At 39.2% G+C, this 57119-nt stretch carries 60 protein-coding genes and 4 pseudogenes (2 of these 64 running past the window's edge); 48 read left to right on the forward strand and 16 right to left on the reverse strand.

What is annotated here, in order from left to right; all coding sequences use genetic code 11:
* The 4 genes from CYJ36_RS02355 to CYJ36_RS02365 all read left to right on the forward strand — a co-directional run.
* Nucleotides 1–660, forward strand: the 3' portion of a protein-coding gene (locus tag CYJ36_RS02355; protein WP_101564409.1) for a PepSY domain-containing protein. 54 nt of this gene lie to the left of the window's left edge; only the last 660 of its 714 coding nucleotides appear in the window; its start codon lies beyond the left edge, outside the window; it ends in the stop codon at nt 658–660.
* A gap of 38 nt (nt 661–698) precedes the next feature.
* Nucleotides 699–863 carry a hypothetical protein gene (locus tag CYJ36_RS23490; RefSeq protein ID WP_180850017.1) on the forward strand — a complete coding sequence of 55 codons (165 nt, stop codon included), beginning with the start codon at nt 699–701 and terminating at the stop codon, nt 861–863.
* Nucleotides 864–1039: 176 nt separating this feature from the next.
* A complete protein-coding gene (locus CYJ36_RS02360; RefSeq protein ID WP_101564411.1) occupies nt 1040–1597 on the forward strand; it encodes a PepSY domain-containing protein in 558 nt (185 codons plus the stop codon).
* Nucleotides 1598–1728: 131 nt separating this feature from the next.
* Complete coding sequence (locus CYJ36_RS02365) at nt 1729–1836, forward strand: YjcZ family sporulation protein (RefSeq protein WP_101564413.1); 108 nt, start codon at nt 1729–1731, stop codon at nt 1834–1836.
* Between the two features lie 309 nt (nt 1837–2145).
* Here the strand turns inward: CYJ36_RS02365 and CYJ36_RS02370 are convergent, their stop codons facing one another.
* Together CYJ36_RS02370 and CYJ36_RS02375 are read right to left on the reverse strand one after the other, a co-directional pair.
* On the reverse strand, nt 2146–3669 hold the full coding sequence (locus tag CYJ36_RS02370) for a flotillin family protein (protein ID WP_101564415.1): 1524 nt from the start codon (nt 3667–3669) through the stop codon (nt 2146–2148).
* Nucleotides 3670–3679: 10 nt separating this feature from the next.
* The gene (locus tag CYJ36_RS02375) at nt 3680–4216 is read right to left on the reverse strand and encodes a hypothetical protein (RefSeq protein ID WP_101565620.1); all 537 of its coding nucleotides are present in this window, start codon (nt 4214–4216) and stop codon (nt 3680–3682) included.
* 174 nt (nt 4217–4390) lie between these two features.
* Between CYJ36_RS02375 and CYJ36_RS02380 the strand changes: the two genes are divergently transcribed.
* The 14 genes and pseudogenes from CYJ36_RS02380 to CYJ36_RS02445 all read left to right on the forward strand — a co-directional run bounded on the left by CYJ36_RS02380 (nt 4391) and on the right by CYJ36_RS02445 (nt 18966).
* On the forward strand, nt 4391–5500 hold the full coding sequence (locus CYJ36_RS02380; RefSeq protein ID WP_101564417.1) for a CdaR family transcriptional regulator: 1110 nt from the start codon (nt 4391–4393) through the stop codon (nt 5498–5500).
* A 124-nt stretch (nt 5501–5624) separates the two neighbouring features.
* Complete coding sequence (locus CYJ36_RS02385) at nt 5625–6893, forward strand: GntP family permease (protein WP_101564419.1); 1269 nt, start codon at nt 5625–5627, stop codon at nt 6891–6893.
* Between the two features lie 11 nt (nt 6894–6904).
* Nucleotides 6905–8038 (forward strand): glycerate kinase, encoded by a 1134-nt coding sequence (locus tag CYJ36_RS02390; RefSeq protein WP_101564421.1) that lies wholly within the window; start codon nt 6905–6907, stop codon nt 8036–8038.
* 283 nt (nt 8039–8321) lie between these two features.
* Entirely contained in the window at nt 8322–8987 is a 666-nt protein-coding gene (locus CYJ36_RS02395) for a response regulator transcription factor (RefSeq protein WP_101564423.1), read from the forward strand.
* Nucleotides 8984–10342, forward strand: a complete 1359-nt coding sequence (locus CYJ36_RS02400; protein ID WP_101564425.1) for a HAMP domain-containing sensor histidine kinase — start codon at nt 8984–8986, stop codon at nt 10340–10342. The genes CYJ36_RS02395 and CYJ36_RS02400 overlap by 4 nt, the downstream gene beginning before the upstream one ends.
* Nucleotides 10343–10478: 136 nt before the next feature.
* Nucleotides 10479–11411 (forward strand): ABC transporter ATP-binding protein, encoded by a 933-nt coding sequence (locus tag CYJ36_RS02405; protein ID WP_257962369.1) that lies wholly within the window; start codon nt 10479–10481, stop codon nt 11409–11411.
* On the forward strand, nt 11380–12090 hold the full coding sequence (locus CYJ36_RS02410; protein ID WP_101564430.1) for an ABC transporter permease: 711 nt from the start codon (nt 11380–11382) through the stop codon (nt 12088–12090). The genes CYJ36_RS02405 and CYJ36_RS02410 overlap by 32 nt, the downstream gene beginning before the upstream one ends.
* On the forward strand, nt 12087–12806 hold the full coding sequence (locus CYJ36_RS02415; protein ID WP_101564432.1) for an ABC transporter permease: 720 nt from the start codon (nt 12087–12089) through the stop codon (nt 12804–12806). The genes CYJ36_RS02410 and CYJ36_RS02415 overlap by 4 nt, the downstream gene beginning before the upstream one ends.
* Nucleotides 12807–12885: 79 nt before the next feature.
* Nucleotides 12886–13224, forward strand: a pseudogene (locus tag CYJ36_RS02420) (NAD(P)H-dependent oxidoreductase); the annotation flags it as partial.
* 263 nt (nt 13225–13487) lie between these two features.
* Nucleotides 13488–14981, forward strand: a complete 1494-nt coding sequence (locus tag CYJ36_RS02425; RefSeq protein ID WP_101564436.1) for a phospholipase D-like domain-containing protein — start codon at nt 13488–13490, stop codon at nt 14979–14981.
* Between the two features lie 380 nt (nt 14982–15361).
* A complete protein-coding gene (locus CYJ36_RS24615; protein WP_308315255.1) occupies nt 15362–15799 on the forward strand; it encodes a CBO0543 family protein in 438 nt (145 codons plus the stop codon).
* 23 nt (nt 15800–15822) lie between these two features.
* On the forward strand, nt 15823–16506 hold the full coding sequence (locus tag CYJ36_RS02435; protein ID WP_101564438.1) for a DUF421 domain-containing protein: 684 nt from the start codon (nt 15823–15825) through the stop codon (nt 16504–16506).
* A gap of 299 nt (nt 16507–16805) precedes the next feature.
* A complete protein-coding gene (locus tag CYJ36_RS02440; protein WP_101564440.1) occupies nt 16806–17705 on the forward strand; it encodes an RCC1 domain-containing protein in 900 nt (299 codons plus the stop codon).
* Nucleotides 17706–17784: 79 nt separating this feature from the next.
* Nucleotides 17785–18966, forward strand: a complete 1182-nt coding sequence (locus tag CYJ36_RS02445; protein ID WP_101564442.1) for a DHH family phosphoesterase — start codon at nt 17785–17787, stop codon at nt 18964–18966.
* Here CYJ36_RS02445 and CYJ36_RS24720 read toward each other — a convergent pair.
* Nucleotides 18937–19245: a DUF2533 family protein gene (locus CYJ36_RS24720; protein WP_142382667.1), complete on the reverse strand. Its 309-nt coding sequence runs from the start codon at nt 19243–19245 to the stop codon at nt 18937–18939. The two genes, CYJ36_RS02445 and CYJ36_RS24720, sit on opposite strands and share 30 nt — an antisense overlap.
* Before the next feature lie 629 nt (nt 19246–19874).
* Between CYJ36_RS24720 and CYJ36_RS02450 the strand changes: the two genes are divergently transcribed.
* A complete protein-coding gene (locus tag CYJ36_RS02450; RefSeq protein WP_101564444.1) occupies nt 19875–20600 on the forward strand; it encodes a Bax inhibitor-1/YccA family protein in 726 nt (241 codons plus the stop codon).
* A gap of 265 nt (nt 20601–20865) precedes the next feature.
* Nucleotides 20866–21042, forward strand: a pseudogene (locus CYJ36_RS24225) (cysteine hydrolase); the annotation flags it as partial.
* Nucleotides 21043–21151: 109 nt separating this feature from the next.
* Here the strand turns inward: CYJ36_RS24225 and CYJ36_RS02460 are convergent.
* Nucleotides 21152–22510, reverse strand: coding sequence for an aminotransferase-like domain-containing protein (locus tag CYJ36_RS02460; protein WP_101564446.1), 1359 nt, complete (start codon nt 22508–22510; stop codon nt 21152–21154).
* Nucleotides 22511–22653: 143 nt separating this feature from the next.
* Between CYJ36_RS02460 and blaOXA the strand changes: the two genes are divergently transcribed.
* The 3 genes from blaOXA (at nt 22654) to CYJ36_RS02475 (ending at nt 24430) form a co-directional block, all read left to right on the forward strand.
* Nucleotides 22654–23436: a class D beta-lactamase gene (gene blaOXA / locus CYJ36_RS02465; RefSeq protein ID WP_101564448.1), complete on the forward strand. Its 783-nt coding sequence runs from the start codon at nt 22654–22656 to the stop codon at nt 23434–23436.
* 35 nt (nt 23437–23471) lie between these two features.
* Nucleotides 23472–23855, forward strand: a complete 384-nt coding sequence (locus CYJ36_RS02470; RefSeq protein ID WP_101564450.1) for a hypothetical protein — start codon at nt 23472–23474, stop codon at nt 23853–23855.
* 281 nt (nt 23856–24136) lie between these two features.
* Complete coding sequence (locus CYJ36_RS02475) at nt 24137–24430, forward strand: RNA polymerase alpha subunit C-terminal domain-containing protein (protein ID WP_101564452.1); 294 nt, start codon at nt 24137–24139, stop codon at nt 24428–24430.
* Nucleotides 24431–24798: 368 nt separating this feature from the next.
* Here the strand turns inward: CYJ36_RS02475 and CYJ36_RS02480 are convergent, their stop codons facing one another.
* Nucleotides 24799–26124 (reverse strand): DUF4179 domain-containing protein, encoded by a 1326-nt coding sequence (locus CYJ36_RS02480; protein WP_180850021.1) that lies wholly within the window; start codon nt 26122–26124, stop codon nt 24799–24801.
* Nucleotides 26117–26638, reverse strand: coding sequence for a sigma-70 family RNA polymerase sigma factor (locus CYJ36_RS02485; protein ID WP_101564455.1), 522 nt, complete (start codon nt 26636–26638; stop codon nt 26117–26119). The genes CYJ36_RS02480 and CYJ36_RS02485 overlap by 8 nt, the downstream gene beginning before the upstream one ends.
* A 270-nt stretch (nt 26639–26908) precedes the next feature.
* On the opposite strand from CYJ36_RS02485, the gene CYJ36_RS02490 reads away from it, so the two are divergent.
* The 7 genes from CYJ36_RS02490 (at nt 26909) to CYJ36_RS02520 (ending at nt 33286) form a co-directional block, all read left to right on the forward strand.
* Nucleotides 26909–28000: a Gfo/Idh/MocA family protein gene (locus tag CYJ36_RS02490; RefSeq protein WP_101564457.1), complete on the forward strand. Its 1092-nt coding sequence runs from the start codon at nt 26909–26911 to the stop codon at nt 27998–28000.
* Between the two features lie 53 nt (nt 28001–28053).
* A complete protein-coding gene (locus CYJ36_RS02495) occupies nt 28054–29076 on the forward strand; it encodes a Gfo/Idh/MocA family protein (RefSeq protein WP_101564459.1) in 1023 nt (340 codons plus the stop codon).
* Between the two features lie 334 nt (nt 29077–29410).
* Complete coding sequence (locus CYJ36_RS02500) at nt 29411–30169, forward strand: sugar phosphate isomerase/epimerase family protein (RefSeq protein WP_101564461.1); 759 nt, start codon at nt 29411–29413, stop codon at nt 30167–30169.
* 16 nt (nt 30170–30185) lie between these two features.
* Nucleotides 30186–31154, forward strand: a complete 969-nt coding sequence (locus CYJ36_RS02505) for a sugar phosphate isomerase/epimerase family protein (protein ID WP_101564463.1) — start codon at nt 30186–30188, stop codon at nt 31152–31154.
* A 17-nt stretch (nt 31155–31171) separates the two neighbouring features.
* Nucleotides 31172–32353 (forward strand): LacI family DNA-binding transcriptional regulator, encoded by a 1182-nt coding sequence (locus CYJ36_RS02510; RefSeq protein ID WP_308315256.1) that lies wholly within the window; start codon nt 31172–31174, stop codon nt 32351–32353.
* A 113-nt stretch (nt 32354–32466) separates the two neighbouring features.
* Nucleotides 32467–32796, forward strand: coding sequence for an AbrB/MazE/SpoVT family DNA-binding domain-containing protein (locus CYJ36_RS02515; RefSeq protein ID WP_101564467.1), 330 nt, complete (start codon nt 32467–32469; stop codon nt 32794–32796).
* Nucleotides 32797–32890: 94 nt separating this feature from the next.
* Nucleotides 32891–33286: a hypothetical protein gene (locus CYJ36_RS02520; RefSeq protein WP_101564469.1), complete on the forward strand. Its 396-nt coding sequence runs from the start codon at nt 32891–32893 to the stop codon at nt 33284–33286.
* A 97-nt stretch (nt 33287–33383) separates the two neighbouring features.
* Here the strand turns inward: CYJ36_RS02520 and CYJ36_RS02525 are convergent, their stop codons facing one another.
* Nucleotides 33384–33827, reverse strand: coding sequence for a MarR family winged helix-turn-helix transcriptional regulator (locus CYJ36_RS02525; protein WP_101564472.1), 444 nt, complete (start codon nt 33825–33827; stop codon nt 33384–33386).
* A gap of 118 nt (nt 33828–33945) precedes the next feature.
* Here CYJ36_RS02525 and CYJ36_RS02530 point away from each other — a divergent pair, with 118 nt between their 5' ends.
* The 3 genes and pseudogenes from CYJ36_RS02530 to CYJ36_RS24730 all read left to right on the forward strand — a co-directional run bounded on the left by CYJ36_RS02530 (nt 33946) and on the right by CYJ36_RS24730 (nt 36590).
* The gene (locus tag CYJ36_RS02530) at nt 33946–34359 is read left to right on the forward strand and encodes an organic hydroperoxide resistance protein (protein ID WP_101564474.1); all 414 of its coding nucleotides are present in this window, start codon (nt 33946–33948) and stop codon (nt 34357–34359) included.
* A 935-nt stretch (nt 34360–35294) separates the two neighbouring features.
* A pseudogene (locus CYJ36_RS24725) lies at nt 35295–35645 on the forward strand (HAMP domain-containing protein); the annotation flags it as partial.
* Between the two features lie 126 nt (nt 35646–35771).
* Entirely contained in the window at nt 35772–36590 is an 819-nt protein-coding gene (locus CYJ36_RS24730) for a methyl-accepting chemotaxis protein (protein ID WP_374702777.1), read from the forward strand.
* Between the two features lie 46 nt (nt 36591–36636).
* Here CYJ36_RS24730 and CYJ36_RS02540 read toward each other — a convergent pair whose 3' ends face one another.
* The gene (locus CYJ36_RS02540) at nt 36637–36966 is read right to left on the reverse strand and encodes a MerR family transcriptional regulator (protein ID WP_101564478.1); all 330 of its coding nucleotides are present in this window, start codon (nt 36964–36966) and stop codon (nt 36637–36639) included.
* A gap of 191 nt (nt 36967–37157) precedes the next feature.
* On the opposite strand from CYJ36_RS02540, the gene CYJ36_RS23495 reads away from it, so the two are divergent.
* Nucleotides 37158–37313 (forward strand): hypothetical protein, encoded by a 156-nt coding sequence (locus tag CYJ36_RS23495; protein ID WP_180850023.1) that lies wholly within the window; start codon nt 37158–37160, stop codon nt 37311–37313.
* On the opposite strand, the gene CYJ36_RS02545 is transcribed toward CYJ36_RS23495, so the two are convergent.
* Nucleotides 37305–37625, reverse strand: coding sequence for a hypothetical protein (locus tag CYJ36_RS02545; RefSeq protein WP_101564480.1), 321 nt, complete (start codon nt 37623–37625; stop codon nt 37305–37307). The genes CYJ36_RS23495 and CYJ36_RS02545 overlap by 9 nt on opposite strands.
* A gap of 107 nt (nt 37626–37732) precedes the next feature.
* On the opposite strand from CYJ36_RS02545, the gene CYJ36_RS02550 reads away from it, so the two are divergent.
* Nucleotides 37733–37918: a stress protein gene (locus CYJ36_RS02550; protein WP_101564482.1), complete on the forward strand. Its 186-nt coding sequence runs from the start codon at nt 37733–37735 to the stop codon at nt 37916–37918.
* Here the strand turns inward: CYJ36_RS02550 and CYJ36_RS02555 are convergent.
* Nucleotides 37915–38682: a nucleotidyltransferase domain-containing protein gene (locus tag CYJ36_RS02555; protein ID WP_101564484.1), complete on the reverse strand. Its 768-nt coding sequence runs from the start codon at nt 38680–38682 to the stop codon at nt 37915–37917. The two genes, CYJ36_RS02550 and CYJ36_RS02555, sit on opposite strands and share 4 nt — an antisense overlap.
* 74 nt (nt 38683–38756) lie before the next feature.
* Here CYJ36_RS02555 and mobA point away from each other — a divergent pair, with 74 nt between their 5' ends.
* The 4 genes and pseudogenes from mobA (at nt 38757) to CYJ36_RS02570 (ending at nt 39909) form a co-directional block, all read left to right on the forward strand.
* Nucleotides 38757–39107 carry a molybdenum cofactor guanylyltransferase gene (gene mobA, locus CYJ36_RS02560; protein WP_101564486.1) on the forward strand — a complete coding sequence of 117 codons (351 nt, stop codon included), beginning with the start codon at nt 38757–38759 and terminating at the stop codon, nt 39105–39107.
* Nucleotides 39067–39159 (forward strand): annotated as a pseudogene (locus CYJ36_RS24735) (hypothetical protein); the annotation flags it as partial. The gene mobA and the pseudogene CYJ36_RS24735, both read left to right, overlap by 41 nt.
* Nucleotides 39160–39216: 57 nt before the next feature.
* Nucleotides 39217–39342: a hypothetical protein gene (locus CYJ36_RS24230; RefSeq protein ID WP_257962370.1), complete on the forward strand. Its 126-nt coding sequence runs from the start codon at nt 39217–39219 to the stop codon at nt 39340–39342.
* Nucleotides 39343–39450: 108 nt separating this feature from the next.
* Nucleotides 39451–39909: a MarR family winged helix-turn-helix transcriptional regulator gene (locus CYJ36_RS02570; protein WP_374702768.1), complete on the forward strand. Its 459-nt coding sequence runs from the start codon at nt 39451–39453 to the stop codon at nt 39907–39909.
* 158 nt (nt 39910–40067) lie between these two features.
* Here CYJ36_RS02570 and CYJ36_RS02575 read toward each other — a convergent pair whose 3' ends face one another.
* The gene (locus CYJ36_RS02575; protein WP_257962371.1) at nt 40068–41906 is read right to left on the reverse strand and encodes a DNA ligase D; all 1839 of its coding nucleotides are present in this window, start codon (nt 41904–41906) and stop codon (nt 40068–40070) included.
* A 177-nt stretch (nt 41907–42083) separates the two neighbouring features.
* On the opposite strand from CYJ36_RS02575, the gene CYJ36_RS02580 reads away from it, so the two are divergent.
* Nucleotides 42084–42623, forward strand: a complete 540-nt coding sequence (locus tag CYJ36_RS02580; protein WP_101564492.1) for a D-glycero-alpha-D-manno-heptose-1,7-bisphosphate 7-phosphatase — start codon at nt 42084–42086, stop codon at nt 42621–42623.
* Between the two features lie 218 nt (nt 42624–42841).
* On the opposite strand, the gene ku is transcribed toward CYJ36_RS02580, so the two are convergent.
* Nucleotides 42842–43702, reverse strand: coding sequence for a non-homologous end joining protein Ku (gene ku, locus CYJ36_RS02585; protein WP_101564494.1), 861 nt, complete (start codon nt 43700–43702; stop codon nt 42842–42844).
* 262 nt (nt 43703–43964) lie between these two features.
* On the opposite strand from ku, the gene CYJ36_RS02590 reads away from it, so the two are divergent.
* Nucleotides 43965–45491 carry an aldehyde dehydrogenase family protein gene (locus CYJ36_RS02590; RefSeq protein WP_101564496.1) on the forward strand — a complete coding sequence of 509 codons (1527 nt, stop codon included), beginning with the start codon at nt 43965–43967 and terminating at the stop codon, nt 45489–45491.
* Nucleotides 45492–45627: 136 nt separating this feature from the next.
* On the opposite strand, the gene CYJ36_RS02595 is transcribed toward CYJ36_RS02590, so the two are convergent.
* Nucleotides 45628–46398: an undecaprenyl-diphosphate phosphatase gene (locus CYJ36_RS02595; RefSeq protein ID WP_101564498.1), complete on the reverse strand. Its 771-nt coding sequence runs from the start codon at nt 46396–46398 to the stop codon at nt 45628–45630.
* Between the two features lie 104 nt (nt 46399–46502).
* Here CYJ36_RS02595 and CYJ36_RS02600 point away from each other — a divergent pair, with 104 nt between their 5' ends.
* The 4 genes from CYJ36_RS02600 to CYJ36_RS02615 all read left to right on the forward strand — a co-directional run bounded on the left by CYJ36_RS02600 (nt 46503) and on the right by CYJ36_RS02615 (nt 50507).
* On the forward strand, nt 46503–47114 hold the full coding sequence (locus CYJ36_RS02600; protein ID WP_101564500.1) for a DedA family protein: 612 nt from the start codon (nt 46503–46505) through the stop codon (nt 47112–47114).
* Between the two features lie 114 nt (nt 47115–47228).
* Nucleotides 47229–48026 (forward strand): TerC family protein, encoded by a 798-nt coding sequence (locus CYJ36_RS02605; RefSeq protein WP_101564502.1) that lies wholly within the window; start codon nt 47229–47231, stop codon nt 48024–48026.
* Nucleotides 48027–48672: 646 nt separating this feature from the next.
* Nucleotides 48673–49359, forward strand: coding sequence for an RNA polymerase sigma factor SigI (sigI, locus tag CYJ36_RS02610; RefSeq protein WP_257962397.1), 687 nt, complete (start codon nt 48673–48675; stop codon nt 49357–49359).
* On the forward strand, nt 49356–50507 hold the full coding sequence (locus CYJ36_RS02615) for an anti-sigma factor domain-containing protein (RefSeq protein WP_101564506.1): 1152 nt from the start codon (nt 49356–49358) through the stop codon (nt 50505–50507). Before sigI ends, CYJ36_RS02615 begins: the two co-directional genes overlap by 4 nt.
* Before the next feature lie 156 nt (nt 50508–50663).
* Here the strand turns inward: CYJ36_RS02615 and CYJ36_RS02620 are convergent, their stop codons facing one another.
* The gene (locus CYJ36_RS02620) at nt 50664–50867 is read right to left on the reverse strand and encodes an alpha/beta-type small acid-soluble spore protein (RefSeq protein ID WP_101564508.1); all 204 of its coding nucleotides are present in this window, start codon (nt 50865–50867) and stop codon (nt 50664–50666) included.
* 211 nt (nt 50868–51078) lie between these two features.
* On the reverse strand, nt 51079–51771 hold the full coding sequence (locus CYJ36_RS02625; protein WP_101564510.1) for a DUF1836 domain-containing protein: 693 nt from the start codon (nt 51769–51771) through the stop codon (nt 51079–51081).
* Nucleotides 51772–51910: 139 nt separating this feature from the next.
* Here CYJ36_RS02625 and htpX point away from each other — a divergent pair, with 139 nt between their 5' ends.
* The 3 genes from htpX (at nt 51911) to CYJ36_RS02640 (ending at nt 56774) form a co-directional block, all read left to right on the forward strand.
* On the forward strand, nt 51911–52789 hold the full coding sequence (gene htpX, locus CYJ36_RS02630) for a protease HtpX (RefSeq protein WP_101564512.1): 879 nt from the start codon (nt 51911–51913) through the stop codon (nt 52787–52789).
* A gap of 467 nt (nt 52790–53256) precedes the next feature.
* Nucleotides 53257–54603: a TrkH family potassium uptake protein gene (locus CYJ36_RS02635; protein ID WP_101564514.1), complete on the forward strand. Its 1347-nt coding sequence runs from the start codon at nt 53257–53259 to the stop codon at nt 54601–54603.
* Nucleotides 54604–54752: 149 nt separating this feature from the next.
* Nucleotides 54753–56774, forward strand: a complete 2022-nt coding sequence (locus tag CYJ36_RS02640; protein ID WP_257962372.1) for a penicillin-binding transpeptidase domain-containing protein — start codon at nt 54753–54755, stop codon at nt 56772–56774.
* A 34-nt stretch (nt 56775–56808) separates the two neighbouring features.
* Here CYJ36_RS02640 and CYJ36_RS02645 read toward each other — a convergent pair whose 3' ends face one another.
* Nucleotides 56809–57119: the 3' end of an LCP family protein gene (locus tag CYJ36_RS02645; RefSeq protein WP_101564519.1), read on the reverse strand. The gene runs 625 nt beyond the window's last position; the window shows 311 of its 936 coding nt (coding positions 626–936); its start codon lies beyond the right edge, outside the window; it ends in the stop codon at nt 56809–56811.

Raw genomic sequence — 57119 nt, forward strand, 5'->3', positions numbered from 1 at the left:
ATCATTGGTATTGCTTCAGCAATTAAAAAAGACCATCTGTTATCAAAAGCAGAAGTGAGAAACCTTATAAAAGAACAATATTCTGGGAGCATTACTGGAATTCATTTAGATCAATCAGAAGGGAAAGACACCTATAAAGTTGGATTAGAAGAAAAGACTGGATTATATGAGCTTGAAGTAGACGCAATTACAGGGAACATTAAAAACTTAGTGCAAGTGAAGAAATCAGAAAGTGAACAGACGAATGAACCTGCAATCAGCGAAGAAAAGGCAAAACAGCTTGCTGTCGATAAATACAGCGGGAACGTTCGATCACTATCTGCTGGAGAGGAGCAAGGGGAAAAAATTTATCATATCACGATAAGAACAAAGCAAGAAGAAATTAAATTGGTAATGAGTGCTAATAGCGGTGAAATTACTTCTGAAGACAAACGCAGCATTGAGAAAGATACACAGCAGGTGAAGCTGACAGAAGTGCAAGCTGGAAAAATTGCATTAGACGAAATTAACGGGAAAATTGAGGATATCGAGCTCGAAGAAGATAATGGCCATGTTTTTTATGAGGTAGAGATGGATGCAAAAGAGCAAGAAGCAGTTATCCAAATCGATGCATTTACAGGTGAAATCTTATCCGTTGTAATTGAAAATGAAGATGAGTGAGACACTTTTTTGAATCAATCAGGAAGTGTCTTTTTTGTATGAAGCGTAAAGCCGCCTGGATAATAAGCCCAGCATTTCAGCTCATAAAAATGGAATACCATAGTAAAATGCCTATTGTGGAGAGGAACGGCCGTATTTTCGATAATATGCAGGAATTAGAGGACGTAACGAAAGCTGCAAACAATAAAGTAATCGCTTTCTAATTATGTGATGATGAAAAATGGCCAAGTGCAGCTAGAAAAAGCCATTTTTGGATTAGATTTCGAAGATTATTTCAGATTTTCATCCTTCTCTCATCGTTTTCTAATGTTCTTATCTCTTTTTTATCATTTATGAGGACTAAGATAAGGATGTACAACAAAACAAGGAGGAATGAGAAGTGAAATTAACAGCTGCTTTATTAACATCAGCACTTGTACTTGGAGGAATAGGTGTGGGATCGCAGTTTATTGGACCAGCTGACCATGCCCAGGCTGAAAAGACAGCAAAAGAGCAAAATCTTAAAATTAGCTACGAGCAGGCAAAGGAAATTGTGCTGAAAGCTCAAAAAGGCAGCATATCAGAAATGGAACTTGAGAAAGAGTCAGGTGTATGGATGTATGAAATCGAAGTGAAATCAAGCGGCAGGGATTACGATTTTAAAGTAAATGCCGATACGGGAGAAATTACGAAAAAGAAAGAAGACGATGATCAAAGCGATGATGACGGAGACGATTCAAATGTTGACTCCAAACAGGTGAAAGTGACATTAGAGGAAGCCAGCACGATCGCTTTAAAAGAGGCAAATGGAACAATTGAAGAAAGTGAGCTCGAAAATGAAGACGGTAAAGCCGTATACAGCTTTGAAATTCAAGGAGAAAATGGCAAGGAAGCAGAGGTTGAAGTTTCTGCTGAAACAGGTGACGTGCTGAAAACAGAATGGGAAGATGAAGATTAAAAACAGAAAACCTCAAATGTGAAGAGGCATTTGAGGTTTTTTATAAAATTCCACTCGCGTCCTATATCATTTCTTGTCTTTTTACATAGCTTGATAAAGTAAGTGACTAAGACATGAATGGAGGAAGAGCAATGTCTGGTGGAGGATACAACAACGGCTTCGCGCTAGTGGTCGTATTATTTATTCTTTTGATCATCGTAGGAGCTTCATTCTACGGCGGCGGTTACGGAGGCTGCTAATAACAGCAAGGGAGCTGCTGATGATAAATCAACTCGCTCCTTTTTACATAAGCTGGCTTTCATTTAAAGAATCTAGTTGGTACAGGGGGCATTATAATAACGAATTAGAAAATAAAAAAGGGCATTCGTTGATTTTTGACAAAATGTGCGCTAACTTGTACAAATGACACATTCCTTACGAACACTTTCTGAATAGGATGTCTTATGAGAAAGAAAGTTTTCTCAGCTTGAATCATGTTTGTAAGACACCTCTTCCTGCTCGCGCATGCTGACAACAGCATGCGCTCTTTTTTCGCATCAGCTGAAGAATTACTCTTTGTTTTCGAGGTTCCGGTTTTGATATTGGGCAAGCTGATCAATGCTATGTTTTATATTGCCTTTTCCAGAGTAATTTTCAATCAGTTCTTTTATGTCAATGCCTGAGGATGCTTTTAAGCTTTCCTGCAGTGAGCTCATCAAATTTGTTGCATAGCTTGTGACTTTGCCCGCACCGCTGTTGTCGCCGCTGCCCCCAGTGTCGACAACTGTAATCTTATCGATATTAGAAAGTGGAGCTGCTACTTGCTTTGCATATTCAGGAAGCATTTTTACGACCATATCTAAAATAGCTGCCTGCCCATATTGTTCGAAAGCCTCAGCAATTTTTTCTTTTGCAACGGCTTCGGCAATCCCTTTTAAGCGGATGACTTCTGCTTCTGTTTCCCCTTGTGCGCGCTGTGCTTCCGCTTTGGCTAAACCGTCCATGCGGATTCTTTCAGCTTCAGCTTTAGCAAGTGCTTCAATCCGGTATTGATTGGCATCTGCATCTGCCAGCTGTTTTGCCTTTTCTGCCGCTGCCGCCTGTTCAACTGAATAACGGTCAGCATCAGCCTTTTTCTTCACTTCAGAATCATATTGCAGTTCACGGCGCAGGATTTCTCGTTCTTCAAGCTCAATTTGCTTTTGGCGTTCAATAATTTTAACCTGCATTTCCTGCTCGGTTACTTGCTGCCTTGCTTTCGCTGTTTCTAGGTCATATGCTTGATCGGCATTTGCTTTTGCCGTATCCTGATCTCTGCGGTATTCAGCCATTTTAAGCTGATTTAGTTTTTCAGCTTCTGCGATTTCAGTTGCCCGCTCAAGTTCGGATTTTTTTGCTTCTTTTGCGGCTTCAGCCCGCTTAATGCGTGTTTCTTTTTCTGCTTCCGCTGTTGCGATGTCGGCATCCCGTTTGACCTGTGCAATCCTCGGCTTACCTAATGAATCAAGGTATCCATTTTTATCCCGAACATCTTTAATCGTAAATGAAACAATGACAAGTCCCATTTTCGCGAGATCCTGTGAGGCCACACGCTGGACTTCCTGGGAAAATTTTTCACGATTTTTATAAATTTCTTCAACGGTCATTGAGCCTAAAATGGAACGAAGATGACCCTCTAAAACTTCTCGTGCCTCTTGTTCGCGGTCTGACTTCGCTTTTCCAAGAAACTGTTCAGCAGCCGTTGCTATTTCAGAGATGGAGCCGCCAATCTTAATGATCGCTGTACCATCTGCCATGACTGGAACTCCTTGCTCGGTATATACCTCTGGTGTTGAAACGTCAAGTTTGCTTGAAAGAAGACTCAGCGGCTCTGCTTGCTGGAAAACCGGCAGTACAAAGGTTCCCCCGCCACGGACGATTTTGATTTTATTGCTGTTTTCATCTGTATGGACGTTTTTACTTCCAAGATAGCTGCCGGTTACAATTAATGCTTCATCAGGTCCTGCTGTACGGTATTTAGTAATAAATACAGCAAGTAAAGCAATTAAAATAAAAAATACGATTCCAACTACAATAATAATAGGCATTGTCATAGAGTTCCTCCTAGAGTATGTCTTCAAATTGCTGATATGGTGTGACAGAAACAACGCTGTTCTTGCTTTCAATGACTAAAACCTTTGTTCCGCTTGGGATCGGGGCGTTATCAAAGCTTGCTGCAGTCCTGGAAATGAAGCCAACGGTGCTTGTCAGCAGCACCTCGCCAAACCCGTCAGCAGGAATGGATGTAATGACATTTCCAATACGCCCCTTTAATTCTGACTCGTGATAGGAAAGGGATTCTTCGGCTGAAGAAAGCGGCACTAATATAAAGATGTGAAGCAGAATAACTAAAATGAGCGAACTGATGCTGGAAATGGCTAATGAAAAGAAAGTGGAAAAAATGGCGGAAACCTCAAGGATGTATCCGCATGCAGAAAAGAAAGTCAAAAATGCGAGCACTAAAGTCGGACTTAAAAAAGGAATGCTTTCCGTCATGCCATGAATTGCGTCGCCAAAAAAGACAAGCAATAAAGTCAGACTTCCTGCAGCAATCAGTCCGATTAAGTAAATGGTTTCAATCGGGTAACCGAACATAACTATCACCCTCTAACTTTTTTTATCTTTCTATAAGTAGAGATCCTCCTCTCTTAGCCTCCTACTTACTAATACGATTGAATAGGCAGAAAGTTTCATTTATTTGGAAAAATCACTGTATTGCAGATTTAGCTTCAAATGATAAAATACAAGAAAATAAGCTCCAGCAGGTGAACGAAAATGAATGAAAAACTCGCAAAAGAAATAGTTTCCCGAACAATGACCATCATTCCTTATAACGTGAATGTCATGGATAAAGACGGTATTATCATTGGATCTGGTGATGAAGGCAGGCTCGGAGATGAACATCATGGAGCTTTAAAAGTCCTTCAATCAGGGGGAAATGTTGTTTTTACAGAGCAGGACAGTAAAAAATATAAAAGAACAAAGCAGGGTGTCAATTTACCGATTTTTTTTCATAAAGAATTGATTGGTGTCATTGGGATTACAGGGGATCCGGATGTTGTTGCGCCGTTTGGGGAGCTTGTCAAAATGGCGGCAGAGCTGACCATTGAGCAAGCCTATTTATTTGATCAGATGCGCTGGAACGAAACGCTGAAGCAAGAAACGCTTATTCAGCTTCTTAAAGGTGAAGCGATACTTACTCAAGAATTTTCAGAACGGGCACAACGATTGAATATCAATCTGAACATAGAGAGGCAAGCTGTTATTTTTTATGTGCCAGAGGATACAGATCTTAAGGAGAGACAGCGATTCACAAAAGAGCTGGAGCATCTATCAGGAATAAATGACCTGTTGGTAACGACCTCTGCAACAGAGATTGTTTTATTAAAAGAAAGCAGGTCTTTGGATCCTTCTGCATTTTCTTCAATGTTCAATCAGTTATTAAAAAAAATGAATCTCGGAATTTATGGAGCGCTTGGCTATCTCTTTGAAGGACTTTATGGAGCTTCTCTTTCTTATGAAAGCGCAAAAGAAACGCTTGCTGCTGCAAAAAAGCTTCAAAGTACAAAATGTTTTTTTTCTTACAATGAATGGGCGCTTCCGGTTTTGCTTATAGGTAAAAAAGATGAAAAAAAGCATGAGCACTTTAAAAAAATGATGATAACCCTCAAGCGTTCTGATCGCAGCGGAGAGCTGCTGCATACACTGCTTTCATTTATTAAACTGAATGGGGATATGAATAAAACAGCCGAAGAGCTATATATTCACAGAAACACATTAAGATACCGCCTTGATAAAATCGAGGAGATCACGCACTATGATCCGAGGAAAACACTTGATTTGATGACTTTGTATGCGGCGATTTTAATAGATGCGGATGATTAAATTGTGCAATTGCACAATTTTTTCTCTTTGCCTGAATTCCTTTTTTGTAAGGACAGACAATGATTCATTTACAGTAAGCGTTTACAATTGGATGAAGCTGAGCTTTACAAAGGGGGAAACAACAGTGGATATTCAGGTAAGCGCTTTCGGAGCTGTGATTGCACTAATCGTTGCCATCGTACTCATATTAAAGAAAGTTCCTCCAGCCTACGGAATGATGGCAGGAGCATTGGCAGGAGGCCTTTTAGGCGGAGTTAATCTAACTGAAACAATTGAATTGATGATAACAGGTGCAAAAGATATCACTCCAGCTGTACTGCGGATTTTAGCTGCAGGAGTTCTGGCAGGTGTGCTGATTGAATCAGGCTCTGCGTCAGTGATAGCAGATACGATCATAAAGAAAATTGGTGAGAAACGGTCGCTGCTCGCGCTCGTTATTGCAACCATGCTGTTAACGATGGTAGGAGTATTTATTGATGTTGCTGTTATAACGGTGGCACCAATTGCCCTTGCGATTGCACATCGGGCGAAGCTTTCCAAGCCTGCCATTTTGCTGGCCATGATTGGGGGCGGTAAGGCAGGGAATATCATGTCTCCGAATCCGAACACGATTGCTGCAGCAGATGCGTTCGATGTCCCGTTAACATCCGTTATGGCAGCTGGAATCATACCAGCAGTGTTTGGGGTAATTGTGACTTATTTTCTTGCAAGGAGGATGGTGTTAAAAGGGGAGCAGGTGAAAGCTGCTGAAATGACTTCTCAAGGTGCTGGACAGCTGCCTTCATTTGCAGCTGCAATCAGCGGACCGCTTTCAGCTATTCTATTACTTGCTTTACGACCGATCTTTGATATCGCGATTGATCCAATTATTGCATTGCCACTCGGCGGCATCGTCGGAGCGATTGCGACAAAAAATTTCTTGAAGTTAACAGATTTTGCAACCTCTGGCCTTTCAAAAATGTCCGGTGTTGCCATTATGCTGATAGGTACTGGTACGCTTGCGGGAATTATCGCGAATTCCGAATTAAAAGATGTTATTGTGACTGGGCTGAATGCGTCTGGATTGCCTGCATTTATTCTTGCTCCTGCATCAGGTATCTTAATGTCGATGGCTACTGCATCTACAACAGCAGGTACAGCAGTGGCAAGCAGTGTATTTGCGCCGGCAATATTGGAGATCGGTATTTCATCTCTAGCAGGTGCTGCAATGGTTCATGCAGGTGCAACCGTGCTTGATCATCTCCCTCATGGAAGCTTTTTTCACGCAACGGGCGGCAGTGTGTTTATGGGAATGAAAGAAAGAATGAAGCTGATTCCCTATGAATCTTTAGTTGGACTAACGCTTGCCGTTATATCTACTTTACTTTTTGGTGTATTTAAATTGTTTGGATAGGAGTGAGAGAATTGAAGGTTGTTATTGCCCCAGATTCATTTAAAGAAAGTATGACGGCGCTTGAAGTTTGTGAAGCAATTGAGAGAGGATTAAAGCGGGCAATGCCCGATGTTCACATTGTGAAGGTTCCGATGGCAGACGGAGGAGAAGGGACGGTCCAGGCTTTAGTGGATGCAACGAACGGAACATTCACATCTCTATCCGTAACTGGACCTTTGGGGCTTCCAGTTGAAGCACAATATGGCTGGCTTGGAGATGGAAAAACAGCTGTCATAGAAATGGCGACTGCATCAGGTTTGCACTTAGTCCCGCCTGAACGAAGAAATCCGCTGCTGACAACTACAAAGGGTACAGGCGAGCTGATCAAGGATGCTGTCCAAAAAGGCGCACAACATTTGATCATTGGCATTGGAGGAAGTGCAACAAATGATGGGGGAATGGGCATGGCCCAGGCACTCGGAGTGAAATTTCTGGATGAACAAGGTGCTGAACTTGCTAATGGCGGCGGTGCATTATCGAAACTTGCAAAAATTGATGCATCAGGCATGATTCCGCAGTTATCAGGAGTTTCAATGGATGTAGCATGCGATGTAGACAATCCTTTAACTGGTCCAAACGGAGCTTCAGCCATATTTGGTCCTCAAAAAGGAGCAACAGCTGATACGATAAACGTGTTAGATCAAAACCTCTCTCATTATGCTTCATTAATAAAAAAGGAACTTGGCATCTGTATTGAACAAATGGAAGGAGCTGGTGCAGCGGGAGGCCTTGGGGCAGGATTGCTAGCCTTTTTAAATGCCACGCTCAAGCGAGGTGTTGATATTGTGCTTGAAACCGTTCAGCTTGAAAAACATTTGGAAGGTGCAGATTTAGTCATAACAGGAGAAGGAAAAATAGATGGACAAACCATTCATGGCAAAACACCAATTGGGGTTTCTAAAGCAGCTAAGAAAAAGAAAATTCCAGTCATTGCGATTGCCGGGTCGATTGGCGACGGCTATGAAAAGGTGTATGAAGAGGGGATTGGTTCAGTGTTTTCAATTGTACCCGGGATTGTGCCTTTAGAAGAAGCTTTGTTTAGAGGTCCGAAATATGTAGAGGATTTGCTGTTTAATCTAGGGCAAGTGATGAAGAAGAGAAGCTAGTCGAAGCAACTGAATAGGATGGAAAAGAGTGTCCAAAACTCTACAATTGGACACTCTTTTTATTTTTTTCATACCTTGAATTATATATGCAGCAGGATGCAAGGATTGCACTGTTTGCACATCCCGCTCGAACCTTCGAGGCAATCAGCTCATGTTCATAGGGAAGACCCGCATTTTTTCATACTGAACTTATCAATGCTGATCTTCTATTCTAAATTTATTCTTTTCAGCAGCTTCCAACTTATGTAACATGTAAATTATAGGATATGGAGGTAGTATTTTCATGAATATATTATATATAGAAGATGATCTTGAAATTGGAAGCTGGGTTCAGAGGGAGCTGAGTGAAAAAGGATATACAGTCGATTGGCTGACTTCTGGCGTTTCTATTCCAAGTACAGGGCAATGGGACTTGCTGATTCTTGATGTGATGCTTCCTTGTCTTGATGGTTTTTCAGTTGGAAGGAGATTTAAGAAAGGGAGTCCCGATACTCCGATTATCATGCTGTCTGCAAGAACGTCAATCGATGATAAGCTTGCCGGTTTGGAGTTTGCTGATGATTATTTGACAAAACCGTTTCACCCTGAGGAATTAGCAAAACGGGTTGAAGTTCAGCTTAGAAGATATCAAAAAAATTCGCCAGGGAAAATAGTTATCAAGCACCTCGAAATTGATCAAGTGAATCGCTTCATTGGCAATCGTGAAACAGGTGAGGAAATCGTTTTAACAGGAAAGCAATTTCATATTTTCACATGTTTCATTCAGCATTTAAATCAAATTTTAACAAAAGAACAGCTGTTTGAGCATGTATGGGGAGAACCTTTTTTAGACGGGGATAAGACTCTTATGGTACATATTCGCTACCTGCGTGAAAAAATTGAGAAAAATCCATCTGAGCCAGAAATAATCGAGACTGTCAGAGGAGTAGGATACAGGGTGAGAGGATGAATTGGCGGAAATCGCTGCAGTTTAAGTACCTTGCAATTGTTTTGGCTGCCGTTCTTTTTATCCCAATCTCTTTTTCATTTGCATCACTGGCAGTCTTTATGCCAGCGGTGTTTTTGGAAAAGGAACAAAATCATCCATATGATGGCTTTAATGAACTCACAGATATGTGGCATCAAGAGGCAGAGCAGCTAAAAGGAGCATCAGATGAAGAAATTGCTGCAAGGCTTAAACAGCTAAATGAAAAATATACAGGTTCCCAGATGTTCTGGGTGGATGAAGTAGGAAAAAGCAGAGATGTTCTATCCTATCATGGAAAACTCCCCAAAGTATGGACTGCAGGCTATACAGTAACCTATATGAAAAAAAGCTTTGATGCGGATCCTTTTACGGTCGTTGCTTTTATTGGCGGCGATGAAAAAGAAGGGTTTATGGTTATTAAAGTAGACAGGTTAATGCTTGAGCCTCCTATTCAGAGACTTGGAGATCAATATAATTATATCTATTTTGTCGTGCTTGCTGTACTTATGCTCTCCTTTTTATTCCTCTCATGGTTCTTTTTCAGAGGTATACATAAAAGAATTTTGCGGCTCAAAAATGCGATGGAGGAAAAAGATGATTATGGGCTGCCGCTGCCGATTATTCTTTCAAAAATGGACGAAATTGGCGAGCTGGAAGTAAGTTTCAACGGAATGATCAGAGAACTAGAAGAAAGCAAAAAGCGGGAACTTCATGAAGAAAAAATCAGGAAGGATCTGATCGCAAATCTGTCTCATGACCTTCGAACACCGCTTACGACGATTCGTGCTCATCTCTTTAATGTAAAAAAGGAAATAGTCACTGCTGATGGTATGAATGCAATAGAGGCAATCGATGACAAAATTGATTTTTTAAGCTCTCTGATTGATAATCTGCTTTCTTATACCTTGCTTTCTTCAGGAAAATATCATTGTGATCCAAAAGAAATAAATCTCAGCAGATTCATCCGAAAAAAAGTGGCTGAATGGTATCCTGTTTTTGAAGAACATAGATTTGATATGAAGGTTGATATACAGCAAGACTCCATTCTATGGCTTGCTGATCCGGAATGGCTTGAGAGAATCATGGACAATTTGCTGCAGAATACGCTGCGCCATGCAAGTGACGGACAGTATATTTGTGTTTCTGTAGTTGAGACAGATGGAGTTCAGCAAATATTAATCCGCGATAAGGGCAAAGGCTTTCATCATGACAGCGGGAAAAAAGGTGCCGGGATCGGCTTAACCATTGTGGAAATGATGACTAAGAAAATGGACCTTACCCTAAAAATTGACTCCTGCGGGGACGGTACGGTGATATCGATTATGAAAGAGATTTAATCGCTTGTGAATCAAGCTTTTTTTTAATGCTGTTAGTTTCTCGTCTATTTAATCAAAATTTAAACAAAAGCCGTCCCTCATTTTAACTCTGACCGTCTATTCTTATCCTTAGAGGTGATGAATAATGAGGGAAACGATGATTTCAACATCAAATTTGACGAAAATAATAAAGAAAAAAACAATCGTAAACAACTTGAATATGCACATTGAGAAAGGTGAAATCTACGGATTTTTAGGTCCTAATGGAGCAGGAAAAACAACTACGATAAAGATGCTGCTTGGGTTAATGAAATCATCAAGCGGAACCATCGAACTTTTCGGGAAAAATGCAGCTGTTCACCAGCTGGAGTCATTAAGGAAAATTGGCTCTCTTGTTGAATCTCCGTCCTACTATGGACATTTAACAGCTCGGGAGAATTTAGAAGCAATCCGCAAGATTTTACAGGTGCCTAAAAACCGTATAGATGAAGTGTTATCAATCGTCAGACTGACTAATGACAGCAATCGTCCAGTTAGAGGATTTTCACTGGGGATGAAGCAAAGACTCGGAATCGCATCTGCCTTGCTTGGAAATCCCGAACTACTTATTTTAGATGAGCCGACGAATGGACTTGATCCATCCGGCATTCATGAGATGCGGGATTTAATTAAAAGCCTGCCAAATGAATATGGAATGACGGTATTACTTTCAAGTCATCTGCTCGGCGAAATCGATCAAATGGCAACGAAAGTAGGAATTATCCTGAATGGGACGATGATTTTTCAGGATTCGATCGGGATGTTAAAAAGCAAGGCGAAAGAACATGTGATGATCCGCACAGAGAATACTCAAAAAGCAAAATCACTGCTCCTCTCCAATGGGTTTGTCACTGACCAAAAAGATGAATTTATAATATTAAGTGATGTGACAGATGAAACTACAGCGAACGTGATTTCATTGCTCGTCAAGGCGGGGATTGATATTTATCGTGTGGAAGAGAAACGAAAATCGCTGGAAGAGATTTTCCTCGATTTAACGAGTGAAGGAGGAAATCTTAATGCTTTTCATTCTAAAATCAGATCTTCTTAAAGTAAAAAGGAAATGGTTTTGGCTCCTGGTTTTTCTTGGTCCTTTTGGCGTCATTGCTTTGCAAATGGTGAATTATGGCGTCAGATATGACTATTTAATGAAACAGCAGCCAGATGTGTGGGCAGGGCTTCTCGAAAATATTAATATGTTCGTTGCCCCTGCACTGCTGCTCGGAATGACGATTCTTGCTTCTCAAATTGCGGCGCTTGAACATCAGCAAAGCTCTTGGAAGCAGCTCCTTAGCTTGCCTGTAAAGAGAAGAGAAGTGTTTACATCAAAATGGATCATTGTTTGTATGATGATTTTCATTTCTTCAACGCTATTGTTTTTGGGAACCGTTCTATTTGGCATCAGTTTAAAATTTAGTGTGCACGACATTCCAATCTTCGCTGTCTTAAAGAATAGCTATTATCCTTTCTTTGCTGGAATCCCAGTATTATGTCTGCAAGTATGGATGTCGATCGTTTTTTCAAATCAGGCATTTCCTCTTTCTGTCGGTATTTTTGGAGCTGTTTTCTCGCTGGCAGCATATGCAGCACCGGATTGGGTTCCATGGAAATGGCCATTGCTGATAGGAGCGTATGATCCATTATGGTACGTTATCGCAGGATTGATAACAGGCTCTATTCTTTTTCTTGCCGGTATGACCGATTTTGTCAGAAGAGAGGTGCTCTCATGATTGGACATCTTATATCTGCAGAGCTGCTGAAGCTGCGGAAAACTAAGATTCTGAGCCTGCTTTTTATCAGTCCGCTTTTTGCTGGATTACTTGGGTTTAAGTTAAGTGATATTGAAGATATTCCTAATGAGTGGCTGACACCGCTCCTCATTATGGTTCCTGCACACGCGCTTATTTTAATGCCTTTAATGATAGGCATCCTGGCAAGCTTTATTTGCCGATATGAGCATCAGAACGGAGGATGGAAACAGCTGTTAAGCTTGCCTGTCAATAGAGTGCAAGTCTTTATGACAAAATGGCTGATCATCACCATGCTTCTTTTAATAAACCAATTGCTCTTTATGTTCAGCTGGGTTCTCGTTGGAATGTTAAATGGGTTTTCTGATCAATTTCCATTAGAAATCTTCGTGAAATTATTGACAGGCGGCTTTCTGGCAGCTTTGCCGCTGGCAGCCCTGCTGCTGTGGGTATCAATGGCCTGGGAAAGTTTCGCTGCACCTTTAGCACTCAATGTTATTTTCACACTTCCGAATATCATGATTATCAATTCCGAAACATTTGGACCATACTATCCCTGGGCACAGCCATTTTTAGCGATGATGGCGCAGGGAGATGGCTATTTCGTTTCAGAAATGTCATTTTTTATTGCAGTCGTCTGCGGATTTGTTTGTTTTTTTACAGGGGGATTTGTTTATATACGAAACAAGGCAGTATGAAAGGAGACCGCTTTTCGCAAAGGCGGTCTTTTTTTGCATGTAAAAAAGTTTGGAAGTTTTTGAGAAATAAATCAATTTAGTTGATAAATATTTGGATCAATTCCTTTCAATGGACAAAATAGTGTTTACATTTCCATTATGGAATAAAACAGTACCTGCACCTCTTTCAACTTACCTATCATATTTGACACAAGCTGGTAAAATGTTTAATTATACTGCAGAGGGCACAGTAGGTTATGCTGGTGATAAAGAAGTAATGCTATTGAATGCTAGAGGTGGAGATTATTCTTTAGAAGGAATGGCTTCACAAGAAATGGCTGTAAGCTTAGTGAAAAATATTATTAATATTTGGGGCGTCAAAAATCCAGAAGAAGTAATTATCGAAGGGCATAATATGGATCCTGATCGTGCACAATAAATCATTAGTACAGGATTAGAAAACGTTACAAAAGCTGCTTCCAAATTCTAATTAAGATAGTCAAATTAAAGGGGGTGTTCCATAAGTGGGTTTAACCGACTATGGAACAGCCTCTTTAAATACAAAAATATCAACATACCCATCAGTAATTTTGTGCTTTCACATGAGAGGATTAGCGGACTTTTTAAGATCATTCTTTATCCAAACGTATACTCCCTACACAGTTTGTACATGTTAAGAGAATAACAAGGGAGGGATTTCAGTTGGAGTGGATTTTTGGTCTATATCTATTTAATGCACTCTTTATGTTATTCATAGCAATTTGGGAAGTTCGTCGGCCTGCAAAGGCTTTGAATTGGATAATAATCGTCCTTATTTTACCTGTCATTGGTTTCTTGCTATATCTTAGCATATCAAATCCTAAGCTTATTCATCGGAAAAGATTGACCTCTTCTCAAAATGAGTCTGACAAATTACCTGATACATATAGTGATTCAGCATCGGTAATCGCAGATGCTTTACGACATTTCACTGTACATGGGCTTCGATTCGGCCAAGTCCAAGTACTTAACAATGGAATAGAAAAGTATGAACAACTCATCGAATCCTTACAAAAAGCCCAAAAAACCATTGATCTGGAATATTACATCTATCGAAATGACCAAATTGGTAATTGCATCACAGAGCTGCTGATCGAAAAAGCAGTAAACGGAGTGCGGGTTCGTTTTATTAGAGATGGTTGGGGAAGTAAAAAATTTCCGCGTCAAAAAATCCTTCAGATGGTAGAAGCAGGGATAGAATGCCGGACAATATTTCCTTTACACTTTCCCTGGATTTTGTCCAATTGGAATTATCGGGATCATTGTAAGATTGTCACGGTCGACGGAAAGAAAGCTTTTACTGGTGGCATGAACGTAGGATATGAATATACAGGATTGAAGCCTGACGTTGGCTTTTGGCGGGACACTCATTTGCAAATCATAGGAGAAGCATCAGTCGATTTACAGACTGTCTTTGACGTTCATTGGGATATTGCTGTGCCGGAACGAATAAAATCGAAAACAAATCTGAAAACAAAATCTAATGTAACGAAAATCAATCCAATCGGAAAAGTATACCTTTCCAGATGGTCAGCCGAATTTGGGCAAGAGTTGAGCAACTTAGATGATAAAGAGATGGACATATACCCAAAGACAGGGACATTGCAAAAAGCGTACATCCATACGTTGGAAGGAAACCCTGGAATTCCTACTCCAGTTATTCGTCAAGCTTACTTTATATGTATAACACAGGCGACCAAGACTATTGATATAACAACACCCTACTTTATACCGGAAACAGATATTATCATGGCATTAAAGACAGCTGTGGCCCGTGGTGTGCACGTAAGATTGCTGGTTCCTTGCCACATTGATCAAAAAATCGTGGGCTTTGCAAGCCGTACCTTTTACGGGGAACTTATAGAAGCTGGAGTCCAAATCTACCAGTACGACAAAGGAATGTTACATGCGAAGGTGATAATCATAGATGAGGAGATTGCAGAAGTAGGCTCAGCAAACTATGATATGAGAAGTTTTCGCCTGAATTATGAGGTGTGTCAAGTCTTGTACAGTGCTGATGTGGCGAGGGAACTCACAGAGCAGTTCGAACGCGATCTTACTGATTCTGTACCATTAAGAATTGAAGACTTGCTGCAACGATCCCTGACCGAGCGCATTGTTGAACAGGGTGCTCGCCTGCTTTCTCCATTATTATAAGTTGATGTATCCTGTTTTTATTGTTCTATCTTAAATCTAGATTTAAAAAATTTCATTGGCTTTAATATATTTCTGATTTATTTGAAAAAAAGTCGAAAACCCGTGTTAGAAGAATTTCTATCGTGGGGTTTTTTTATTTACGATGGTAATTCATTACTAAAAAACGGTAATCCTAAAAAGACAGCTTAAAGTGTTTGAATTCAAAAATATCAGTTACTTTTTAAATTTAAATATAAGGGATGATAACAATAGATAATATATTTGAAAATTTTAAGGAAATACGTTTATTAGAGGATAAACTGTACCTTTTAGAATTAAATAATTAGCTAAAGAATGAATTTTTAACTTGGGAATGGTGGATATTAGTTGGTTTTTTAGTTGTGCTTTGGATTATATGGTCTACACTCGTTAAACGAGACATTATTTTAGAAATTTTGTTGTTTGGTACCATAATTATCATAACAACAACCTTATTAAATGTAGTTGGCTTACACTATAGGTTTTGGGATTATCCAATTGCATTCCTACCTATTATTCCCAGGGCTTTTCCCTTTGATTTTTCAATGATACCTGTAGCTTACATGTTGTTATATCAATATTTTAGTACATGGAAATTTTTTATAATCGCACAAATCACTATGGCACTCACATACGCCTTTATTGGTGAACCTTTTTTCGAGTGGGTCGAACTTGTTTATTATTTTGAGTGGAGATACAGTTATTCATTCATATATTACATAATCGTTGAAATTGGAACTCGAGCTTTAATACTAAAACTAGCCTCTTTATCTAAACTTCAAGATCTTACAACTAAGTAAAATTTAAATTGGAGGAAAAAACTTTGGAAGAAGTTAATATTGGTTTACTGACCATCAAAGTCATAGTAGGTTTTGTCACCTTATTTTTTATTATTATCATAACAGGCAGAACATCCATCTCTGAGTTAACCCCGTTTCACTTAGTTTTTGTATTAGTACTTGGAGATTTTTTAGGAAATACCATTTATGAAGATAAGGTAAGGACTTTTCACTTTTTATATGCCATCGGATTGTGGACGCTTCTCATGTTGGGGATAGAGTTTATGACTCTAAAAAATAAATCGACACGTTCTCTCTTATTAGGCGATCCCAACATCATCATTCGGAATGGTGTCATGGATCAAAAGTTACTTAAAAAGAACAAATTGGATGTAAATCAAGTTTTGAGTATACTTCGACAAAATAATGTTTTTTCAGTTCGCGAAGTCAAATACGGTATATTGGAAACTAATGGGCAAATAAGTATATTATTAAAATCGAAGTATCAAAAACCAGACAAGCAAGATTTCAATCTTCCAGAAAGTCCAGTATACCTCCCAACATCGTTAATTCTAGATGGGGAAATTTTATGGGATAATGTACATGAACTCGGATTTGATCAACAGTGGTTAGATAACCAATTAACTACTAACGGATATGATAATGTAAAGCGAATATTCTACGCAGATTGGCGAGAGAGTGAAGGCATACATATAAGTCCAAAATAAAATTTGTTAGGATAGGAGCATATCAATTTTCTTGGTGAATATAATGTGGATTTAAAAATAAGATTCACCGTTTATAAAAAAGATGAACCAGAGAATCCGTTTTAAGAATTTATCTGATAAGGTGTTTGTTACTCTTTGGTCTTCCACAATTGGGCCAGATAATGGAATAAACTAAATGACAGTTAGATAGGGTTCCTTTATCACACAACCATACAGTTGCTTACATTTGACGAGCAACCGTAAAGTTACATATACTTGTCAGATAACTGCAGGGTTGCTTATATTCAAGGAGGTAAAACATGGATTACATTACACCGAAACAAGCGGTGTTAAAGGTGAAACGGTGGCCTAAAGATACCATAGCGGCGGGTCGTCGTCATACCGTTGGGCTTAAATCGGACGGTACGGTGACGGCTGTGGGTGATAATAAATATGGCCAATGTGATGTAGGCGGCTGGCGCGATATAGTGGCGGTCGCGGCTGGTAATGTTCATATGGCGACGAACACGGGTAATGCTCATTCAATCGGTCTTAAATCTGACAGTACTGTGGCGGCTGTGGGTTGGAATAAGCATGACCAATGCGATGTAAACGACTGGCGCGATATTGTAGCGGTTGCGGCTGGTTGGCGTCGTACCATTGGGCTTAAATCGGATGGCACGGTGGTAGCAGTGGGCCGAAATAATGAAGGTGAATGCAATGTAAGCGGCTGGCATGATATAGTGGCGGTCGCGGCGGGTGACTGGCATACCATCGGTCTTAAATTGGACGGCATGGTGACGGCTGTGGGTAATAATCGGCATCGCCAATGCAATGTAAGCGGCTGGCATGATATAGTGGCGGTCGCGGCGGGTTATCTTCATACAATCGGTCTTAAATCGGACGGTACGGTGACGGCTGTGGGTGATAATAAATATGGCCAATGTGATGTAAGCGGCTGGCGAGGTATTGTGGCGATAGCGGTGGGTAGTAATCATACCATCAGCCTTAAATCGGACGGTACTGTGGCGGCTGTGGGGTGGAATGAGTTTGGCCAATGTAATGTAAGTGATTGGCGCGATATTGTGGCGATTGCGGCAGGTTGTGCCCATACCGTCGGTCTTAAATCGGACGGCACGGTGGTTGCTGTGGGTGATAATGAATATGGCCAATGCGATGTAAGCGGCTGGCGCGGCATCCAACCATTAAAGCTGACTTGAAGGGAGGACCTTGAGTCAGCTTTTTTTATTTACATGTTAATCAATAGTTAAACCTATACTATCTTTTGAGGTGAAGAATATGTATAAACTGTTATCTCATAATGATCTCGATGGAGTTGGCTGCGGTATTTTAGCAAAACTTTCTTTTGGCGAGCAGGTCAAAGTACGCTACAATTCTATTTCAGGTCTTAATCGTGAAGTGGAATGGTTCTTAGAAAATGAGGGTAAGGATACTTTCTTATTTATTACAGATTTGTCCGTAAGTGAAGAAAATGAAAAAAGACTGGAAGAATTTTTTCAAGCAGGGGGAAAGGTTAAGTTGATTGATCACCATAAAACGGCTCTCCGTTATAATGATTATAAGTGGGGGCATGTTGTGGTGGAGGGTGAGGAAGGGAAGTTAACTTCAGCTACTTCCTTATTATATGAATACCTCATATCTCATCAACTAATGGAGCCATCAGACGCAACAGCGGAATTTGTTGAACTCGTAAGACAATACGATACGTGGGAGTGGGAGAAAAATGAAAACCACCATGCACAGCGACTGAATGCATTATTTTTTCTTCTCTCAATAGATCAATTTGAAGAAAAAATGATTTCCCGGCTGCAAACGAGTGATCATTTCTACTTTGATGAATTTGAAACAAAAATCCTTGATATGGAAGAAAATAAAATTGACAGATATATTCGCAGGAAAAGAAGGGAGCTCGTTCAAACAGAGGTTGGGGGACTTTTTGCGGGTGTGGTTTATGCGGAATCGTATCACTCAGAACTCGGGAATGAACTCGGTAAAGAAAACCCGCACCTAGATTATATAGCCATATTAAATATTGGCGGCAAACGAATGGGTTTTCGAACAATCCACGATCATATTGATGTGTCTGATGTTGCTGCACAATTCGGTGGCGGGGGACATGCAAAAGCATCCGGCTGCACCTTAACAGAAGATGCCTACAAGCAATTCGTAATTGATACCTATCATCTTGAACCGTTACCAGAAGATGCGAAAAGAAATCGATATAATGTAAAAGAATCCACTTTTGGTACCATGTATAAAAACATAAGTGACGAGATCTATCTTATATATCCTTTAGAAAATGGGGAATGGGGGATTGAAAAAAATAAAACAATAACGGAACAGACCCACCCAAGTTTTGAAGAAGCAGAAAAGTTCTTAAAAAGAAAATATTCAGCATGGCTTGTAAATGATGATAATTTCGTCAGAAACTTAATGGAAGAAGTAAAAATGGCTAAATAATTTTAAAAAAAGCGAACAGAGACAGTGTTCGCTTTTTTGAGATGCACACCATTTTATTAATTTATTTACGTATTCCTGAATCATTTCAACGGTAACATTTTGTTTGAGTGGAATATTACGTAAATTGAGTCTGTTTATCTTATTTGTCACTTCAATGATTTTATCTGTTGTAAAAGGTTTTCCATATTTACCATAACTCAGTCGCCTCGTCAATACATTTCTCACGCTGCTAGTATTCAACAATCGGGCGCGTTTGTGGAATAAATATAAAAGGATCATACATATTAGCAGAACTAATATGTATGATCCTTTTTTCTATTCACGCAAAATAAGTATTAAAAAAGTGCAAAATAAATGCAAAAGTTACAATGCTACTACCGGATGATATTTCTTGTATCATTCTATGAGAAAGTCTATTTTGGAAGGAAGAAACAATTCTGCCTCTGCCGGAAATGAGAAAGGGGAGAAGGTTTGTTTTAATTTCGATCTAATAGGTTAAATGAAGAGAATAGAAGGATCAGTTTCAGCAAATCATTGGATCGGTCCAGCATACAAAATGATCAGAAGTAAAGATCAAAATGATCAGTTTCAGAGTACAAAATGATCAGACGAAATGATCAAAATGATCAAGTGCAGAGTACAAAATGATCAGGCAAAATGATCAAAATGATCAAGTGCAGAGTACAAAATGATCAGCTATTTAATATATAGATTTAATAAAATAAGATTAAATAATAAAAAGATTATAATATCTTATTCTTCATTTCTTGAAAATCAAAATAGAGAAGAAGATGCTCATAACTTGTCATGAATGCGATATACTTATACAAGCAAAATACTTCACCGATGAAACTTTTCGTTTCCTCGTACGTAATACATTTATACACAAAAGAAAGGAAGATCTTAGGATGAGAACATCTAATCCAGCTTTAAAAGCTTTTACTAAGCGTGAAGGAGCATATTCCAGCAAACCGATGACGCTGATGGGAGCTATCAATAAATCGTTTTTATTGCTGTTTATATTAATTACTGCTGCAGGGGCAACGTGGTACTACAGTTCACAGGGTCAAGATGTATCGGCAATCATGATCGGAGGAGCCATTGGAGGATTGATCGTCGCTCTGATTGTCAGCTTCGTACCAAGAACAGCTCCGGTATTGGCACCAGTTTATGCTGTGCTAGAAGGCATGTTCGTTGGGGGCATTTCAGCATATTATGCTTCCCTGTATGAAGGAATTGTTATGCAGGCTGTATTAATTACCGCAAGTGTTTTCTTGGCTTTGCTAGTTGCCTACCGTACACGGTTAATCAATGTTACACGTAATTTCCGATTAGGAGTTATAGCAGCAACAGGCGGAATTTTTATCATGTATTTATTATCATTTGTGCTTGGGTTCTTTGGAGTCAATATTCCGTTTTTGCACGATTCGTCTCCAATCGGAATCTTAATCTCTGTTGCCATCGTTATTGTTGCAGCACTGAATCTTGTCCTTGATTTTGACTTCATTGAAAATGGATCAAGAGCAGGCCTTCCAAAGCATATGGAATGGTATGCAGGTTTTGCATTGCTGGTTACACTTGTTTGGCTTTATCTTGAAATCCTGCGTTTGCTTGCTAAGCTGCGCCGGAATTAATGTCAATCGCACGTTCTTTTAGAAAAGTAGATCTAGAACGTGGAGAAATAACAGAAATAGCTTAGTGAATCGAGTATGAAATCCAAAGGTTTTATACTCGATTTTTTATTGTATTTACTACTGAAAAATCAGCATGCTTTTAATAGGTTTACAATGCCTGCTATCGCACTTTGGAAATTTAAAGGTTATTCATGTCCTTACTCAAAAAAAGTGTAAGATTGTGGAATGATAAAAGAGGAAAATAGAGTAAAATTTGTATGAAAAGGATGTAACTTTAGTTGGTGACGGACATTCTACAACTGATTATGATGTACTGACCGCTGAACAAATTGTAAATCATCATAATAAAATTTTGCATGGCCACTACAATGTTGACCATTTTTCCGTTGTTGGGACTGCTCAAGAAGATTTGTTTCAACCCATCCATGACAATTACCGATAAATTTAATTCAAAAGCTCTTCATTCTTCAACAACCGGGCGCAATCCATTTACAAGGATTACGCCCGTTTTTTAGCTGATGTGACAAAAATAGTAAACAGTGACGTTTTATTTATCCATCATTGCCTCTTCTTACAATAAGTTCATCTATCCCCCCGCCAATCTTCTTAACACCAATATTGATTTGATGATCTTCTACCTGTGACACACTGAGCCGAATTCGATTTTCCTCCCGATAAGGAGGGAGGTACATATTCGTAGCATCCTGTACAAGCACATTCTTTTTCTTAAGATGCTGTGCAAGGTGCGAAGCTTTCATTCGTCCTGGCAGTTTAATCGTTGAGTAGAAACCAGACTCTCCTCCAGTAAAAGAGGTACCTTGGGGAAGGTAATCCAGATAAGCCCGCTTTAGAATAATCCCCTTTTTTTTATATTGTTTTCTCAACTTATGAATGTGTGCGTTGTACATACCGCTTTCTAAATAGATTTCCAGAGCTCCCTGGGTAAGAACTGGCGTATGAACATCAGCTGCAAATTTGGCTTTTGTGAAGTCAGGGATCATCGCATCAGGCAAAACGGCAGCTCCGAGCCTTAACCCTGGAAGAAGAACCTTGGAAAAGCTTTTCGTATAGATAATTCTGCCAGAAGGATCATAGGCAAACATCGGATCTGCCTTTCTTCGTGTATCCAGGTCCCCCATATAATCATCTTCAATGATGTACACGTCATATTTCTGGGCCAGCTCAACGATTCTCTTTTTCTCTTGATTGGAATAGCTGTAACCGGTCGGATTTTGAAACCTCGAGACAGTGTAAAAAAATTTAATGCATCTATCTCGGAAATTCTCTTCCAGCTGCTCAAGGTTGATCCCGCGATCCGTCATTTCAAGTCCAACAGCCTTTATGCCTCTGGACGTAAGCGATTCAATAAAACTAAAATGCGTGGGCTGTTCTACGCAAATTTCTTCTTTTCCGTTTGGAAAGGGGAGAGAGACAAGGAGATCAAGCGCCTGTTGTGACCCTGATACCACAGCAATTCTTTCTGGAGGTGCAAACACTTGAAGATTCTGAAGCTGCTTAGAAAGCTGCTGTCGAAGTGTGAATAAACCAAGCGGATCGGAGTACTGAAACATTTCTTCTTTATAAAGCTCAATAGCCTGATTCATACAATGCTGATAATCACGATATGGCATTTTGCTTCGGTCGGGGCCGGCAGATGCAAAATCGATCAGATCAGATCGATTTTTGTGATGTGCAGGCGTGCTCCCAACAAGAAAATAGCCGCTTTTTGGCACAGCGTACACTCTGTGTTCTTTCTCCAGCTCTGCATAAGCTTTAATAATGGAATTAATGCTGCAATGAAGTTCTTTTGAAAGGGTTCGGACAGATGGAAGTCTTTCGCCCGGTAAAAGGCGTCCATCTCCTATTCTCGTTTCGATTTCCTTTATGATCTCTCCATATTTCGTCAGCATAGGACGTTCTCTCCTTCTAATCTGTATGGGTACAGTCGTGAAAAACGAAGCTTTTCGTGATCTATTCTGTTGCTTATAGTATAAGGTATCAAAAGCGAGTATTACATCATGAGATATTCCTATTAAACAAGGAGGAGATCAAGATGATTAGAGCGGTAGTACTTCTATTCTTTTCATTCATATTGGTATTTTCGGGAGCAGGAGTGTCAGGAGCTCAGCAGAAACCAGAAGAACTGAAGATTCAAGAGCTTTTTAACGGAAAAGAGGGCACGATGGTGCTTGAAAATCTAAAAACTGATAAGACGTATGTGTATAACAAAGTAAGGAGCACGAAAAGATTTACTGCAGAATCGACTTTCAAAGTACCGAATGCGTTAATTGGTCTGCAAACAAAAGCAGTGGGAGATGAGTACGAGGTAAAGCGGTGGGATGGTGTCGTAAGGCAATTCGAAACCTGGAACCGCGACCACTCACTGGCTTCTGCGATGAGAGAATCCGCCATATGGTTTTATCAGGATATGGCAAGAGATGTCGGAGATACAAGAATGCGAGATTACATGAATAGAATGAAATATGGCAATCAGGACATATCAGGGGGAATTGATTCATTTTGGCTGGACAGTTCCCTGAAGATATCAGCTGTTGAACAAGTGGACTTTTTGGAAAAACTCGTAAAGGAAAAGCTGCCATTTGAAGAGAAACATCAAAAAACAGTGAAGAGGATAATGATTCAGGACGATCAGGATATCTATACCCTGCACGGGAAAACAGGGACAAGACTTTCCGATTTTGGACTGGGCTGGTATATAGGTTTTGTTGAGACAAAAAAGGGTACATGGCTCTTTGCAGTGAATATAAATGGAAGCGGAACTGAAGCTAAAACTATTGCAATTGAAACATTAAAACAACAAAACATTATTAAGTAAAGAAAATGTACTAGTAGAATTTACGAGGTGCTTGAATGAAAGAATATATGTATACAAAGATATTAGGTATTATCGTGGGCATATTGGCCATCTTTGCAGGAATAGGATTTGGTATATTGTCATTAATAGGAAAAGGTTTGTCAAAAGCATGGAATACAGGAAATGCTGTCGACAGTTCGCCTATAATAATCCTAATAATTTTTCTTGTAATTGGTCTTATCACTTCGATTGGAGCATTCAAGCTAAAAAGAAAAGTTTTGAGTCATTTTTATATTGGATTTTGTATAATGCTCGGTATTGGTTTTTTAGCAGCCTTTTTGATTTCGTTTGGGTCGCTGGGATTTAAGAATGAGATTTTCATCTTATGTATTGGTATTATTTATTTAGGGCTGGGTTATTTAGCAAAAAAGAAAAAATAGCAATTTCATTTTTTTGTAATTCCGATTGAGTTTAATTTTGAAGGAGATACGGCAATAAAATCGAAAATAGTAAAGTGTTTAGTCCGCCGGTAAAGGGAATGCCAATCTGTTTAATTGGATATCAAGAAGAAGTATAAGTGTTACTCGTCAATCAAAGGGTGATTGCTGCAATTTGTAATCGCTCTTTGCATGTTGAAGACTTGCAAATGCTTTTTTAACTCATTTGAAAATTATACAATATAGAGATACCTATTATGTATCCTAAGAAAGGGGAAAAGGTTATGTCAGCCTCAAAAAAAACTTTAAGGATATGCGAGAAAGGGCACAAATACTATAAGAGCAGTGATTGTCCAAGCTGTCCGGCGTGTGAGCATGAACGTAAACCCGACTGCGGATTACTTTCACAGCTCTCATCACCTGCAAGAAGAGCTTTGGAACACAATGGAATAACTACAGTACAGCATCTATCAAAGTTTAGTGAAAAAGAGATTTTGCAATTTCATGGTATAGGGCCAGCATCTCTGCCTAAACTTAGAGCTTCTTTGAAAGAAAGTGGTTTATCATTTAAAAATTAGATCCTATTTAATATGAATTTTTCAAAATCATTAAATTGATCTCATATAAAATGGTTCCAATAACTATTCTCTTATAATCGGATGAGTTCATTTAAGATCAAGAGCCTAATTTCTCCTTTTATAATCGGAAATTCTGACCCTTTTTTACAGGGTACTAACTGTTAATATCTGTAAGTGATTTTCTGTGAATTCCGGTCTTTAATCGAGTAAGTCTGCAATATAAGAAAAAACTCAGAGTCTTTACACCCTGAGCTTTTTTGTGTACTGTTTCCTATCTGATTTCGCCTGAGAAATGTAATGTGTTTTGTCTGTTATTAAGACTTTATCCACAAAAACTGAACGATCTTTCTTGTAGAGAGGGCCTTTTTCTATTTAATCTTAACCTTCGATTTTTTCTCAATCACTCTTGGATAATCAATAAACGTCATTGAAAGCGGACCTTTCGTTATTTTATCCCGTTCAAACTGGATAGCAAATCTTTTTTCCCCAGTATCACTATCAGTGTCTTCAGCAGAGGAACTCGAAGATAACTCCACTCCATTTGCATCTTTTACTCCATTTATTAAAAAACTCATGTTATCCCGCATGTCATAATAGGTAAAGGCAACCTCATTCTCCAGCACTTCAATCTTCCCAAATACACCATCTTTAGGACTTTTTAATACAGTATTTGTCTCAGGATCAACAATCACTTCTAAATCAGCTTTCTTCATAGCACGTATCTTGCTGAACTCTAAGTATAGCTCCTTCGGCTCTTCGAAATAGCTGCTTTCCAGATAAATGATATCTTCTGTAGCACTGACCTCAGATCCCACAAGCCCATTCTGATAAATCGACCATGGCTCTCCTTTTTCATCAACAAGCTTAAGATCTTCAAATGCAAATAATTCCATTGTATTGCCTGCATCGTATTGAACATGAAGGGAAGCGGAGAGTGGCCGTATTTCTATTTTTTTGAATGTCACTTTTTGATCTTCAATGGTTACGGTTTGATTTATATCAATTACCTTCACTTTTTTAGGATCTTGATCAAGCTGAAACGAGAATTGAAACGTATTTTCCTCTGTATTAGAATGGGCATGCGTTGATTTTACCGTCATTTCCAGCTGAAAATCTTCGTAATTCATTGGTTCCGCAAAGTCATACTCCATAGACCAATCTGAACTTTTATTTTTTGGGAGAACTTCCTCAATATGACCCGACGTTAAAGAAGCATTCTCGTTTAAATTCACATCACCGGATTTTAATTTCGGGAATTCGACTTCAATCTTTGTTTCATCAGCTTTATTATGAACGGTATAAAACAGTTTCAATTTCTTACTATCGACAATGGCTGAATTGATTGTTAATTGAATTCCATTATGTTCATCTGACACGCCCACTTCCTGTGCAAAACCATTTTCAACGGCAGACATCAGCCCTTTATTAAAGCGGATGATCTCGACCATTTTTTCCATTCCAGGAATTGAACTGACATAAGATGCAAAAGCTGGTGAAACACGGATGAGTGTAATGAAAGTAAAAATGAAAACAGCTGCAGCAATAGATGCCCATTTGATAGAAGGTGTTCTTTTTCGTTTTTTTGCTTTCTGATAACCCTTCAAAATAGCTTCATCCAGTAATTCATTTGGAATCGCCACAGAGTTCATTTTTTCTTTTAAAAGAGCAAGTTTTTTTTCCGTGCCGTCAGACATGGGAATTCCCTCCTTTTTCATCAAGCTGCTGTCTAAGCAGTGACAATCCCTTTGTCAGCCAGGTTTTTACGGTGCTTTCCGGGCATTTCATAAATTCTGCAATTTCTTTTATTTTTAAATCGTGCACATATTTCAGCGTAATAACTTTTTGATACTTTTCCTCAAGCCTGCTTAATGCCTCTTCAATTTCCATATATTCATAGGAATCAGATTTCGAAGCAGATGCCGCAAGCTCACCATTGATCATCGTTTTCTTTTGTCTCTTTACCTGGTCGTTGCAATAGTTCAGCATGATTCGGATAAGATACGTAGAAAAATAGGAGGGTTCCTTTAATTTCCTCATGGATCTGTATGCACGGAAAGTTACTTCTTGAACGGCTTCGACAGCATCAGCTTCATTTTTTAAGTATAGAAATGCTGTTCTGTAAAGCTGTTCCTTATGCTGCTTCATTAAAAGCAGGAAGGCCCCATCATCACCTTTTATTGCTTTCTCTATAAGTTTGGGGTCAGTCAAAATGGATCCCTCCTTTTCGTTCTATTCATTAGACTTAGAAGTTTAGAAAAAGTTTTAAAGAAGCTTCATTTTTTTTCAGAATACACGAAAAATAAATTTACAGAGTAATATTTTTAAATTTTTATTTAATTAAAAGCGCTTTCATGTTAAAATGAGTTTGTCGAAACGTTTCACATGAGTTCCCTCTAAATTTATAAAGGAATTATTACATACATGATCGAAATGATGTGAAACGTTTCAAATAAATCGGAAATAACTCGGAGGTGGACAATGAGTACGATTGTTCGAGTTGGAATTATTGGGTGCGGAGGAATTGCTACTGCAAAGCATATGCCTGCTCTCGCACGATTGAAAAACGTTCAAATGGTTGCTTTCTTTGATCTTGTTGAAGAAAGAGCGATTGAAGCGAAAATGGAATATGGATCTGAGATGGCTGAGCATTATACAGATTTCAAGGAATTATTAGCAAATCCCGATGTAGATGTTGTTCATGTTTGTACGCCGAATGATTCTCATTCAGATATTTCAATTGCTGCACTTGAGGCAGGAAAACATGTCATGTGCGAAAAGCCAATGGCAACATCTGCAGCTGAAGCGCGAAAAATGCTTGATACAGCTAAACGCACAGGGAAAAAATTATCTGTCGCCTACCAAAACCGTTACCGTGCAGACAGCCTGCATCTCAAATCGCTCTGCGAAGAAGGCGAGCTCGGCGAGATTTATTTTGCAAAAGCACATGCGATCCGCAGACGTGCAGTTCCAACCTGGGGAGTGTTTTTGGATAAAGAGAAGCAGGGTGGAGGTCCGTTAATTGACATCGGCACTCATGCACTCGATCTGACGTTATGGATGATGGATAATTATGAGCCGAAAATGGTCGTAGGAAACGCGTTTCATAAACTTGGCACAAAAGAAAATGCTGCAAACGTATGGGGGCCTTGGGATCCAGAGAAATTTAATGTTGAGGATTCTGCATTCGGGTATATTACGATGCAAAATGGAGCAACGATTTTCCTTGAATCAAGCTGGGCATTAAATACAGTTAGTGTCGGCGAAAGCAAATGTACGTTAATGGGAACTGAAGGCGGAGCCGATATGGAAAATGGTCTTCGCATCAATGGTGAGCGCCACGGAAAGCTTTATACAACAAAGGTTGATTTAGATGAATCAGGTGCATCCGTAGTTGATGGAAAGCTTGAAAGTGAAGCAGATATTGAAGCAAGATTATGGATTGAAGCCATCATTGAGGATAAAGATCCAGTCGTAAAACCTGAACAAGCCCTTATCGTAACTGAAATTTTGGAAGCGATTTATAAATCATCTGAAACAGGCGAACCTGTTTATTTTGCAAAAAACGAATAGATTCCAGGCGATAGGAATCGATTTCATAAATATAACCTCAGGAGGAATTTGGAATGACAACTTTAAAAATTGGTGTAATTGGCTGCGGAAGCATTTCAAAGCATAGACATTTACCGGAGTATGCAGGCAATAAACATGTAGAAATCGTGGCAGTATGCGATATAAACGAGGACCGTGTAAAACTGACAGCACAGCAATATCATGCAAAAGCATTTACAGACTATAGAGACTTGCTTGCACTTGAGGAAATTGATGCTGTAAGCGTTTGTACTCCTAATGCGCTGCATGCCCCAATCTCGATTGATGCTTTAAATGCAGGGAAGCACGTTCTTTGCGAGAAGCCTATGGCTACTTCAAAAGAAGAAGCAGAAGCTATGATTGCAGCTGCAAAAGAAAACAACCGCAAATTAATGATTGGCCACAATCAGCGTTTCGTGCCATCACATGAAAAAGCTAGAGAACTTATTAAAAATGGCGAAATCGGAAAAGTATTTTCTTTCCGCACAGCATTTGGCCACGGCGGTCCTGAAGGATGGAGTGCTGACGGACGCGACAGCTGGTTCTTCAAAAAAGAAGACGCATTTATCGGAGCAATGGGAGACCTTGGTGTTCATAAAGCGGACTTAATGCGCTACATTCTTGGCGAAGAAGTAACTGAAGTTGCAGCGTTTGTTGATACAGTTGCTAAAGAAGGAGCAGATGTAGATGACAATGCCGTATGCGTATTAAGAACAGAAAGCGGCATAATGGGATCACTTGCAGCTAGCTGGTCATACAACAAAGAAGATAATGCAACAGTCATTTACGGAGAAAAAGGGGTTCTTCGTTTAGAAGATCATCCAGAGTACTCATTAATAGCACAATATAAAACAGGTGAAGTTGTAAACTATGAATTAGGCAAAATTCAATCAAATGATGAAGGCGGACAAACATCTTCAAAAGTAATTGATAAATTCGTAGACAGCATCATCGGCAATACTGAGCCTGCCGTATCTGGAGAAGAAGGCTATAAATCGCTGAAAATCGTACTTGGTGCATTAGAGTCAAACGAAAGCAAAACGATCGTAAAACTTTAAGTTTCTTTTCTAAAGGTTCTTTTCGTAAAGTTTGTTGCTTTTAGAAAAAATGGTTAAAACCTTTAGTAGATTGTAGCGGAAGGCACTTGACTCCTGCGGGAAATAGAGGCTCCCATCCCTCCTCGCGGAAAGCAAGTGCCTGCAGCGGAAATCCACGGGTTATATTTATAACCAAAAACAACAATCAATGCGAAAACATCCTTTCTAAATCATTGCTGCTATCAATCGTATCTTTGTGTTCAATTGTTTTTAGTGGAAATTTGTATAAATGAGTCTTATTACGAAAAACAACAATTGATGCGGACACAGCCAACTTTAATAAGGGGGAAGAATCATGACGAAAAAAGGACTTCAGCTCTATACAATCAGAACGCTGCTCGAAAAGGATTTTTTTGGCACTTTGAAAAAAGTGGCAGACTTAGGGTATGAAGGGGTACAGTTTGCAGGTTATTTTGATACACCTGCAGACCGTCTGAATCAGGCATTGAAAGAGTATGGTCTGAAGGCCGCGGGGAGTCATGTACCTTATGACCAAATCACAGGAGATAGCTTGAAACAAGTGATTTCCTATAATCAGGAAATTGGGAATGACTTGATCATCATGCCTTATTTAACAGAAGAACAAAGAACGGATTTAGATGATTACAAGCGAATTGCAGAAGAGCTTAATAAAGCGGGAGCTGCCATTAAGCAAGAAGGGATGCAGCTTGCTTATCACAATCATGATTTTGAATTTCATGCATTTGGCGATCAAACGCCTTTCGGGGTTTTGCTGAGTGAAACAGATGCATCTTTAGTAAAATTTGAACTTGATTGTTATTGGGTTTCATATGCAGGACTTGACCCATTATCTTTAATTAAAGAGCAGCGCGAAAGAGTAGTAACACTCCATATTAAAGATATGAAAGAAGTAAACGGCGAGAAGCAAAGTACGGTCATCGGAACCGGTAAGCTTGATATGAAATCATTGCTGAACTTAGGAAAAGAGCTTGAGCTCCCATGGTTTATCGTTGAGCAAGAACATTTTGACGGCGAATTGATGGACGCAGTGGCTGAAAATTCCAAAAAGATGGATGAATTATTAAAAGCATAGAAAGGATGTTTACGATATGAAATTAGGTGTATTTACAGTATTATTTTCAGATAAAAATCTGGATGATATGTTAGATTACGTAAAAGCATCAGGAGTTGAAGCTGTTGAAATAGGCACAGGCTGCTATCCTGGAAATGCACATTGTTCTGTGGAAGAACTATTAGGCAATAAAGAAAAACAAAATGAGTATCTAGAAAAAGTGACGTCACGCGGTCTGATAATCAGCGCGTTCAGCTGCCATGGCAACCCGATTTCACCAGATACTGCTTTTGCTGCTGAATCACATGAGACATTAGTAAACACAATTAAACTTGCAAACGAAATGAACGTACCTGTTGTGAACTGTTTTTCAGGAACAGCCGGCGATCATGAAGGTGCAAAATACCCGAACTGGCCTGTCGCACCTTGGCCGAATGAATACAATGACGTTTTAAAATGGCAATGGGAACAAAAGCTGATTCCATATTGGAAAGAAGTTGGCGAGCTTGCCCGGAGCTTAAATGTGAAAATCGGTTTAGAGCTTCACGGCGGATTCCTGGTTCATACTCCGTATACTTTATTGAAATTAAGAGAAGAAACATGTGATGCAATCGGTGCAAATCTTGATCCAAGTCATTTATGGTGGCAGGGCATTGATCCTGTTGGAGCGATTAAAATTCTTGGTAAAGCAGGCGCGATTCATCATTTCCACGCGAAAGATACGTACCTTGATCAAGATAACATCAATATGTATGGCTTAACGGATATGCAGCCATATGGTGAAATCCAGTCAAGAGCATGGAATTTCCGTTCTGTCGGCTGCGGACACAGCATGCAGGAATGGTCCGATATGATCAGTGCCCTTAGAACATACGGATATGATTATGTTGTCAGCATTGAGCATGAAGATCCAATCATGTCGATTGAAGAAGGCTTCTTGCGTGCAGTGACTAATCTAAAGAGTGTCTTAATTAAAGAACAGCCGACGAATATGTGGTGGGCGTAAGCTTATAAAAATGAAAAATGTGCAAAATAATAAATACGGTTTTATTACTCATTCAAATCGGTCAGGAAGTGACCGGTTTGAATGGGAATAGCCCCGTAGAAAAAGATGTTCCTCTCACTATTAACTCACCGAAGCAGTCCCTCATTCTATTATCTCTTCTGGCAAGAAGAAGCAATTACAGTAAGGTGGAGAATTGTATGGCCACGATCAAAGATGTTGCAAAATTAGCAGGGGTAGCTGTTTCAACAGCATCCTATGCATTAAATAATAAATCAAGAGTGAATGCAGAAACGGCTAAGCGTGTATTAGAAGCTGCAAAAACGTTAAATTACCAAAAAAACGGGATTGCCAGAGACTTAAAGCGCAGCAAAACCGAAACAATCGGAATCATCGTTCAGGATCTCTCAGGTCCTTTTTATTCTGAATTAATGCGCGGGGTTCAGGATACGCTGCTGACACATAAATATGGTTTAATAGCGTGCAGCTCCATTGGAGGAAATGTGACAACGGCTTCAAAGTTTTTGCAGGAACGGCGAGTGGACGGCGTCATTATTTTGGCGGAAAGTCTCCCGGATGAGCTGATCCTTCAATCAGTCCGAGATGATTTTCCTATTATTGTTCTTGACCGGAAGCTTGAAAGTGATTCAATCATTCATGTCCTTGTTGACAATTTTTCTGGAGGATATCAGGCAGCAAAGCATTTGATTGATCTCGGTCACAATAAACTTGCTTATATTGGCGGTCCTTCATACAATCGTGATAATCAGCTGCGTTTTGAAGGATATAAACAGGCTTTGAAAGATTTCAATCTACCTTTGCATCCAAGCTGGATCCTGCAGGGGCAATATACAAGGGAGGGCGGATATTCTGCTGCCAAAATCATAATGATGCAGGGCAACGAGCCTTCAGCTGTTTTTTGTGCAAATGACGAAATGGCAGTCGGCGCCATTAAGGCATTCAAGGAATCTGGCTTGAAGATCCCGGAAGACCTTTCGATTATCGGGTTTGATGATATAGAAATAACACAATATATTTCTCCTCCTCTGACAACGGTAAAACAATCCAATTATGAGATTGGCTCACTTGCAGCACACCTTATTTATCAGGCGCTTAATGAGGGAATTGAAGGAAAAGAGTATATTTTGCCGACAGAGCTCGTATTAAGAAAATCTACCAGTGCTGTTAAAAATAGAGAATAACCCGAAAGCAATCAGGATCTCTGATTGTTTTTCACATTTAACCAAATGATGGGGAATTGGCGGTTAATCATGATATAATAATATGTATCTCTTGAAGGAATGGAGTGATATCTTTGAAAAAAGACCCATTTTTCGTAAAGATTTGGTCAAATGGACAAGTGATGATTCCTTCCTACATTCGAAAAAAACTAAACATACAAACAGGTGAACGGGTGGTTGTTCAAACCGATGGGAAAACCATTGACATGATCATGAATCATGAAAATTCATCTGAAATTGAAACAACGTTAAGCAGCAAAGGAACCGTTACAATTCCAAGTGAAATTAGAAAAATCTGTGAGATTAATGTCGGTGAAAAAATGAAAATTGAGTGGAATGAACAATGGGAAAAAGTCACATTTGTTCCGCATTGTCCGGACAGCTCAAAAAAAATATCAAGCTAAACCGGTCGATTGCGGGCCGGTTTAAGTTTGCCTTTTGATAAAGCTGTATCCGCTGACATGTGAAAAATGAGTAGTTTTATAGGGGGGATATCCAGTGAAAAACATATATAAAATCTTATTCATTTCCTTCATGATTCTTGCCCTTGCTGCTTGTAAAGACGAAGACGAGGGACGGGACCGGAGATTAGTAGTGGCAGAAGATATGCTTGAGGCTATACTTGAAGAAAATGAGAGGGGCATAAGGGATATTTATTTAGAAGGGGCCTACCATTCCCCAGAAAAACTGATTTCTCTAAAAAAGAAGTGGGACATAGATAAACTTGAATTAGCTGACTTTGAATTAAAGGAAGAAAGCTTTTATGTGTTCCGTGCCTATTATGACCAGGATAATAAGAAGGAAAGCAAAGCGATCGCTTTTCGTGTAATAGAAACAGATGATGATCGAATCATCGTAGATTACGTGGATCAAGTGGTTGAACGAAAAAAATAAACGGAAAAAAGCTTGTATCATAGCGAATGCAAGCTTTTTTATATGCTTTTTTTCTTAAATCGTCGTATTTTACCTTGTTTTAACTGTTTATATACTTTTATTTAGCAGCAGTCAGCTTTTTAAGCAGGGTTCGGAATTCATCGTTTAATCTTCTGAAGTCTTCTCCTGATAAACCGCTGGATTTAAGCATATATTCTGGGACACGAAAAGCCTCATCTTTTAACTTATTACCGCGAACTGTTAAGCTGATTTCCACTTTCCTTTCATCTGTCTTAGAACGGATGCGCTCGACAAATCCAGCTTCTTCAAGCCTCTTTAAGAGAGGGGTCAAGGTACCAGAATCCAAGAATAATTCGGTGCCTAAATCCTTCACGCTCATTTTTTCATGCTCCCATAAAACAAGCATAACTAAGTATTGAGGGTATGTCAGCTCAAGCTCCTGCAAAATGGGTCTGTACAATTTTGTCATTTCACGTGAACACGCATAAATCGAAAAACAAAGCTGGTGTTCAAGGCTAAGAGGATTTTTCTCTGATGGCATTGGTTACTGCTCCTGACATTTATTTATTGACAAATCCATTATAACCTTGCTATATTAGTTTTGCAAAAACAAATTGTGCACAATTAAATTTACTAAAACTAAAAAAGGGGATAATGACATGCAAAAACTTTACACAGCTACTGCAACAGCCATAGGCGGAAGAGAAGGAAGAGTTCACACGAAAGACAAAGAATTAGACGTTGCTATTGATATGCCTAAAGCTCTAGGAGGAAAAGGAGGAGAAGGAACAAACCCTGAGCAATTATTTGCAGCTGGATATGCAGCCTGTTTTGACAGTGCATTAAATTTAGTAGCCAGAACGGAAAGAGAGAAAATCGGTCAAACAACTGTTACTTCACATGTTTCAATCGGGAAGGATGATACAGGCTTTGGATTATCTGTTATCCTTGAAGTCCACATTCCTGACGTATCAATGGAAAGAGCAGAAGACCTTGTTAAAAAAGCACATACCGTATGTCCGTATTCTAAAGCAACAAAAGGAAACATTGAGGTTGAATTGAAAGTAGTTTAATGAATAAGCTCCTTTTTAGAACATAATTGATTTTTAATCAAATTTAGAGGGGATCTTTCAATCGTTTTTTTAGCACAATTTCCTAATAATAGACTTGTTTTAAGCATACCTATTGAAAACGCCAATTTGTGCAAACAAGCCTAAAAATAAAAGCTCAAATCCTTTGTAGGATTTGAGCTTTTATTTATTTGAGATAAGAAAATTAGTCTCATAAATCACGATTTATCTTTCGAAGTTAAAAATTTTTTTTCTAAGTGGATAGATGAATGCGTGGATTGTATTCAAAGAGCGCCATAGTGACATATATTTCTATTTATGAGATTTATCCCATTAAACACAAAGTTCAATTAATAACTAAAATTTCCGCTTTCCCTTAATATTCTGTAAAAATAGCCGATGAAGTAAATATGAGCCTTATTTCTCATCAGTCGCTTTTCCGGTGTAAGGCTAAATATCTAATTTTATAGCTTTATACATAAGAGTCTATTTTAGAGGGGGCACCTTGAATGAAAGGGTCTAAAAAAGTGAAAAAAAGAAAGATAAACTTTGGGAATTTTTCTTTAAAAGGAAAGCTGATGGCGAGTTTTTCAGTGATTATTGGTCTTAGTCTTTTCATGGCAGCTTTTAATATTATCGGGTTTAGTATGGTAAACAGCCAAACGAAGCAGATCGTAAAAGATGACATGCAGTCGCTTTTAACAGAGGGTAAGCTGCGGGACAATATTACACAGAGAGTTTCGTTGATAAGAGCGTATTTTATTTACGGAAACAATGAATATAAGGAGCAGTATTATGAGCTGACAGAGGAGAGTCAGGAGCTGCAGAAAAATCTGCTGTCACAAAGCAATAATTCTAAAAGCAAGGAATTAATGAACAAAAGTGCCGAATGGGAGAAAATCGTTGAAGAGGATGTGATCAAAAGCTTCGATTCTGGAATGCGCGTAACAGCCAATCAGTCCTTGCGCGGTGATGTTCAAGACTTGGCAGATGAGCTGACAGAAGGGTTTGATTCTCTTGCAAGCGATCGTGAAAAAGCGATCATTAAGGATGGAGATGCAATTATTAGCCAAGGACGCTTCATCAATATTTTAGGTATAGTCATTTCTGTAGTGATTGTTGCGATTGGCATTTACTTAACCATTCGTATTTCAAGTGCAATCACAAAACCGATACTTGCCATTGTCAGCCGAATGAAAGCGATTTCCGGGGGTCAGCTGAATCATGAACCATTGCTGTCTAAATCTGGAGATGAAATCGGTCAGCTTGTTCAGTCAGTCAATGAAATGAATCATCAGCTGAATGCAATTGTTAAGGATATTTTTCAGGCCGCTCTGTCCGTGTCTCAGCAAAGTGAGCAGCTTCAATCATCTTCTAAGGAATTGAAAGAGGGAAGCGAGCAAATTGCGTCAACTATGCAAGAGCTATCATCAGGAGCAGAAACACAGGCAAACTCAGCTTCAGATTTATCTGAAACAATGGGAGATCTGGTGAAATCAATCTATGTTGCAAATGAAAATGGACAGGCTGTTGCTGAAGCTTCAAATCAAGTGCTGAAGCAATCTCAAACAGGCCACTCTTTAATGAGAGAATCAGTGAATCAGATGAATCGAATCAATGATCTTATGAAAAATACGGTATCAAAGGTCAAGCACCTTGATGAGCAATCAGGTCAAATCTCAAAACTTGTTGATGTGATCCAAAGCATCGCGGATCAAACAAACCTGCTCGCATTGAATGCAGCAATTGAAGCTGCGCGTGCGGGGGAACATGGCAGAGGGTTTGCTGTAGTGGCAGATGAAGTAAGAAAGCTTGCTGAACAAGTTTCCAGCTCCATTGTCGATATTAATAAAATTGTCGGTAATGTAAGAAAGGAAACCGAAGAAGTAGCAGAAAACCTTGATCAGGGATATGAGCAAATTGTCAAGGGTGCAAAGTCTGTTCATCAAACAGGAGAAAGTTTTTCAGAAATAAAAGCCCATATTGAACAAATGTCTGACAGAATCATAACCATTCAGTCTGATTTGAACAACATCATGAAAAACAGTGAAGTGATGAATGATACCATCTCTAGCATTGCGTCTGTTTCTGAGGAGGCAGCAGCCGGAATCGAACAAACTGCAGCCTCTGCTGAGCAGTCCAGTCAGTCGATGGAGGGAATCTCCTCCAATGCTGATAATCTGACAGGCTTATCTGACAAGCTGAACAAACTGGTCAATCGTTTTCAATTTTAGCCCAGTATATTCCGAAGTTAAAAAATGAGAGGCGCAAAAGCACCTCTCATTTTTTATTTCGGAAATGAAATTGAGCATTTATCTGGCCCTCACGCATTTTCTTGCGATAATCGGGGTTGCTGCGCTGCTCTTTTTTCCGCATTTCTTTAAGGATTTCATTCGTTTGTACGCCATCTTCACGCTTGTTTGCAATATCCATTAACCTTTCAACATCAGAAAACGAGTATTTTCTTGTTCCTCGTGTTGTCCGCTGGGGTGAAATTAAATGCCTTTCTTCATAATAGCGGATTTGTCTTAATGATAAACCTGTCAGCTCGCTGACTGTTCCAATTGAAATGACCTTTTTGTCTTTATATGAGTGGTCTTGTTGCTCCATTTTTCCACCCCGCACATTAGATTCTTTTTCCAAGTATACCGCACTCAAGAAGAGATAAGTGTATTCTTGTCAGATAATCTAACAGAAAATATAGAAAAATGAAAATAATATGTAAGGTTACATGACAGCTTTAATGATTAGTGGTTTTTTTTATACTAAACTAACAGTAAGAGTTTGAAGGAGGAGACAGCATGGATATAAAAAAGGCGGAGGAAATTGCCAGGAAAATTGTTGAGCTGGATGTAAGAAGAGATCAAATGCTTGAGGATCTCCTGCACGAAGCAGGAAAAGATGCACATGAATTATTGCGATTTATCCAAAATGGAGCTTTAAAAAAATCATCCTGAATTTTGATGGAAGGGGGAGGCTGCAAATGCTGTCTGACCTAGTAAAAAGGTAGCCAATTCAGTTAAATATTCCTCATTAAACATAGATGTTGCATCGCCAAAAAGATCCCGGCTCTTCTCGTAAGCGCACAGCAGCAGCAGGTTTCCATCTTGTTTTGAAACCCTGGCGAAGTAAAGCTGTTCTTGTTTTGGTTCAAGTGTGTTTAAAAAGAAAATGTCATCCCAGTACTGATGTCTGCGGAAGGCGGCAGGCCGAATGTGCTTCACTGTTTCATCATCCTTGTTATAAGATTCTGAAACTAGTTTGGTCAATTTACTCCTTTTTAACACGTGACAGTGAATTTTTACATTGGCTTAATTGCCAGATAACAATTAGCGGGTAAAGTGAAGAGAGAATAAAATGAAAGGGGCATATGAACATGAGTAAATTATTTCAAAAAGCATTGGAAGATCAACGAGCATTTTATTGCAAAAAGCTGACATCGCTTGGCATTTATAATCAAGACGTTTTAAGCAGTATGACGTTATCAGAATTGAAAAAGGAATACCATTATTTCTATAATAATATCCCTTTAATCAAGCTTTCGAATAAAAAAACTGTTTAATGACGATTAAGCGTGCTGAGAAAGAGAGAGTTCATTCTTTCTGTAAAATGGTCTTTGTCCAGTGATGGAGTTTCTGTGATTCTCGATTCAATCTTTTGGATGCTGTCTTCAATAAAATCATTTAAAAGTGAAACTCTTGGTTCAAAGTCGAGTTCATCTCCGGCTTTTTTTCTTGCCAGCAGCAAGGAAATCTCTCTTTTTATTTGTAAATCTTTCAGCATCCTATCTGCTAAAGTTTCAAATGAAAGCGGCGGGATAGAGTTGTGCTCCTGGAGCCATAAAGCTGCCAAAATAGGTCTAAGAACGTAAAAATACTTTTTTACTCTAACTTGGTCCTGCTGCAAATAATCCCGGTAATTGCCCTTCGCCATATGAAGATAATGAAAGGTGGAACGGATTGGTGAAAAGGCATCATCAGCTAAACCCTTAAAAGCCCTTGTAAACGTCTGATCCTCTTTATAAATAATTGGCGAATAAAGCCACTCCAGCAATGGAGGATTCGATTTCCGAAGCAGCTTCAGCGCTTTTTTAAGGTCCCAGCCATTTATGTCAAGTAGCTCACTGATCGGCTCCTCAATCACATCTCTGCCTTCATCAACCTGCAGATACCAGTCCTTTTTTCGCGTATAAATAAAACGAACATCATAATCACTGTCTTTAGAAGGAAATCCCCAGGCCCTGCTGCCTGATTCACAGGCATAATGAATTGTTATATCTTCCTTTTCGGCAATCGTATTCAATGCTGCGATGATTTTATCTTTCATTTCATCCTCCTTCTCCTTTTTTTCTATTATAAATGTGTGTTAAGATGATGAAAAGATAGGAGAGCAGGTACGATATGGGTACTAAACTTGCAGGCATTGTTCTCGCAGGCGGAAAATCCCGCAGATTCGGCAATGATAAAGCACTTTATATGTTTAATAATCGGACATTTTTAGATCATGCACTGCATCATTTGAAAGCGGTATCATACGTCACAGCTGTCATTGGACGAGCAAATCATAGAAATGAAGCTTCATTGTTTCTTGAAGATGAGGAAGTGTACAGAGAGAAGGGGCCGCTTGCAGGTCTCTATACAGCGATGAAAGAGGTTCAAGCTGACTGGTACCCTAGTTATTGCCTGCGATATGCCTCCGGTAGATCAAGAGATTCTCACAGCATTACTTTTAAATCGAAAACAAAATCATGAAGCTGTCATTCCGGTCATTCATGGGAAAATCCATCCTCTGACAGCGCTCTACAGACGAACCCCGCTGCCTGAAATTGAGAATCTATTAGCAAATGGGAATTTAAGAATGATGAGTTTACTGGAAAAAATCGATGCAGTCTCCTTAAATGAATCTCATTTCAAGGATAGCAGCAGATTCGCAAATATTAATAAAATGGAAGATTTAAAGATCCTTAAAGGGTATGAATCTAAGTAAACAAAAAAGAAACTACTTCAAAAAAAACGGGTTTGATAGTAAACTAATAAATAGAACTGTGTGAATCTTAAGACATTTTAAGAATGTTAAAGTTAGAGGGCGATGAGAATGATGTCTTATACAGATGAAGAACTGGAACTTGCATTAAGTCTTTTTAAAACGTTTGCAAGAGCATTTAAAAGTGTTTCAGAACACTCAATCCGTGACAGCAAAGAACATGGATTTAATCCAACTGAATTTTCGGTACTTGAACTTCTTTACACAAAAGGTCCGCAAAAGCTTCAGCAAATTGGCTCAAGACTGCTGCTGGTGAGCGGAAATGTAACGTATGTCATTGATAAGCTTGAGAAGAATGAATACATTTACCGTGAACAAGATCCGAAAGATAAACGATCTGTTTATGCAAAGCTGACTGAAAAAGGACAAGCATATTTGGATGAAATATACCCCATTCATACTGTTAGAATGGCACGTGCATTTTCAGGTTTATCAATTGAAGAACAGCAGCAGCTGATTGCTTTATTGAAAAAAGCCGGCGTTCATAGCCAGCACCTATTATTCCGTTAAAAAAATCCCGCTTAATTGGGATTTTTTTATATTGCAGCGTAGGATAAATGAGAAGGCCGAAAGCGCATTCTACGTGAATTCCTTTTTATACAAATGGCTGACCGAAGCACATGTTAATGGCGATTTATATGAAAAGGAACAATTTGACCTAATTTAAATTAACCCTTTTGTTTTTCGATAAACTCCAGCACTTTGCCGATCACTTCGTCCTGAGGTGATGAAAAGTAATCATGAAATGGACAGTCAACTTCAATCCGCTTCAGGACATAGTCCATAGTAAACGCACTTACATGAAGCTCGGACGTAACTTCTTCCCAGCGAAGAGGAGCAGCAACATAGGCTCCTTCTGTATTTCCTCTTACAGAGTAGGGTGCAACGATGGTTTTACCTTCCGCATGCTGAATATAGTCAATGTAAAGCCGATTTCCGCGATTTTTCTTGAGTCTTTCTATCGTAAAATCATCGGGAAATGCAGTAACCAGGTACGACGCAATAAATGATGTAAATTGCTTCGTCTGGTCGTATGTAAACCGATTTTTGCTAATGGGAATATGAATTTGAATTCCTTTGCTTCCAGATAATTTAGGAAAAGAAACAAGGCCGAACGAATCAAATAACTTCCTCATCTCTAATGCGGCTGAAACTGCCAAATGAAACGCATCTCTAGATGGGGGATCCAAATCAAAAACAATTTCATCAGGATAGGATGAATCAAACGTTTGAAAGGGTATGTGAAACTCAATTGCCAGCTGGTTTCCAAGCCAAATAAGAGTGGAGAGATGATTGCATAATATAAAATCAATCTCATCCTGACGGGCAGTCTCAACAAAATCAGGTGCATACTCAGGACAATTTTTCTGATAAAACCTTTCCCCGAAAGTACCATGAGGAAATCGAATAACAGTGAGAAGCTTGTTTTTTAAAAAAGGAAGCATATATTCTGAAACTTCTGCTAAATAAGCAAGATAATCTGTTTTTGTTATCACGGGATTTTCCCATAATGGTTTCTCTGGATGGGTAATCTGCACATCCTCATGCAAAGATACAGCATGTAGTTTCAGCTTTTCCCACGTGCATTCGCTTGGGGACTGATCAAAACGGAACGATTTAAAAGAAGGCTCACGAAGCTGATTCTTATAGAGTTCCAAAAATTGAAGCTCCACACAGATCGCTGGTTCAATATGAATCCACTGTGAATTCTCAGACACTTTATTATCTTTGATGACTTTTAATAATGAATCACGGTCCGCTCCCTCTAATCCGTGAGAAAAAACGCCAGCCTCTATTATTTTTTCATTTTTGAAAACACCAGCTTTATAATATCCATTTTTCTTGTCATATCCTATAATGAAAAACAAAGCGTTTTTATAATTTTTTACTTTAAGCCAAGATTTCGTGCGGACACCAGCCTCCCATTTGCCTTTTTTCTCTTTCGCGACCAACCCTTCACCGTTAAAAATTTGAATGCCTTCCCATATATTCTCATATTGAGTGAAGGAAGGAACATATTGAAGAGGAACCTTGCCCTTGCGTGGTTCAATCGGAAGATCACATTTGATGGCCGTGTCTTTTAATTTATTTTTCCGAGTAAGATAATCAAAGGAAACGGTTTTGTCGTTATTGCATTCAAGAATATCAAACATTAAATAAGTGCATGGGTTTTTTTCGGCTGATTCTCTGATTTTTTCTGGAGCCCTCATTCTGCCCCTCTGCTGAATCACCTCAAAGGATCCCTTATAAGGGTTTTTTAAGAAAACGATCTCTCCATCGAACATACATGGCATAAAAGCTTCAAATCTGGATAAGCTGGAATGGATGTAGCTGATTATTTCAGGGAAAAGCGGTCCTAAATCTTTTCCATTTCGGCTTGTGAGAGTGATGGCTTCTTTTGAAATGAACAAAATTGCCCGGAACCCATCATATTTCACCTCATAAGACCACTGATCCCCAGAAGGTATGCTGGCTGATAATGTCGGAAGCATTGGCTTTATATACATGGCAGACGTCCTTTATAAAAAAGATAAGAAAACATAATCTTTTCCGCATTTGTGTCTAGTCCGGCGCCTAACTCCTCGTTCAGATCCTTTTTTTGCCTGTCTGAACTGACGAAGGCGCTTGTGCTTTTCTATTAATATGGCTTATTAGTATACATTTCATGAAAGGAGTGCTTCCGTTTGAAAAAAGCTGTTTTTCTTGATCGTGATGGAGTCATAAATGAAGTTTTGACTGACCGCGTCAAATTCGTAAATCATCCGTCACAGCTTTTTCTTTTAGAAGGAGTTGGAAAAGCTGTTAAACTGCTTTATGACAATGGGTTCACTATTTTTGTCGTCACCAATCAAGGTGGAGTAGGCCTTGGTTATATGAAGGAGGAAATGCTTCAGAGAATACATAATAAAATGCTTAAAGAAATTGAACAAGACGGAGGTCGCATTACAGAGGTTGCTTATTGCGCTCATGCACCATATGCTGGATGCAGCTGCAGAAAACCAGAACCTGAAATGATTACAAGTCTTGCTGCGAAATATGGAATTAGTCTAGAGCACAGCTATATGATTGGAGATCGTGATGTGGATATTCTTGCTGGCAAAGGCGCAGGCACAAAAACGATTTTAATCGGCTCGGACGATCATGGAGCCGACAAGAGTTTTGAAACTCTGCTGAGTGCTGCAAGCTGGATATGCAGCAAAGAAGAAAACCTCGTTTTTGAATGACGAGGTTTTGATAAGATTATACGCATTGATGTATTGCTCTAACGCATTACTCTTCGGTCAGACGGATTTGCAAAAATTCTTTTGTGCCTGCCCTTATTTGACAATTATGTTGATTAAGTTGGAAAACGCGTAAATAGGATAGCGCGCAAATAAAATTAAAGACCGCGAATTAATTCGAATTAGCGGATTTTGCCCACTCTAAAAGTTCTTAACTTGGCTTAAGCTTTTTTTCTGGCAGTTTTCGTCTTTTTCGTAGCTTTTTCTTGTGTTTTTGTTTTTGAATCAGGCTCTTTCTTGGCAGCTGGTTTCTCTTTTGAGCGATCAATGCTTGCCTGAAGCGCACTCATGAGGTCAACGACATTTTCGCGCGGAGCATCTGCAGGTGTTTTTCCTTCGTTTTTGCCTGCTTTCTTCTGAATGAGTCCGAGCAGTGCCTCTCTATAATCATCTTTGTACGTATCGGGATTAAAGCTCGTTGTTAATTGATCAATCAGCATAATAGCAGTATCAAGCTCTTTTTCTGCAATCTCTGTTTTTTCCGGTACGCTTGGAACATCTGCTGTCTGACGTACTTCATCCGGATAATGAATGGTTTCCATTACAATGGTGTTTTGAAACACACGGAGGACTGCAAGCTGCTGCTTTGACCGTATTGTCATTTCAGCTACGCCTATTTTTCCTGATTTAAGAAGTGCTTCTCGCAACAGGGAATACGCTTTTCCGCCATTTTCTCCAGGACCGACAAAATAGGAACGGTTAAAATAGATAGGATCAATCTCTTCTAGCTTTACAAAATCGATGATTTCCACAGATTTATCTTCATGCTCCTGTTTCAGCTGCTTTAATTCTTCATCATCCAAAATGACAAACTTGCCTTTTACATACTCATATCCTTTAACAATATCATCATTTTCCACTGTCTCATCACAGTTAGGACATTTCTTCTCATACTGAATGGGGGTATGGCATTTGCTGTGTAAATTTCTCAGCTTTACATCTTTATCTTCAGTTGCTGCATATAATTTTATGGGGATATTCACCAGCCCAAAGCTGATCGAGCCTTTCCACATCGTGTGCATGATTTCTTCTCCTGCTTTCTTGTCATGTTTATAGTTAGTTTTCGCAGGATAATGGTTCACATGTGTAGTAAAACTTACATGTTTTTTATTCGAAGTGTTAGATTTTTTGATATTCGTCCAAAACGTATCAAATTTATCGGAATCAAGTCGATATACAAAAGTAGAGCCTATTTCATTACTGAAAAAGTTTATGAATTGGAAATATGGGAAAACCTTTAAAAACATGTAATGGGAGCTTTCAGCTTAAAACGGAGGGATGTATATGTCTCGAAATCAGTCTATGACTGTCCTTAATCCAGCAACGCTGAATGTTGCAGATCATATCGATGAAACCCCGATTTATCATATATCTAATATGTATGAACTTTCACAGGCAGCCTCATTAAAATGGAGGGAACAAAGCGTTAAGAAGAGATTGACATACATACAAGAACTAAAAAAAATCATGATGGACCGTCTAGATGATGTAGTTGAAGTGCTATCAGCCGATACTGGGAAAGTTAAGGTTGAGGCTGTGACAGCTGATGTGCTCCCGGTACTTGATGCCATTTCATTTTTAGAAAAGCATGCAGCCAAAACACTTGCCACTCATCGGGTTCATACGCCAGTGACCTTCTTTGGAAAGAAAAGCTATATTGAATACATGGCAAGGGGAACCGTGCTTGTCATTTCACCTTGGAATTATCCGCTTCAGCTCGCAATGGTGCCGATGATGAATGCACTTATTGCAGGAAATGCTGTCATCTTAAAACCTTCCGAAGTTACGCCTTTAGTAGGTAAATGCATTGAGGAATTGTTTGAGCAGGCCAAATTTCCGAAGGGGCTCGTACAAGTAGCCCATGGAGGCAAAGAAGTAGGTGCCGCTCTCACTAGAGGAAAACCAGACTATATCTTTTTTACTGGCTCCGTCGCAACAGGGAAAAAAATTCAAGAGGAAGCAGCGAAGGAACTGATCCCTGTGACACTAGAGCTTGGCGGTAAAGATCCGATCATAGTGTGTGGAGATGCTAATCTTGACCGGGCAGCTAAAGGTGCTGCATGGGGAGCCTTCACGAACAGCGGTCAAGTTTGCATGAGCTCTGAGAGAATTTATGTGGAACAGAGCGTTTATGACGAGTTTATTGAAAAGTTCAAAAATGAAACGTTAAAGCTAAAACAAGGAACAGATACAGATGATGACATGGGTTCAATGACCTTTCCGGGACAAATTGACATCATTAAGGGCCAGCTGGAAGAGGCGTTGGCGGGAGGCGCCCGTTTAATCACAGGTATCAAGCCTCATGAATGGGACTTATCGGAGGGACTCTTCTTGCCGCCAACTATTGTTGTTGGGGTACATCAGAAAATGAAGCTGATGCAGGAAGAAACGTTCGGTCCAGTCGCAGCTGTGATGCCATTCCAGACAGACGAAGAGGCAATTGAGCTTGCCAATGACTCTATTTACGGATTAAATGCAAGTGTATGGAGCAAAGATATAAAAAAGGCTAAACGAATTGTTTCGAAGCTTGTCACAGGAAATGCCGTCATCAACGATGTCATGATTTCTGCAGCAAACCAGCATCTTCCTTTTGGCGGTGTCAAGCAAAGCGGGATGGGAAAATATCATGGTAAGCAAGGTTTACGTGTTTTTTGCCATGAAAAATCTGTCATGCTTGATAATGGGAAGAAAAAGTCGGAGCTGCAATGGTATCCGTATCACAATAAATATCCAAAGATTCGCGCCTTCCTAAAGCGGATGTTTTGGAAAAAAATAAGTAAACTAGCCGATCCTCATAAAACTGAGAAGTAAATCGCAATTGACACTAAACCGCGCAGATTTTCTTTGCGGTTTTTATTACTGATTTCAAGTAAATAACACACCAACTCCGTTTCGGTTTGGTGTGCTATTTATGTTTTTATTAGATATTATTTCATGCGGGTTTACCTCAAAGTGTTTGAATGAATATCACTAACAATCCTAATACCCATACATAAATAGCAAATCCTTTTAAAGAATTGTTTTTCACATACCCGATCATCCATCTTACTGCGAGATAGCCAGTAAATGCTGCACTCAATGTTGCGAGAAAAAGAGGGACGAATCCAATCCTTGCCGCCTGATCTGAGAAAAGGTCTGCGAATTGAAAAACAATTGCTCCGAATATCGCAGGTATCGACAGCAAAAAAGAAAAGTAAGCCGCTGTTTCCTTGTCTATTCCCCGCATTAACGCACCTACAATCGTCATCCCGGATCTTGAAATGGCCGGAAAAATAGCCAGAGCCTGAAAAGTCCCAATAAATAAAGCGTCTCCAGACGTTAAATCATCGAGCTTCTTCGCACCTTTTTTTATCGAGTCTGCAAACCATAAAAAAACGCCTGTAATGAGAAATTCCCACCCGATTGTAACACCTGACTTAGAGATGCCATCAAAAAAATCACTGATGAAGATTCCTGCGAAAACCGCTGGCAGAGTCCCGATAAATAACAAAAAAGTCAGCTTTCGAAATGGATTCTTAAGAAGTTTTATTAAAATGTCTCTATAAAACACAATGAGAGCGATAAAAGTTCCGATATGAAGCATGGTATCAAGAAAAATTCCGCCATCTTTCATCCCGAACAGCTGTCTGCCTAAATAAAGATGACCTGTCGAACTGATGGGAAGGAACTCTGTTAATCCTTGAATGATTCCTAAAATGATTGCTTGCAGCCAATCCATTTTTCCACCTCATTTTTATCATTAAAAATATGTAAAGCTGTCCCTTTTTTATGGTATGTATAGTATGATAGCTTGTAGAACTGAAAAGGAGTTTGGTAAGAAACATGGAACAATACATCTTAGCTTTTATTGATTACTTTAAAGATCTATCGTATTTCGGAGTCCTGCTTGCATTATGTTTTGAATTTGTGCCGGCAGAAATCGTGCTGCCCCTTGCAGGTTATTGGGTATACCAGGGAGATATGACATTGTGGGGAACCGTGCTTGCAGGAACAATTGGCGGAACAATTGGACCGCTCACACTGTATGCTCTCGGGCGATATGGCGGCAGACCTTTTCTTTTGAAATACGGCAAATATATGTTTATTAATGAAGAAAATCTAGCGAAGGCAGATGCTTTTTTTGCGAAAAATGGAGCAATGGTTGCTTTTACTGCACGATTTCTTCCGGGAGTAAGAACGCTGATCTCCATTCCATGCGGGATGGCAAAAATGAATGTATGGATCTTCTCAATCTATACCTTTGTCGCTATGCTGCCAATAACGTTTTTATATGTGTATCTTGGATTTAAATTAGGGGACAAATGGGAAGAAGTCGGCAGTATCGCAAATGAATATTTGCTTCCTGCAGGTATTGCGATCGTGATCATCTTCCTTTTGTACAAGTTTATGACGAGAAAAACGGTAAAAACTACAACAGTTGATCATAAGAATTAAAGAAGGTCTATCGTTTTAAAAGCCTTTGCCTAATCGTGGCAAAGGCTTTTTTATGATAAGTGAGAGAGGATATTGGGTATATAGTATTTATACACTAATAGGAGGAATGTAAAAATGGATGTAGCTCTTTTACTCGAATATGGATGGGTTCTGCTTGTCCTTATTGCACTTGAAGGAATTTTAGCAGCAGATAATGCACTAGTTATGGCTGTGATGGTTAAGCATTTGCCGGATGAGCAGCGGAAAAAAGCATTATTTTACGGTTTAGCAGGAGCTTTTATACTCAGGTTTGGTTCACTGTTCCTGATTTCATTTTTGGTGAACGTATGGCAGGTTCAGGCAATTGGAGCCATTTACTTACTGTTTATTTCCTTGAATCATATTCTGAAGAAATTTGTCTTTAAAAAGGATCCCCACGACCAAAAGGAACGAAAAGAATCAGGATTTTGGGGAACTGTCATCAAGGTTGAACTCGCTGATATCGCATTTGCAGTCGATTCCATTTTAGCGGCTGTGGCTCTTGCTGTTACCTTGCCAGCGACAAACCTGCCAAGCATTGGAGGTCTTGATGGCGGTCAGTTTTTAGTTATTCTCGCAGGAGGAATCATGGGACTGATCATTATGAGATTTGCGGCAAGCTTTTTTGTCGCTCTTCTTAAGAAGCGACCGGGCCTTGAAACAGCAGCATTTATGATTGTTGGCTGGGTGGGTGTTAAGCTTGCTCTTTACACCTTGGCACATCCTGATATCAATATCATCGATAAGCATTTTATTGAATCCGCTACCTGGAAGCTTATTTTTTGGATTGTTCTTGCAGGAATCGCAGCAGCCGGATGGTTTTTATCAAAAGAAGTAACAGAAACGCCCGAATCGGAAGAAGAAAAAATGATTGAAAAAGCCAAGTGGCATTAAGAAAGGAGCACCCAAATTAATTGGGTGTTTTCGCATTGATTGTTGTTTTTGGTTATAATTGTACCCGTGGATTTCCGCTGCAGTCACTTTCTTTCCGCTGTGAGGGATGAGCCTTCTCGGCTATGCCTGTGGGGTCTCCCATTCCCCTCTATTTCCCGCAGGACTCAAGTGCCTTCCGCTTCAATCCACTAAAGGTATAAACCTTTTTTTCTAAAAGCAACTATACGAAAAGAGCCTTTATATTTATTTGGATCAAAAGGACATTAATCCCATATTTTCTCTTATAAATAGATTTCACCTCCAAATTTCCCAAATTGTTCACATACTTTGTAATGAATTTGTAAAAAACTTTTTTGACACACCCTCAAACTCACGTCTCATTTCGTAGCTGTTTAATGAGTAAAAAAAATCTACAAGGAGGTTGCTTGATTTACCAAATACTAGAGCTAGTCACGTTCCATTTTTTCCGTCTTCCTTCTTCGTGTTTTACCAGGCAAAGTATAATTCCAATTTTCTTCCTTTGCGCTCTCCTTGCAAATTAGCTATGATATACGAAGTAATAAGGGAGAAACTGAGGTGAGAATCGGTGCTTAGCCTACTGTTTAAACTTGGCAAACAGAAACCAACTTTAGAAGAAACTGTCTTGATGATTCAAGATGGCGATCAGCAAATGCAAAACAAACTAATTGACCAATACAAACCTTTTGTAGCAAAAACCGTTTCTTCGGTTTGTAAAAGGTACATTGATGAACGGGACGATGAATTCAGTATTGGGCTTATCGCCTTCAATGAAGCCATTGAAAAGTATTCAACTGAAAAAGGGAGCTCATTGCTGGCTTTTGCCGAATTGATTATAAAGAGAAAAGTGATCGATTATATCCGGAAAGAAGCCAGAAATGCACAAACTGTTAATATTGATCTACAGGAGCATGAAGAAGGAGAGGCTTCACAAAGTAAAATTGAAGCAGATCTCTCAATCGAAGAACATCAGAAATTAATTGAGCAAGAGCAGCGCAGGGAAGAGATTGTCTATTTCCAAAAAGTGCTGCAGGAATTTGGTCTGTCTTTTTCAGAATTGATGGAACATTCTCCAAAGCATATGGATGCAAGACAAAATGCAATAAAAGTAGCTCAAATTCTTATTCAGCATGATGATCTCAAGCGCATCCTTTTTACAAAGAAACAGCTGCCGGTCAAACAGCTTGAGGTGCTTGTATCTGTCAGTCGCAAAACAATAGAGAGAAATAGAAAATATATTATTGCAATGGCGATTATTTTATCTGGGGATTACATTTATCTGAAAGACTATATAAGAGGGGTGCTTCAATCATGAAAAAAGGGATCGTCGTTGAACGAAATGATGATTACGTTACATTGCTTACCCCTGATGGACAGTTTTTAAAGGCGAATAAACAAAAACGTTCATACGAACTGGGTGAGGAAATAACTTTTTTTCAACTTTCAGATACAAGCGAAAAGGAAGCAAAGTCGATAAGCATTTTTAGTTTGAAAGGGATTAGAAACGGGTTTTTGGCTGTTATAGCTCTTATGATCATTTTATTTACTGTACTGCCCGTTTTTAACAACGACAAAGTGTATGCTTACATGACAATCGATATTAATCCAAGCTTTGAGTTAGGATTAAATGAGAAGCTTCAGGTTGTGCTGATAGAGCCGATGAATGAAGATGGCGAAAAGATGCTTAACGATCTAAAAGACTGGAAAAACCGCAAGTTATCAGAAGTCTTTACCAAAATAGTCGATAAAAGCAGCGATTTAGGATACATGAAAGAGGGTAAGGAGATTTTTGTTGCAACTGTTTTGACTGATCAGGAGCATGAAGCAGTTAAAAAGAAAATGCTTGAGGATGTTGAACAATTAAAAAACTCTTACCAAAAAAAGAACATGACTGTAAACGCTGTTGAATCTGATGCAGAGACGAGAAAAAAAGCAGCAGATCAAGGTATCTCAACTGGGAAATATATAAAATTAAATCCTCAGGTAAAAGAAGGGCAAACACCTGAAAACTCTGATCCTTCTCTTGAAGAAAAGGGCAAAGAAGAGGATACCGAAAAAAACATCGATGAGAAAACAGATTCGGGTGAACAAAAGCCTCCTGTTAAGGAAGAAGAGAAGACCGTTCCACCTGCTTCTGAAAAACCGCTTGAAAAAGAAAAGCCAGACGTAAATGAAGAGGAACAGAAAGTGCGTGTGCCGCAAAAACAGCCAAGCGTTCCTGAACCTCCAAAAGATCAGATATCATATAAAGAAATATGGAAAGAAGCTGAAAAGAGGAAAAAAGAAGAGGAAAAAAGATGGCGCGAAGAACAAAAGAAAAAATCTTCACTTGATGAAGACAGAGATGATAATGAAAGAGATCGTGATCGGAATGAAGATGATCGAAACAACGAAGACAGAGATGACGATGACAATGATGAAGATGATGATGATCGTGAGGGGTCAAGATCAGATCGTGATTAAATAGCTCCAGGGAACAGTCAAAGATTAGCGATCGTGAGCGGTTTTAAAGTGCTTTTCTGCAAAGACTGATTCTCAGCCAATTCAAATAAGTGCATGAACCATCTACATATCGAAAGAAAACCGCAGAATGCTCGTACTCTGCGGTTTTTTGCCATGTTATTCAGTTTTAGATTGTCCGCCGAGCCCAGCTTGTGCTTGCTGCACTAAACGTTTAGTTATTTCTCCGCCTACAGATCCATTTGAACGTGCTACTGTATCAGATCCAAGAGTTACTCCAAATTCCTGAGCGATTTCATATTTGATTTGGTCCAGTGCCTGTTCAATTCCTGGAACAAGTAATTTGTTGCTGCTTCGAGCCATTTGTTTTCAACTCCTTATAACAAATATCCAGCCGATGATGGCTGTTTCATTAGTTTTGTTTAAAAAGGAGAAAATATACTGGCAATTGTCACCGTATGTTTATGGTTGCAGCCGCTGAATGAATAGGAAATGAAAAGCAAATCCTACATTTAAAGGATTTTAAAGGCAGTGTTTTTTTTTGAGCGTGCAAGATGGGAGCATCAATCAAAACCTAATCCGTTCCAGAAATGTGCTGCTGAAAAAACAGGACAGTTCTTCTCTGAATATGAGAAGAAATGACCGATAATACCGTTACCGTTAAAATGTTTTTCACCTTCAGCCAGGGATCGCCGGATATCTCCTTAAATAAGTCTCGTGAAGAATCAATTTCTTTTATTATTCTGGTCTCCACCTCATGATCTGATAAAGAAAAAAGGGTAAGGCTTTCGATTTTTTCAAGGATCTTCCCATAGGCTGTATAGTAGGAGAGCGGTGAGATTAAGTCATCGCTGCGGTCTGTTATTGTATTAAAAAGCGTCATCAATAAATGCCTGATTGTATCAAAATCAAAAACAGATTTTAAGTCGCGCACAATCAGCAAAATGGCTGCCTGCTCAATTGAATATTTTTTCCCGAGTTCAGGTGCACCGATTAATTCTTTTATATCACGTTTAATCCAGTTCTGGATGGAAGTAGATTTCAATGACGTAAGCTCACAAAGCTTAGCAAGAGCAACAATTTCATTTGTTGATAAACCTCTTGGAAATGGTTTATGATTTCGTAAAAAATCAGGAATGGTACTCTTCGAATCTTGATGGGGCACTCCAATCTCTTCAAGTAATTCCAGCGGATTCTGATCACTTTCACCTTTTAAAGAAAGCAGCAGTCTTCCCATATCTGAACGCCGAAGCTGTAATGATTTCATCTCACACCTCTTTTAGGAAAGTCATAAGAGACCTAGGATAAGTTTTCCAAAGCCTTCTCGTTTGCATTCTTGACTGTTTCTTTTTTATAATAGTATTATAATACAAGTTCACTTGAACTCAAAATATTGGAGGTCAAAGATGGCTAAACGTATTTTTCTTTTCATCTTAACAAATATTCTTGTTCTTATTACCATCGGGATTGTCCTGTCTGTTTTAGGCGTTGATCCCTATGCGAATACTGCAGGTGGAATCGATCTCATCAGTTTGCTTATATTTAGTGCTGTAGTCGGTTTTACAGGTTCATTTATATCACTTGCTATGTCTAAATGGATGGCAAAAATGATGATGGGCGTAAAGGTGTTAAAGCCGGATCAATCCTTATCTGCTTATGAGAGAGAGCTAGTAGAGCGCGTTCATCGACTTTCAAGAGCAGCAGGAATTAGAAAGATGCCTGAAGTCGGAGTCTATCAGTCAAGTGAAGTTAACGCATTTGCAACAGGTCCTTCAAAAAATAATTCACTAGTTGCAGTATCAACAGGCTTGCTTGAGGAAATGGATGATGCAGCAATAGAAGGTGTGCTTGCTCATGAGGTTGCACATATTTCAAACGGCGATATGGTCACGATGACTTTGCTTCAGGGTATTGTGAATACATTCGTAGTATTCCTTGCCAGAATTGCGGCATGGATTGCTTCAAGGTTTGTAAGAGAAGATATGGCGCCAATTGTTCACTTTATTGCTGTCCTCGTTTTCCAGATTCTCTTTTCCATTTTAGGAAGCTTAGTCGTTTTCGCTTATTCCCGTTATCGTGAATTCCACGCAGATAACGGCGGAGCAGATTTGGCAGGCAAGGATAAAATGGTTCATGCGCTTCGTTCATTAAAAGGCTATACACAGCGCATTAATGATGAACAATCCTCTGTAGCAACATTGAAAATCAGCGGTAAGCGCGGGCTGGCCCTATTTTCCACACATCCAAATCTAGATGAAAGAATACGTCGTTTAGAAGCGAAATAAACGGGTAAAAAAGCAGGAGAAGTCTTTCCTGCTTTTTATTTGTTTCCAATAGTTTTCTTTTCTTTAGGCTGTTTTCGCATTGATTGTTGTTTTTGGTTATTAATTGTACCCGTGGATTTCCGCTGCAGGCACCTGCTTTCCGCTGTGAGGGATGGGAGCCTCTATTTCCCGCAGGAGTCAAGTGCCTTCCGCTACAATCCACTGGCTCCTTTAATGCCATCCTTTTTTATTTGATATTTTTCCAAAATGGAATCGTCATCTGGGATATGTTGTTTTCTTTATCTTACTCGTTAAATCTTAAGTAAGGTATGTTTTAATAGGTGCATGTTCACAATGAAGAAATAACTAAAAACAAATATTTTCGCATTTTCATCAATTTTTTTCAATTAATCTCTTTTCATCTTACCTGCTTTTCATTATGATAGAGACCATGCAGTTAATTGTTAAGCTAAGGAATGAACCATTTCATGAATCAATTTAAACTTTTTTTGCAATCATTAACCCCTTTTCAGCTTATTGTGGCTTATTATTTCATTGCTGTTTCTGCCTCTGTCGGATTATTAAGCCTCCCTGTTGCACATAAAGAAGGAGTAGACTGGACGTTTATGGACGGGCTTTTTACAGCTGTCAGTGCCGTAAGCGTGACCGGCTTAAGTGTTGTTTCAATTGTTGATACCTTTACTGTTCCAGGCATTTTTATTCTCATGTTTGTTCTGCAGTTCGGAGGAATCGGGGTTATGACTCTTGGAACATTTGTCTGGCTGATTGTCGGGAAAAGAATCGGTCTAAGGGAACGGCGGCTGATTATGGCCGACCAGAATCAATATGCACTCTCTGGGATCGTAAACTTGATGAAACAAATCTTATTTTTGATTTTATTCATCGAATTTTGCGGAGGTATGATTCTCGGTATTTATTTCTTTAAATATTATCCTACTTGGCAGGAGGCATTTTTGCATGGATTTTTCAATTCAGTCAGTGCAACCACAAATGGCGGTTTTGACATAACAGGCTCTTCCATGATTCCATATGCGGATGATTACTTCATACAGTTTGTCATAATTCTATTGATTACTCTTGGGGCCATAGGTTTTCCTGTTTTAATCGAAGTGAAAACATTTTTATTCAGTAAAAAAGGAAAGTACCGTTTTACGCTGTTTACGAAGTTAACGACAGTTACATATGCATTGCTTGTTGTAGGGGGCACCATCATGATAGCAATCCTTGAATATCAGTATTTTTTCAATGGGAAGGCATGGCATGAGACGTTTTTCTATTCATTGTTTCAATCTACTGCGACAAGGAGCGGAGGACTCGCAACAATGGATGTCAGCCTGTTCACCGAAGCAACGCTCCTGATTTTGTGTGCGTTAATGTTTATCGGTGCTTCTCCGAGCTCAGTCGGCGGAGGAATCCGAACCACTACATTTGCGCTGAACATACTGTCGATCTATCATTTTGCCAAAGGGAATAAAACGATTAAAATCTTTAAAAGAGAGCTTCATGAAGATGATGTGAAGAAATCTCTTGTCGTCACGCTGATGGCATTTGTTCTCTGTTTCACTTCTGTTTTTATCTTATCCATCACTGAGCCATTTCCATTTATAGCACTCCTATTCGAAGTGTGTTCAGCATTCGGAACAACCGGTCTGTCCATGGGAATTACACCTGATTTGAGCATTATCGGAAAATGCATCATTATGATCCTTATGTTCATAGGAAGAATCGGACTGGTCACTTTTATTTACATTATCGGTTCAAAAGAAGTAAAACCGAATTATCATTATCCGAAAGAACGGGTGATTATTGGATGATAAGCTGGCAAACGTGCCGGCTTTTTCTATGTAAAAATAGTCTTGATCTTCTGTAAAGCTATATGAAGATAGATATCCTGAAAGTTGATTCAGGAAAAAAATGCCTGATTTATGCTATACTTAATCTATTAATAAATGGGGGAGATAAAGTGAAAAAGGGTTATTTTTTAGTTGCGCTTGTGCTGCTTATTCTTGCAGCAGGCTGTTCAAAAGGGCCAACGCCTGAAGAACGTTTTCAGGAATATGTGAATCTCTGGAATGATCAAAAATTCAGTGAAATGTATGCCTACTTATCTGCAGATACGAAAGAAAAGATAGAGAAAAAAGAGTTTACAGAGCGTTATCAAAAAATCTATGACTCAATAGAAGTAAACGAGTTAAAAGTTACATACAAGAAATCAGAAGAAGAGGCCGTTCCAGATAAAGATGGGAAAGTATCCTTTCCGTTCTCGCTTGAAATGGAAACACTTGCCGGACCAATAAAATTTGAGCAGGAAGCAGTGGTTAAGCAAGAAAAAGCAGATAAAGAAGAGAATTGGTTTGTCGCATGGAATCCATCTATGATTTTTCCGCAGCTTAAGGAAGGGGATGCAATTGGAGTTTCTGAACTTAAGCCTAAGAGGGGCAGCATCTTTGATCAGAATGGCCAGGGAATTGCCATTCAGGCAAAGATTCCTGAGATTCAAATTGTTCCGGGAAAGCTTGGAGATCAGCCTGAGAAGGTAAAAGCAGAGGCAGCGAAGCTTTTAAATCTTTCAGTTGAGGATATTGAGGCAAAATTATCTGCAAATTGGGTAAAACCCGATGTTTCTGTTCCTATTGTAAGAGTGGATCCTGCAAAAACGGATTTGCTTAAAGAAGTTACGTCTTTGCCGGGCTTACAAAAGGCGGATGTTGAATCAAGGTATTATCCTCAAGGGGAAAGTTCTGCTCATTTATCAGGATATACAGGAAGCATCACAGCAGAACAGCTGGAGGAATTAAAGGATAAAGGCTACACAAGCACCTCACAAGTAGGCAAAGCAGGCCTTGAATATGTGTACGAGGAACGGCTGAGAGGAAAATCAGGCTATAAAATCTTTTTAGAATCTTCGAAAGAAACGATTGCGGAGAAGCCGGCAGAAAATGGGGAAGACATAACGGTTACGATTGATGTCACTTTGCAAAAAAAGCTTTATGATCAGCTGAAAAAGGACTCAGGCACAGCTGCTGCACTCCATCCGAAAACCGGGGAAACACTTGCATTGGTCAGCAGTCCTTCTTATAATCCGAATGATTTTATTTTTGGAATGTCAAGTGAAGCCTATCAAGCATTAAATACAAATCCGCAAAAACCGCTGTCTGCCAAATTCAACAAAACATTTTCACCAGGTTCTACATTTAAACCAATTACAGCAGCTGTTGGTTTGAAAACAGACAGCATTACACCTGAAACAACAAGGGAAATTAACGGTCTTACATGGCAAAAAGGCCCTGAATGGGGCAAGTATACAATTACAAGAGTGTCAGATACATTTTCATCAGTTAATCTCGAACGTGCTTTAGTTGTCTCTGATAATATATATTTTGCACAGACTGCTTTGGATATAGGAGCAGGAGAGTTTAAGAAAGGGCTTGAAGAGTTTGGATTTAATGAGGATATTGATTATGATTTTCCAATCAATGCTTCATCCGTTTCAAGTTCAGACCTGGCTTCAAATGAAGTACTGCTTGCAGACTCAGGCTATGGACAGGGTGAGGTATTAATGAGCCCATTTCATATCGCAGCAGCCTACACATCTTTTATGAACGACGGAAGCATGCTTAAGCCGTATCTAGAGAAAAAGGATCAGGCTGCACCTGAATTCTGGAAGGAAAACATAATCACATCAGAGCAGTCATCCATTATTTTGGATGATCTAATAAAGGTAGTTGAAGATCCAAACGGCACAGCTAATAAGCCAAAACTAAACAATATTAAGCTTGCCGGTAAAACAGGAACGGCCGAACTGAAAACGAGCAAAGGTGAAATCGGTCAGGAAAATGGCTGGTTTGTCGGAATGAATATTGAGAATCCGGAACTCCTCATTACGATGATGATTGAGGATGTTAAAGAACGCGGCGGCAGTCACTACGTCGTTCCGAAGGTTAAAAATGTATTTTCGAGCTATCTAAAGGAATCTGCACAATAAAAAACAAGCTATTGCAAACGCAATAGCTTGTTTTTTATGAATTCATAAATGATTTAATCGCTTCTCTATTTTCTTCAATATTCAAATCGAGAACAGCACCTGATCCATTATAGCGGGCATTTTCAAAACTGCCGTCAACTGGAACACGCATCGTTTTCAAATCAGACTTATTTGAGATAATATCTTTCGCGATAAAAATACCTGTTGATGTATCAAGGTTTGTATTAATATATGGAGTTATGACCCCAGCAAGCTTCGGCAGCTTCGCCACACCCTCAATGGTAAGCATATCTTTCATTAGGAGGTTCATTACTTCCTGCTGGCGTCTTACTCTGCCAAAATCAC

The sequence above is a fragment of the Bacillus sp. UMB0893 genome (genome assembly GCF_002858905.1).
Taxonomy (GTDB): domain Bacteria; phylum Bacillota; class Bacilli; order Bacillales; family Bacillaceae; genus Bacillus_P.

Bases quoted from the DNA above. Each gene is read 5' to 3' on its own strand.
- CYJ36_RS02445 (WP_101564442.1), top strand. From the start codon at position 17,785: ATGTATAAACTGTTATCTCATAATGATCTCGATGGAGTTGGCTGCGGT.
- CYJ36_RS23490 (WP_180850017.1), top strand. From the start codon at position 699: ATGAAGCGTAAAGCCGCCTGGATAATAAGCCCAGCATTTCAGCTCATA.
- htpX (WP_101564512.1), top strand. From the start codon at position 51,911: ATGGCTAAACGTATTTTTCTTTTCATCTTAACAAATATTCTTGTTCTT.
- CYJ36_RS02475 (WP_101564452.1), top strand. From the start codon at position 24,137: ATGTCAGCCTCAAAAAAAACTTTAAGGATATGCGAGAAAGGGCACAAA.
- CYJ36_RS02555 (WP_101564484.1), bottom strand. From the start codon at position 38,682: ATGAAAGATAAAATCATCGCAGCATTGAATACGATTGCCGAAAAGGAA.
- CYJ36_RS02490 (WP_101564457.1), top strand. From the start codon at position 26,909: ATGAGTACGATTGTTCGAGTTGGAATTATTGGGTGCGGAGGAATTGCT.
- CYJ36_RS02605 (WP_101564502.1), top strand. From the start codon at position 47,229: ATGGATGTAGCTCTTTTACTCGAATATGGATGGGTTCTGCTTGTCCTT.
- CYJ36_RS02460 (WP_101564446.1), bottom strand. From the start codon at position 22,510: ATGCTGACGAAATATGGAGAGATCATAAAGGAAATCGAAACGAGAATA.
- mobA (WP_101564486.1), top strand. From the start codon at position 38,757: ATGGGTACTAAACTTGCAGGCATTGTTCTCGCAGGCGGAAAATCCCGC.
- CYJ36_RS02395 (WP_101564423.1), top strand. From the start codon at position 8,322: ATGAATATATTATATATAGAAGATGATCTTGAAATTGGAAGCTGGGTT.
- CYJ36_RS02570 (WP_374702768.1), top strand. From the start codon at position 39,451: ATGATGTCTTATACAGATGAAGAACTGGAACTTGCATTAAGTCTTTTT.
- CYJ36_RS02370 (WP_101564415.1), bottom strand. From the start codon at position 3,669: ATGACAATGCCTATTATTATTGTAGTTGGAATCGTATTTTTTATTTTA.
- CYJ36_RS02365 (WP_101564413.1), top strand. From the start codon at position 1,729: ATGTCTGGTGGAGGATACAACAACGGCTTCGCGCTAGTGGTCGTATTA.
- CYJ36_RS24720 (WP_142382667.1), bottom strand. From the start codon at position 19,245: ATGATCCTTTTATATTTATTCCACAAACGCGCCCGATTGTTGAATACT.
- CYJ36_RS02615 (WP_101564506.1), top strand. From the start codon at position 49,356: ATGAAAAAAGGGATCGTCGTTGAACGAAATGATGATTACGTTACATTG.
- CYJ36_RS02595 (WP_101564498.1), bottom strand. From the start codon at position 46,398: ATGGATTGGCTGCAAGCAATCATTTTAGGAATCATTCAAGGATTAACA.
- CYJ36_RS02530 (WP_101564474.1), top strand. From the start codon at position 33,946: ATGCAAAAACTTTACACAGCTACTGCAACAGCCATAGGCGGAAGAGAA.
- CYJ36_RS02505 (WP_101564463.1), top strand. From the start codon at position 30,186: ATGAAATTAGGTGTATTTACAGTATTATTTTCAGATAAAAATCTGGAT.
- CYJ36_RS02600 (WP_101564500.1), top strand. From the start codon at position 46,503: ATGGAACAATACATCTTAGCTTTTATTGATTACTTTAAAGATCTATCG.
- CYJ36_RS02635 (WP_101564514.1), top strand. From the start codon at position 53,257: ATGAATCAATTTAAACTTTTTTTGCAATCATTAACCCCTTTTCAGCTT.
- CYJ36_RS02550 (WP_101564482.1), top strand. From the start codon at position 37,733: ATGAGTAAATTATTTCAAAAAGCATTGGAAGATCAACGAGCATTTTAT.
- CYJ36_RS02400 (WP_101564425.1), top strand. From the start codon at position 8,984: ATGAATTGGCGGAAATCGCTGCAGTTTAAGTACCTTGCAATTGTTTTG.
- blaOXA (WP_101564448.1), top strand. From the start codon at position 22,654: ATGATTAGAGCGGTAGTACTTCTATTCTTTTCATTCATATTGGTATTT.
- CYJ36_RS24230 (WP_257962370.1), top strand. From the start codon at position 39,217: ATGAGTTTACTGGAAAAAATCGATGCAGTCTCCTTAAATGAATCTCAT.
- CYJ36_RS02620 (WP_101564508.1), bottom strand. From the start codon at position 50,867: ATGGCTCGAAGCAGCAACAAATTACTTGTTCCAGGAATTGAACAGGCA.
- CYJ36_RS02525 (WP_101564472.1), bottom strand. From the start codon at position 33,827: ATGCCATCAGAGAAAAATCCTCTTAGCCTTGAACACCAGCTTTGTTTT.
- CYJ36_RS02495 (WP_101564459.1), top strand. From the start codon at position 28,054: ATGACAACTTTAAAAATTGGTGTAATTGGCTGCGGAAGCATTTCAAAG.
- sigI (WP_257962397.1), top strand. From the start codon at position 48,673: ATGATTCAAGATGGCGATCAGCAAATGCAAAACAAACTAATTGACCAA.
- CYJ36_RS02380 (WP_101564417.1), top strand. From the start codon at position 4,391: ATGAATGAAAAACTCGCAAAAGAAATAGTTTCCCGAACAATGACCATC.
- CYJ36_RS02410 (WP_101564430.1), top strand. From the start codon at position 11,380: ATGCTTTTCATTCTAAAATCAGATCTTCTTAAAGTAAAAAGGAAATGG.
- CYJ36_RS02590 (WP_101564496.1), top strand. From the start codon at position 43,965: ATGTCTCGAAATCAGTCTATGACTGTCCTTAATCCAGCAACGCTGAAT.
- CYJ36_RS02470 (WP_101564450.1), top strand. From the start codon at position 23,472: ATGAAAGAATATATGTATACAAAGATATTAGGTATTATCGTGGGCATA.
- CYJ36_RS02440 (WP_101564440.1), top strand. From the start codon at position 16,806: ATGGATTACATTACACCGAAACAAGCGGTGTTAAAGGTGAAACGGTGG.
- CYJ36_RS02450 (WP_101564444.1), top strand. From the start codon at position 19,875: ATGAGAACATCTAATCCAGCTTTAAAAGCTTTTACTAAGCGTGAAGGA.
- CYJ36_RS02625 (WP_101564510.1), bottom strand. From the start codon at position 51,771: ATGAAATCATTACAGCTTCGGCGTTCAGATATGGGAAGACTGCTGCTT.
- CYJ36_RS24730 (WP_374702777.1), top strand. From the start codon at position 35,772: ATGCAAGAGCTATCATCAGGAGCAGAAACACAGGCAAACTCAGCTTCA.
- CYJ36_RS02405 (WP_257962369.1), top strand. From the start codon at position 10,479: ATGATTTCAACATCAAATTTGACGAAAATAATAAAGAAAAAAACAATC.
- CYJ36_RS02510 (WP_308315256.1), top strand. From the start codon at position 31,172: ATGTGCAAAATAATAAATACGGTTTTATTACTCATTCAAATCGGTCAG.
- CYJ36_RS02480 (WP_180850021.1), bottom strand. From the start codon at position 26,124: ATGTCTGACGGCACGGAAAAAAAACTTGCTCTTTTAAAAGAAAAAATG.
- CYJ36_RS23495 (WP_180850023.1), top strand. From the start codon at position 37,158: ATGGATATAAAAAAGGCGGAGGAAATTGCCAGGAAAATTGTTGAGCTG.
- CYJ36_RS02575 (WP_257962371.1), bottom strand. From the start codon at position 41,906: ATGTATATAAAGCCAATGCTTCCGACATTATCAGCCAGCATACCTTCT.
- CYJ36_RS02500 (WP_101564461.1), top strand. From the start codon at position 29,411: ATGACGAAAAAAGGACTTCAGCTCTATACAATCAGAACGCTGCTCGAA.
- CYJ36_RS02415 (WP_101564432.1), top strand. From the start codon at position 12,087: ATGATTGGACATCTTATATCTGCAGAGCTGCTGAAGCTGCGGAAAACT.
- ku (WP_101564494.1), bottom strand. From the start codon at position 43,702: ATGCACACGATGTGGAAAGGCTCGATCAGCTTTGGGCTGGTGAATATC.
- CYJ36_RS02540 (WP_101564478.1), bottom strand. From the start codon at position 36,966: ATGGAGCAACAAGACCACTCATATAAAGACAAAAAGGTCATTTCAATT.